Origin of the sequence: Microbacterium sp. 1.5R (assembly GCF_007667425.1) — a bacterium.
In the GTDB taxonomy this organism is placed as follows: domain Bacteria; phylum Actinomycetota; class Actinomycetes; order Actinomycetales; family Microbacteriaceae; genus Microbacterium.
Map to the genome: position 1 here is coordinate 677,448 of NZ_VDRC01000001.1, position 54,494 is coordinate 731,941.

Below are 54,494 nucleotides of genomic sequence, written 5' to 3' on the forward strand. Positions count from 1 at the left end.
CGGACGGCGTGACCGTCTACATCACGGGCCCCGCCGGTTTCAGCGCCGACCTCGTCGCAGGATTCGCGGGCATCGACGGCCTGCTGCTCGGAGTCGCGCTCCTCGCCGTCCTGGTGATCCTGGTTCTCGTGTACAGGTCGTTCCTGCTGCCCATCGTCGTGCTGTCGACGAGCCTGTTCGCGCTCTGCGTGGCGTTGTTGGTCGTCTGGTGGCTCGCGAAGTTCGAGGTGCTGCTGCTCAGCGGTCAGACGCAGGGCATCCTGTTCATCCTCGTGATCGGCGCGGCCACCGACTACGCGCTGCTCCTCGTCGCGCGGTTCCGCGAGGAGCTGCGTGTCGCAAAGGACAAGGGTGCGGCCCTGCTCGCCGCGTGGAAGGGGTCCGTCGAGCCGATCGTCGCCTCGGGCGGCACCGTGATCGCGGGGCTGCTGTGCCTGCTGCTCAGCGACCTCAAGTCGAACAGCACCCTCGGACCGGTGGCGGCGATCGGGATCGTGTTCGCCATGCTCTCGGCACTCACCCTGCTCCCCGCGCTGCTGCTGCTCTGCGGGCGCGCGGTGTTCTGGCCGCGCCGACCGCGCTTCGAACCGGAGGTCGTCGCGGACGAGCACGGCATGCGCACCACGGGTCTGTGGGCGCGTCTTGCGGCGCTCATCACCAAGCGACCGCGGGTGATCTGGATCGCCACGACGCTGGTGCTGCTGGCCGGCGCGGCGGGCGCGCTGCAGCTGAACGCGTCGGGGGTCCCCCAATCGGATCTCGTTCTCGGCGCGTCGGAAGCGCGCGACGGACAGGTCGCCCTCGGCGAGCACTTCCCCGGCGGTTCGGGCAGCCCGGTCTACGTCGTGGTCGGGGAGGATCGTCTCCAGGAGGCCGCCGCCGTGCTGCTCGCCGATGACGGCATCGACGGCGTCTCGGTCACCGCGTCGGACTCCCCGAGCGGCTCGGCGCCCGTGACCGGCGACGGGGTGAGCGCCGTCGGTCCGCCGGGAACCCCGGCGCCTGCGCCCACGGTGGTCGACGGGAACGTCCTCCTGCAGGGGACGCTCACGGATGCCGCGGATTCGGATGCCGCCGGCGAAACCGTGCGCGATCTCCGATCATCGCTGCACGAGCTCGACGGGCTGGTCGGAGGCGTCACCGCCACGGCGATCGACACGGACGATGCCTCGATCCACGACCGCACCCTCATCATCCCGGTGATCCTCGTCGTCATCATGCTGATCCTCATGCTGCTGCTGCGGTCGATACTCGCCCCGGTGCTGCTCATCGTCACCACGGTGCTGTCGTTCGGCACGGCACTGGGCGTCTCCGCGCTGGTCTTCGACGATCTCTTCGAGTTCCCCGGTGCCGACCCGGCCGTGCCTCTCTACGGCTTCGTCTTCCTCGTCGCTCTGGGCATCGACTACAACATCTTCCTCATGACGCGCGTGCGGGAGGAAGCGCTCGCTCACGGAACCCGGGAGGGCGTGCTGCGCGGACTGTCGATCACGGGCGGCGTGATCACATCGGCCGGCCTCGTGCTGGCAGCGACGTTCGCGGCGCTGTCGGTGATCCCGATCCTGTTCCTCGTCCAGCTCGCCTTCATCGTCGCCTTCGGCGTGCTGCTCGACACCTTCGTCGTGCGATCGCTGCTCGTACCCGCGCTCGCCTACGACCTGGGCCGGGTGATCTGGTGGCCGTCGAAGCTGTGGCGCCGCGGTCGCGACTGACCGCGTCTCGAATGGAGTGCCCTCGACTGGATTCGAACCAGCGACCTGCCCTTTAGGAGAGGGCTGCTCTATCCTGCTGAGCTACGAAGGCGTGGAGTCCAGTCTACGTGACCGGCCTCTCGCCCCTCACGCGGCCAGAGCCAGATACGGCTCCCATCGCGGGTCGCTCCGCTCGGTGCCGCGCACCGTCCAGGCCGTGCCATGCGGCGGGCGGGGCGTGATGCGCAGCTCCCAGCGCATCTCCTGCGGGGTGCGATCGCTCTTGATGTTGTTGCAGCGCAGGCAGCAGGCGACGAGATTCTCCCAGGAGTCAGCGCCACCGCGAGAGCGGGGCAGCACGTGGTCGATGGTGGAAGCGGCCTTGCCGCAGTAGCCGCAGCGGTGGTCGTCGCGCCGCAGCACCCCTCGTCGCGTCACGGGGACGCGGCGGCTCAGAGGTACGCGCACGTATCTCGACAGGATGATGACGGCCGGCCGATCGTAGACGCCATGGCTGCCCCAGACGGGATCGTCTTCGACGCGCTCGATCACCGTGGCCTTGTCATTCATGACCAGGACCAGGGCCCTCTTGAACGACACGATCGCCAGAGGCTCGTATCCCGCGTTCAGTACCAGTGTGCGCATCGTCATCCTCTCGATCCGCCGGGACGGCTTCCCGGCACTCTCGACTCACACGAGGTCGCACCGACGCGAGCGTTCGCAGGGACGGAAAAAGGCGCTGTCTAGTGACAGCGCCTTCTGCGCACGGCAGCACCGTGGCGTCCCTGCGGCCGATGCTGAAGGACGTGACGACCGAGGGCATCCATGGTGCGGATGCTCGGTATTCGATCCATCAGCTTCTCCCGCCTGTGCGACAACGGGTTCAGGCTAACCCATGCAGCGGGGTGTTCGGCCCAACCGACGGATGAACGTTCGGGAGCGTGTCAGGCGGTCGGCGACCGAAGGACGCGCGTCAGCCGGCGTTCGCGGCGAGCCAGGCGATCGGCTCGAGGAGCCCGCCGTTGACCCAGACCTCGAAGTGGAGGTGGTTGGCGGTCGACCGACCGGTGCTGCCGACGAAGCCGATGAGCTGGCCCGCGGCCACGCTCTCGCCCGCCGAGACCTGGCGGGATCCGTAGGTCATGTGGCCGTAGGTGGTCTGCACACGCTGGCCGCCCACGACGCTGTCGATCATGACTGCGACGCCGTAGCCGCCGATGCTCTCGGCAGACTGGCGGACGACACCCGCAGCGGCCGCGTAGATCGGTGTGCCCTGCGGGGCGAGCATGTCCGCGCCGTTGTGCGCCCCGCCGACGGTGCGGCTGACGTGATAGGAGCCCTGCGGAAGCGGATAGCGCACTTCACCGGAGCCGGGCGAGACGAGGGCATAGGCGCCGACGTCGAAGGTGCGGCCGCCGGTGCCGGTGGACACCGAGGCTGCTGCGGCTGCGGCAGCCGCGCGGGCAGCTGCGGCCTCCTCCGCCTTCTTCTTCTCGATCTCGTCGGGGGTCGTGGCGGTGAACGTGCCGCGGCTGAGCGGAGCGGAGGTCGCCTGCGATGCCACCACGAGCGACTGCGCGTCGACGGCGGCCATCTGCTGGACGGTGGTCGCGTTCTCGGCGGGCTTGGTGGCGGCGTACGCGGGAAGCGCGACTGCGGCGACCAGGGCCCCGACCGCTCCGAAGATCGCGATCGACCGGAGAGGCTTCACCACTGTCCGCGCATTGACCCGGGTGGTCGTGCGGCGTGCGACGGGTCGTTCTTCAGGTGTGTTCGCGGACTGGATGTCTGTGGCCAAAACGTGATCCTCCTGCGCCTGCACGCTCGGGTTGCGCTGGCTCGTCGGCACTATGCTCTCGGGGCACGAATGTAGCTCGGGTACGTTGTGCGTTGTTACCGAGAAGACGACGAGCCTGGAAGGCGAATCCTCTCGGGTATCGTCAGCGGGCTTCTTCGCCGACGACTTCACCGAGGTTACCGGAAGATAACGATCCTGTCACCCTGCCAACCTGGCAATCGTCGGGGAGCGCCAGAAGGCCTGGTCAGAGCCGATTCAGACGGGTTCGCCCACGAGGAAGATGTGGGAGGCGAGTTCGACGGGGAGTTCGAGCCCCTCGTCCTTTCCCTCCATCTGGATCAGCACGTAGCCCTCGTTGAACCGGTAGTCGCCCTTGGCACCGGGCACGACGCCGGCGTCACGCAGCTGCTCCAGCAGTTCGGGATCGACCTGGGCGGGCTCGGCGAGACGACGGACCGTGCCCTCGATCGGGGCACCCGCAGCGTTGAGCTTGCGCACGAGTCCGACGACGCCCTCGTCGAACGTGCGGGCCGGTGCGTCGCCGAGCTGATCGAGGCCGGGGATGGGGTTGCCGTAAGGCGACTCGGTGGGGTGGCCGAGCAGCTCGACGAGACGACGCTCGACCTGCTCGCTCATGACGTGCTCCCACCGGCAGGCCTCGTCGTGCACGAATGCCCAGTCCAGGCCGATGACGTCGGAGAGGAGACGCTCCGCGAGGCGGTGCTTGCGCATGACGTCGACAGCCTTGCGGCGACCCGCCTCGGTGAGCTCGAGCGTGCGGTCCTCGGACACGATCACCAGACCGTCGCGCTCCATGCGGCCGACCGTCTGCGAGACCGTCGGGCCGGAGTGGCCGAGTCGCTCCGAGATGCGCGCGCGCAGGGGAACGATGTTCTCCTCCTCGAGTTCGAGGATGGTGCGGAGATACATCTCCGTGGTGTCGATCAAGTCGGTCATGTGGCCCTCCGGGTCTTCTTAGGCAAGCCTACATTCCCGCACCGACATCGGGGCGTCACGCAGGCGGTCGCGACAGGGGGGCACGCCTTAGAATCGACGCATGCCGATCGAGATTCCCCGTGACCTCCTGCCCGCCGACGGCCGCTTCGGATGCGGCCCCTCGAAGGTGCGGAGCGAGCAGCTCGACGCCTTGATCGCCGACGGCCCCTCGCTGCTCGGCACCTCGCACCGTCAGGCGCCGGTGAAGAACCTCGTGGGGAGCGTGCGCGAGCGCCTCGCCGCCCTCTTCCGCCTGCCCGACGGGTACGAGATCATCACCGGCAACGGCGGGTCGACCGCCTTCTGGGATGCCGCGGCCTTCGGCCTCATCGAGCGTCGCAGTCAGAACCTCGTGTTCGGCGAGTTCGGCGGCAAGTTCGCCGCCGCGGCCGGGGCGCCGTGGCTCGAGAAGCCCGACGTCCGCAAGGCCGAGCCGGGATCGAGCACCGTCGCCGAGATCGTCGACGGCGTCGACGTCTACGCCTGGCCGCACAACGAGACCTCCACCGGGGTGAGCGCGCCGGTGCGGCGCGTGGCCGCGGACGCGGCGCTCACGGTCATCGATGCGACGAGCGCCGCAGGAGGCATCGACTTCGATGCCGCCGAGGCGGACGTGTACTACTTCGCCCCGCAGAAGAACCTCGGCTCCGACGGAGGCCTGTGGTTCGCCGCGGTCTCCCCTGCCGCGATCGACCGCATCGAGCGCATCGCCGCGTCGGACCGCTACATCCCCGAGTTTCTGAGCCTGAAGAACGCCGTCGACAATTCGCGCCTGAACCAGACGCTCAACACCCCGGCATTGACGACCCTGCATCTGCTCGACAGCCAGCTGGGCTGGATCATCGACAACGGCGGGCTGACCTGGGCCGGCGCGCGCACCGCCGAGTCCTCCGGCATCCTCTACGACTGGGCCGAGGCATCCGCTGTCGCCACCCCCTTCGTCGCCGCCGTCGCGGATCGCTCGCCGGTCGTCGTGACCATCGACTTCGACGAGTCCGTCGACGCCGCCGCCATCGCGAAGACGCTGCGCGCCAACGGAATCGTCGACACCGAGCCGTATCGCAAGCTGGGCCGCAACCAGCTCCGTGTCGCGACGTTCGTGTCGATCGAACCGGGCGATGTGCGTCAGCTCACCCGCTCGCTCGACTACGTGCTGGAGCAGCAGGGCGTCTGACGCCCCAGGCCATGACGAAGGGGACCGCGCGATTCGCGCGGTCCCCTTCGTCGTAGCTGCGGACGATCACTCCTCGTCGTCGGAGTCGTCCTCGTCGTCGTCCACATAGAGGTCGTCGTCGTCCTCGTCGGAGTCTTCGTCGTCGTCCGAGTCGTCGTCCTCGTCCGAGTCGTCGTCGGAGTCGTCCTCGTCCGCGTGGTCATCGTCATCGTCCGACTCATCCGAATCGTCGAGCTCGTCGATGTCGACTCCGTCGAGGTCGCCGCCGTGCACCGGGCGCGGCTCGCTGGCGAGCTCGTCGTCGTCGAGGTCGTCGTCATCCTCGTCGTCGTCGAGGTCGTCTTCCCCGTCGGAATCGTCCTCGAGGTCGGCGTCGTCATCCTCGTCGACGTCATCGAGGTCGTCGTCACTGTCGTCGTCGCCGGTCTCGTCCGCCGGCTCCTCGACCCCTGCAGCCGCAGCCGAAGCCGCGGCCTGTTCGGCGAGTTCCGCCTGATGGGCGCGGTACTCGGCGAGGCGCTCAGCCCATGGCACCCATTCCGGGGCGAGGAGCGCGCCGTCACCGGGGAGGAGTTCGATCTCGAGCACCGTCGGATCCTCGTCGTCGACACGCGCGACGGTGACCGTCCAGTACCACCCGGGGTAGCCGGCCAGTCTGTTCTCGAAACGCAGCGACACCGAGCCGTCGTCCTCGACGAGGTAGCCGGCGGCGGGTCCGACCGTCGATGCGGGCGTGATCTCCCCGAGCGCGGAGAGCGCGAGGTCGTGCGCGTCGAGCAGTCGCTCGTCGGCGTCAGGCTTCGAGGTCATCGGCAACCTTGCGCAGAACCGCGGCGATCTTGCGACCGTGACCGGACGAGGGGTAGCGGCCGCGACGCAGGTCTCCCCCGATGCCGTCGAGCAGCTTCACCAGGTCCTCGATGATGATCGCCATGTCGTCGGCCGGCTTGCGCTTGGCCTTGGCGAGGCTGGGCGGAGCCTCGAGCACGCGCACCGAGAGCGCCTGAAGCCCGCGCTTGCCGTCGGCGACACCGAACTCCACGCGTGCGCCCGCCTTGACGGCCGTGCCCGCGGGCATCGCGGAGGCATGCAGGAAGACGTCCTGGCCGTCATCGGAGGCGATGAAGCCGAAACCCTTGTCTTCGTCGTAGAACCTGACCTTGCCGGTGGGCATGGGAGAAACCTCGCTGAATCGGTGTGGAGCTGAACGGCCGCGCAGTGCGACCGCATCCAGCCTACCGGTGACGGGGATCGCGCGCGGGGAGCACCGCAGGATGCGACCGTCGCGCGCGGGGCCCGTGATCCCGCCCAGCGACTAGGCTGAGCGGGATGAGCAGTCAGAGCCCCGAACCCGAGGTGCCGGTGCGCCGGATCGATTACGTCCTCACGTTCACCGCGCTCGGCCTCGCTGCGGCATCCATCATCTGCTTCTTCGCCATCATCATCGGCACGGCGGTCGGCATGCAGCAGGAGGACTTCGGCTCCAGCGTATGGCCGGTGGTCGCCGCCATCCCCTACTGGGGTCTCCCCGCGGCCTTCGCGATGATCATCGTGCTGCTGATCATGAGCTTCATCCGGAAGGGTCGCGCGGGATCGCGGCCCTGAGGAACCAGGCATGAGCACGCACGCCCGGCCCCTGGCCGAACAGCTGGCCGCGATGAGCGATGCGGATCTGGCAGATCTCCTCACCGCGCGCGGTGTGCGATCGGAGGTGGGATGGCAGGACTTCTTCGATGCGGCCGAGGCTCTGCTCGAGCCCGCTTCCCTGGCGAAGATCCTCCCGACCCTCACCCGTTCGGAGGCGTCGGCGCTGCAGACCCTCGCGGCCGGCGGCACGATCGGCGAGGATTCGGACGATCGGCGCACCCTCGAACGCCTCGCCCTGGTCAGAGCAGACGGAGAAGTCAGCGCGCCCGTCGCGGCAGCGGCTTCCGAGCGCGCGGCCCCCGCGTCCCCGCAGAGCGGTGACCAGCCCATCGCCGGCGAGCACTCCGCCGCGCACGCCGCTGAGCGAGCCTTCACGACGGTCGCGACGATCGCCGACCTCCTGCTCCTCGCTCGCGACAAACCGCTGGCGCTGCTCGCGGGCGGCACGCTGAGCGCGGGTGAGAAGCGGCAGCTCGCCGAATCGGGCGTGCCGACCGAACACGTCGATCAACTCGTGACCATCGCCTCAGCGGCCGGACTCCTGTCCGCCGACGACCGTCGCCTGCGCGCCGGAGCCACCGCCGATGAGTGGCTCCGCCACGGAGCCACGACCCGATGGGCCCGGCTGGCCGAGGGCTTCCGCGGCGCGCTGCCCCGCGGCATCCGTTCCGCCGACGGCGGGTGGGTGCCGCTCGACGAGTGGCCGCAGGCGCATCCGTGGGACCCCGCTTGGCCGGACCTCAGCTCGGGGCTGCGTGAGCGCGCACGACTGCTCGGCCTCGTGGCCGACGACGGGAGCGAACCGGCCTGGGCCGTCTCCCTCCGCCTCGGTCAGGAGCCCGATGCCGAACCGCTCGCAGCGCTTCTGCCTGCAGAGGTCGACCGCATCTTCCTGCAGAACGACCTCACCGCCATCTCGCCCGGACCGCTCGCCCCTGCTCTCGATGTGCGGCTGCGCACCATCGCGACCCGCGAATCCGCGGCACAGGCATCGACGTACCGGTTCACTCCGGAATCCATCGCGCGCGCACTCGTCGCGGGCGAGACGGAGGAGTCGCTCGTCGAGTTCCTCGACACGATCTCACTCACCGGCATCCCCCAGCCGCTCCGCTACCTCGTGGCGCAGACCTCTCAGCGGCACGGACTGGTGCGGGTCTCGAGCGACCCCGACACCGGCCGAACGCGCATCGAGAGCGCCGACCCGCACATCGTCGACGCCATCGCCGTCGATCAGGCCCTCCGTCCGCTCGCGCTCTCGAAGGATGGGGGCTCGCTCACCACTCGCGTGGGGCGCGACACGGTGTACTGGGCGCTCGCCGACGCCCGCTACCCCGCGACCCTCGTCGACGAGAACGGCGCCCTGCTCACGGGCGAGCGGCACGCGCCGCCCTCCTCCGGCCGCACGGAGGCGCCCGACTACGCAGCGCTCATCGAGAAGCTCCGATCGCACCAGGGGCCGGACGCGGACGCCGCCTGGCTCGACCGCGAACTCGAGGCGGCGGTGCGGGCGAAAGCGCTGCTGCAGGTCACCGTCGGCATGCCGGACGGAAGCACGCGCGACCTCCTCCTCGAAGCCACCGGACTCGGCGGAGGTCGCCTGCGCGGACGCGACAGGGCGGCCGACGTCGAACGCACGCTGCCCGTGTCCAGCATCCGCGCCGCCACCGTGATCGAGCAGTAAACTGGACAGCTATGTCTGATGGCCCCCTGATCGTCCAGAGCGATCGCACCGTGCTGCTCGAGGTCGCCCACTCCGATGCCGAGAGCGCCCGTCACGAACTGGCGATCTTCGCCGAGCTCGAGCGCGCGCCCGAGCACATCCACACCTACCGGATCACCCGCCTCGGGCTCTGGAACGCCCGCGCGGCGGGGCACACCGCCGAGGACATGCTCGAGACGCTCGACCGGTGGTCGCGGTTCCCCGTGCCGCCGTCCGTCGCCGTGGACCTGCGCGAGACCGTGAACCGCTACGGACGCCTCGTCATCGAGCGCGACGACGAGGGCACCCTGATCCTGCGCTCCACCGACCCCGCCGTGCTCGCCCAGGTCGCGAACAACAAACGCATCCAGCCGCTGCTGATCGGACACCCGGCCCCGGACGCCTTCGTGGTCGACGCCTGGGCGCGAGGGCAGATCAAGCAGGAGCTCCTGAAGATCGGCTGGCCGGCGGAGGATCTCGCCGGATACACCCCCGGCACCCCGCACGAGATCGAGCTCGCGGAGGACGGCTGGCACATCCGCCCGTACCAGCAGGATGCCGTCGACGCGTTCTCGAAGGACGGATCCGGGGTCGTCGTGCTTCCCTGCGGCGCGGGCAAGACCATCGTCGGCGCCGGTGCGATGGCCGCGACGAAGACCACCACGCTGATCCTCGTGACCAACACCGTGTCGGCGCGCCAGTGGCGCGACGAGCTGCTCAAGCGCACGAGCCTCACCCCCGAGGAGATCGGCGAGTACTCCGGTCAGGCCAAAGAGGTCAAGCCGGTCACGATCGCGACTTACCAGATCCTCACCGCGAAGCGGAAAGGACAGTACGCGCATCTCGCCCTGCTCGACGCGCTCGACTGGGGCCTCATCGTGTACGACGAGGTGCACCTGCTGCCCGCTCCCGTCTTCAAGCTCACCGCCGACCTCCAGGCGCGCCGTCGCATCGGCCTCACCGCGACCCTGGTGCGTGAGGACGGGCGCGAGGGCGACGTGTTCAGCCTCATCGGCCCCAAGCGGTTCGATGCCCCTTGGAAGCAGATCGAGGCGCAGGGGTTCATCTCCCCCGCGGTCTGCTACGAGGTCCGCGTCGACCTGCCCCCGAGCGACCGGCTCGAGTACGCCGCCGCCACCGACGACGAGCGCTACCGACTCGCGGCATCCGCGCCCGCGAAGATCGACGCGGTTCGTGAGCTCATCGCGATGCACCCCGACGAGCAGATCCTCGTGATCGGTCAGTACCTCGATCAGCTCGAGACGCTGTCGCAGGCGCTGGACGCGCCGCAGATCACGGGCGCCACGCCGGTCGACGAACGCGAGGAGCTGTACCGCAAGTTCCGCGAGGGTGAGATCCAGCTGCTCGTCGTCTCGAAGGTCGCGAACTTCTCGATCGACCTCCCCGAGGCGTCTGTGGCGATCCAGGTCTCCGGGTCCTTCGGCTCCCGTCAGGAGGAGGCTCAGCGCCTCGGACGGCTGCTGCGGCCCAAACAGTCAGGGCACACCGCGAGCTTCTACACGCTCGTCGCGCGCGACACGATCGACCAGGACTACGCGCAGAACCGTCAGCGCTTCCTCGCCGAGCAGGGGTACAGCTACACGATCATGGATGCGGATGCGATCGCGGCGTGACCGCCGCTCCGACGGATAGTCAGCATCCGCATGGTCGGAGTCACCATAATGGGGACATGACTGATGCGCGCATCCTGGTCGTCGACGACGAACCCAATATCCGCGACCTCCTCTCGACGGGTCTGAGCTTCGCCGGGTTCCAGGTGAAGACGGTGGCGAACGGCGCCGCGACCATCTCGGCGGTGCTCGAGGAGGAGCCGGACCTCATCATCCTCGACGTCATGCTGCCCGACATGAACGGGTTCAGCGTCACCAAGCGTCTGAGGGGAGCCGGCTTCACCGCCCCGATTCTCTTCCTCACCGCGAAGGACGGCACCGACGACAAGATCGAGGGGCTGAACGCCGGCGGCGACGACTACGTGACGAAGCCGTTCAGCCTCGACGAGATCGTGGCACGTGCGCAGGCGATCCTCCGTCGCACCATGCAGGCCGACGAGGAGTCGATCATCCGCGCCGGCGAGCTGTCGATGGATCAGGACACCCACGACGTCCACGTCGGCAAGGAGCCCATCGAGCTCAGCCCCACCGAGTTCAAGCTGCTGCGCTACCTCATGCTGAACCCGAACCGCGTGCTGTCGAAGGCGCAGATCCTCGACCACGTGTGGGAGTACGACTTCAACGGCGATGCCGGCATCGTCGAGAGCTACATCTCCTACCTGCGGCGCAAGATCGATCCGCACACCGAGGAGTCCGTCATCCAGACCAAGCGCGGCTTCGGCTACATGCTCAAGGTCGGCAAGTAACCCGAGCCACGCAGACACGCACCACGACCGAAGGAGGCCGCATGGCGCACAAGCCCGATGCGGTCACCCGATGGTGGCGAGCGATCAGCCTGCGGGCGAAGGTCACGGGCGTGACCGTCGCGGTGCTCGCACTCGGTCTCCTGCTCGCCGGGATCGGCACCGTGCCCATCCTGCGGAACTCCCTCGTCGGCAACATCGAGGCGCAGCTGCCCGCGCTCGTCTCGGCGGATCTCGCGCCGCGGTACTTCGACATGACGCTCGAGGACGGCAGGACGGTCTACACCCCGCGCGAATCGCCGCGTGATTTCTTCGTCGCGATCTACGACGGCGAGGGGGTGCTGCAGACCACGACGGGGAACTCGGCGAACGGCAAGCCCCTCTTCCCCTCGACGTACACGCTGCTGGATGCACAGAACGCGGGCGACGGCGTGTTCCCCCTCGCCGGCACGGAGGGCGCCGACTTCCGCGCGGCGGTCGCTCTCCTGCCGGGGGACGGCGACGGCGCACTCCGCATCCAGATGGTGGCGATGCCCCTGGACTACGCCGACCGCATCATCAGCCAGTTCTTCGGCATCTACATCACGGTGGCTCTGGTCACCATACTGATCGCCGCGCTTCTGACCAGAGGACTCGTCACGCTGACGTTCCGACGTCTCGGCCAGGTGGAGTCGACGGCGATGTCCATCGCGAAGGGCGACTTCAGCCAAAGACTCACCGATCTCGAGCCCACGACCGAGGTCGGACGCCTCAACACCGCCATCAACACGATGCTCGATCGCGTAGACGGATCCCTCGCGCAACGCGACCGGACCGTGCAGCACATGCGCCGGTTCATCGGCGACGCCAGCCACGAGCTGCGCACGCCGCTGGTGAGCGTCCGCGGCTATGCGGAGCTGTACCGGATGGGGGCCATCAAGGGCGAGGAGGACACGGCGCGGGCCATGGAGCGCATCGAGAAGGAGGCGATCCGCATGGGCGTGCTCGTCGAGGACCTGCTCGCTCTGGCTCGCCTCGATGAGGAGCGCGAGCCGGAGATCGAGGCTCTCGACCTGCGTCCGATCGCCCGCGACGCCGCCCTCGATCTGCGCGCCGCCGCTCCGGGGCGGACGGTGACCGTGATCGACCGCACCGTCGAGGCGCCGCTGATCGACGTCACGACCCGACCGACCCCGATCGCGACCGCAGATCAGGCACCCGCTCCGCGTGGCGCTCTCTCCCGCGCGACGCTCGGACGGCTGCGCCGACGACCGCGGACCTCTGCTGTGCCGCAGATCACGGGGATCGACTTCACGGAGGCGACGGATGTGCCCGTTCGCACGCCGCCGATCGTGCTCGGCGAGGAGAACAAGGTGCGGCAGGTCGTCACGAACCTGCTCGGCAACGCGCGGCGGTTCTCGCCCGGCGACAGCCCCCTCGAGATCGTCGTGGACGCCGACCGCGTCCGTGGAACGGGCAGCATCTCGATCGTCGACCACGGAGAGGGAATACCGCCGCAGATCCGCGATCAGATCTTCGAGCGCTTCTGGCGCGCCGACACGTCGCGTGCGCGGGAGACCGGAGGGTCCGGTCTCGGACTCGCGATCGTCGCATCGATCATGAAGGCGCTGCGTGGAGGTGTGGCCGTCTCCGAGACTCCCGGCGGCGGCGCGACCTTCACGATCACCCTCCCTCTGGCCCCGTCACGCGCGACGCCGGCGCACCTTCTCGAAGACACCCAGCCGATCGATCCGCTCACCCTCTGAGCACCTCTCCACCACCGGGACCTCCGGCGGATTGTGCACAGTCCTGGCGATCGAGAGGGACGCCGACGGATGCCGTGCGCCTGCCGCTCCTATCGTCGGAATCCCATCGAGAGGAGATTCCATGTCCGTCATCACCGTCGACACCGAAGCCGTGGGTGCAGCCCACACGGCGGCACTCGTCACCATGGAGCGTCTGCACGTCGAGGCAGCCACGCTCATGAGCCAGCTCACACAGCTGCAGTCCTCGTGGGTCGGGAACGCCTCGAACGCGTTCCAGTCCTGCGCGGAGCAGTGGCGCGGCGCCCAGCTCAACCTCGAGCAGACGCTCGAGTCCATCGGGCATTCGCTGGGCAGCGCTGCAACACAATACGCCGATGCCGACCAGTTCTCGGCGAGCCTGTTCCGCTGAGCAGCCCCGCACACTGAACTGGGCCGCACTGGACTGGGCTGCACTGGACTGGGCTGCATTGGACTGCGTCACACTGGACCGCCCCGCACACAGAGACGCCCCGACCTTTCGGTCGGGGCGTCTCTTCGTCAGAGCTTCTGGATCAGAAGTCCATGCCACCCGTCGGGTCGCCGGCCGGAGCCGAGACCTTCTCGGGCTTGTCGGCGACGACGGCCTCGGTCGTCAGGAACAGACCGGCGATCGAGGCTGCGTTCTGCAGCGCCGAGCGGGTCACCTTGGCCGGGTCGATGATGCCCTGTGCGAACATGTCGCCGTACTCGCCGGTCGCAGCGTTGAGGCCCTGGCCCGCGGGGAGCTCGGAGACCTTGTTCGCGACGACGCCCGGCTCGAGACCGGCGTTCAGCGCGATCTGCTTGAGCGGAGCCTCGATCGCGACGCGGACGATGTTCGCGCCGGTCGCCTCGTCGCCCGAGAGCTCGAGAGCGTCGAGCGCCTTCGTTCCCGACTGGATGAGCGCGACGCCACCACCGGGGACGATGCCCTCTTCGACGGCCGCCTTCGCGTTGCGCACGGCGTCCTCGATGCGGTGCTTGCGCTCCTTGAGCTCGACCTCGGTCGCGGCACCAGCTTTGATGACGGCGACGCCACCGGCGAGCTTCGCGAGGCGCTCCTGGAGCTTCTCGCGGTCGTAGTCGCTGTCGGTGTTCTCGATCTCGCGGCGGATCTGCGTGACGCGACCCTCGATCTGGTCGGCCTCGCCGGCACCCTCGACGATCGTGGTCTCGTCCTTGGTCACGATGACCTTGCGTGCACGGCCGAGCAGGTCGAGCGTGGCGTTCTCGAGCTTCAGGCCCACCTCTTCGGTGATGACCTGTCCGCCGGTGAGGATCGCGATGTCCTGCAGCTGCGCCTTGCGGCGGTCGCCGAAGCCGGGAGCCTTCACGGCGACCGACTTGAAGATGCCCTTGAGCTTGTTGAGCACGAGGGTCGCGAGAGCCTCGCCCTCGACGTCCTCGGCGATGATGACGAGCTCCTTGCCGTCCTGGATCACCTTGTCGACGATGGGCAGAAGGTCCTTGATGTTCGAGATCTTCTGGTTCGCGATGAGGATGTACGGGTCTTCGAAGACCGCTTCCTGGCGCTCCGGGTCCGTGACGAAGTAGGGGTTCAGGTAGCCCTTGTCGAACCGCATGCCCTCGGTGAGCTCGAGCTCGGTGCCGAAGGTCTGCGACTCCTCGACCGTGACGACGCCTTCCTTGCCGACCTTGTCGATCGCCTCGGCGATGAGCTCGCCGATGGCGGGGTCAGCGGCCGAGATCGACGCGGTGGCGGCGATCTGCTCCTTGGAGTCGATCTCCTTCGCGCTGGCGAGCAGCTCTTCGGTGATGGCCGTGACGGCCTTCTCGATGCCGCGCTTGAGCGAGATCGGGTCGGAACCGGCGGCGACGTTGCGCAGGCCCTCGCGGACGAGCGCCTGAGCGAGGACGGTCGCGGTCGTGGTGCCGTCACCGGCGACGTCGTCGGTCTTCTTGGCGACCTCCTTGACGAGCTCCGCGCCGATCTTCTCGTACGGGTCGTCCAGCTCGATCTCCTTGGCGATCGACACACCGTCGTTCGTGATCGTGGGGGCGCCCCACTTCTTCTCGAGCACGACGTTGCGACCGCGCGGGCCGAGGGTCACCTTGACGGCGTCGGCGAGGATGTTGAGGCCACGCTCGAGGCCGCGGCGGGCCTCCTCATCGAAAGCGATGATCTTTGCCATGAGTTTTGTCGTCCCTCCTGGACGTAGACGTTGGGTTTAGCACTCAGAGTGAGAGAGTGCTAACGCCATTCTGGCACTCGACCCCATCGAGTGCAAGCCGCCGAGGAGGACTACGGAGCAGGTGTCTCGCTGCCCGCCGGCGGGTTCGCCGAACGGTCGAGACCGATCACGACCGTGAGCTGCTTCAGCTCGGTGTCGTTCAGGTCCGCGTAGAAGTCGCTCTGCTGCACATCCGCTCCGCCGATGACCCCCGCGAGCCCGATCGCTGCGAGCTCGTCGTCGTCGGCCACGTAGTACACGGTGGTCGTCGCGAAGTCCTGGCTGGTGCTGTCGCTGGCGAAGACGACATCGCCCGACCACCCGGTGTTGATGAGCGTGTCACGCATCTGGTCGTCGAGCCCCTCGTCGGCCGTGGCGTTGAGGATCAGCACCGAGTACGTGGTGTCGACCACACCCGTCTCCTCCGGCGCAGGGGTGCCCGTCGGAACGGCTTCGGGGAAGAGACTGATGCGCCCCATGACGACGAGCGAGCCGAAGATTCCGCCAATGATGAGCACGAGGGCTGCGACGAACGACCAGAGCAGGACGATCCAGCCGTTCATCCCCGGCGCTTCGGCGCGGTGCGCACCCACTCGTCCGGAGGAGCGGGAGACGTCGTCGAATCGATCGCGGTTCGGCTTAGACACCCCTCGATGCTAACGGCACCTCGCTGTACAACCGCGCCTGCGGGTGCACAGCGCGTGGCGCGCGCGTGCTCAGCCGACGAAACCGGGCGTTCGCGCCGTTCGCTGGTAGGCGCGACGGTCGCGGATGCGTCGCAGCCGACCGACCAGCATCGGGTCGAATTCGAGCGCCGCATCGGAGTCGATCAGCCGCCCCAGGAGCTGGTAGTAGCGAGCAGCGCTCATGCCCAGCTGGGCACGGATGACCTCTTCCTTGGCACCGCCGTGCCTCGGCCAGGCGGTCTCGAGCGCGAGGATCAGACGATCCCGCTCCGTGAGTTCTCCGCGCATGGGCTCAGACTATGTCGCGTCCCGTCCATCGCCCGCGCGCCACTCCCACCATCGCCCGAGCGGGTCCGCGGAGGCGCGCACCCGGCCGTCGAGCGCGACGACGAATCCCGACCAGTGCCCCGGGTCGACGGGCGGCTGCCAGAGGTCCAGCAGAGCGGGCGGATCGATCGTCACCCAGCGCGCGGGCGACGCGCGGATGCGATCGACGAGCGCCAGTCTCGCCGCGCGCGGTATGTGCACGAGGACGCCCGGCGTCGTGATGACGAGCGTCGCGTCGGACGGCGCCGACCGCACGAGCTCGACGAGGCGCTCGGCGGCGTCGCCCCGCAGGAGAAGCGGCGGGTCTGCGGCGGCGATGTCCAGCGCTGCGGTCACACGCGCTTCGCGCCCCTCCTCCCCCGGCCACACGAGGGATCGCAGCCAGCGCCGGTCCTTCTCGTCGCGCGCATCGAGCGGCGCGAGGTCGACTCCGGCCCGCCAGACCACGTCCGGGAGGCGCAGCGCCGGCAGGTCTCCCTCGACCCGGCTCTCCAACAGGACGGAGGAGGGCCCGTCGGCGGGATGCAGCTCGGCGCGGACGAGGCCATCCGCCCCGACGATCCGATACGAATAGCGGTCGGGGTAGAGGCAGAGTCCCGCTGATGCGCCGATCTCGAGCAGGGCGATGGGCCCGTCGATCTCGGCGAGCACGGGGAGCAGTGCCGCGAGCCGCAGCGGCTCGTTGGTCTGCAGCCGTCGGTCGGTGCACTCCGAGACGATCTCGTCGGCGCGGGCGATCACGAAGGCGCGCCAGGCATCGAAGGGCTCGACGCCGGCCCCCAGCATCCGACTGACGGCGAAGACCAGCGGCGGCTGCCGTCGCGTCTCGGGGATGCGCGCGAGGATCCCGGCGACCTGCGGATCGCCGGCGACTCCTGCGGCCCACTCGGCGTACAGCTCGCTGCGCCCCGGCGCCTCCTCCGCGGCGAAGCGGGCGAATCGCTCGCGTACCGCATCCGTCATATGACCATCATGCCGTGGCGCCGTCACCCCCAGGACACGAGAGAATGGGGGAAGACCCTCAGGAGGACCGATGTCGTACAGCGTGGACAAGACCGAAGACGAGTGGCGCGAGGAGCTGGGCGCCGACCAGTACGCCGTGCTGCGCGAAGCGGCGACGGAGCGCGCCTGGACCGGCGAGCTGCTCGACGAGAGCCGTGCCGGCCTCTACACGTGCGGCGCCTGCGGCGCCGAGCTGTTCAAGAGCGGCACGAAGTTCGACTCCGGATGCGGATGGCCGAGCTTCTACGAGTCGATCCGCCCCGATGCGGTGCAGCTGATCGAGGACACGACCCTCGGCATGGTGCGCACCGAGGTGCGCTGCGCGAACTGCGGGTCGCACCTCGGCCACGTCTTCCCCGACGGCTTCGGCACCCCGACCGGCGACCGCTACTGCATGAACTCGATCGCGCTGAACTTCACCCCCGAGGAGTCGTGAGCGCCCTCGACGCCGTCCGGTCTCGTCAGTCCTGGTCGAAGGTCACCGCCGAGGCGCCCTCCCGAGAGGAGCTGCTGCACCTCGTCGCCGCAGCGGGTCGCGTCGCCGACCACTCCTCTCTCCGCCCGTGGCGTCTCATCGAAATGCGCGGAACAGACCGCGAGGTGCTCGGCGCCGCCATCGCGAAGGCGCAGAGCGACTCGTCGCCGTCGACCAAGCCGCTGCGTGCACCGCTGCTGATCGCCGTGGTCGCCAGCTACCGCAAGAGCGACAAGGTGCCGCGCTGGGAGCAGGAGGCCGTCGCCGCCGGCGTCGCGCACGTGCTGAGCCTGCTTCTGGACGAGGCGGGATGGGGCGTCATCTGGCGCACCGGTCACTACACCCGCGCCAAGGCGGTCGCGAAGGCGCACGGTCTCGACAAGAACGAGGAGCTGCTGGGCTGGCTCTACGTCGGCGGCAAGCCGGAGGGCAAGAAGCCGGGACGTCGCAAGACCGTGGAGGCCCGAAAGCTCGTCACTCGAATGCCGAAGCCGAAGAAGCGCGACGCGAAGAGCTAGTCAGCGGCGACGGCGCGGCAGCGCGACCGCCACGGACGCGACGGCCAGCACGACCATGCCTGCGATCTGCCACGGCGCCGGGCCCGCCGCCGCGGGCCAGACGAGGTCGATCACCACGGATGCCGCGAGCTGCCCGAGCACGGAGCCGAGGCCCATCAGCAGCACTCCCGTGTGCGCCACGATGAACGCGCCGAGCAGGATGTAGGCGAAGCCGAGCAGACCGCCGAGGTACAGCCAGGGTTCAGCGGGCGGAGCGGAGGGCAGCCCCCGGATCGCGATGCTCACGGCTGCGGCGAGGAGCAGGGCGACCGTGCCCGCGACGAAGCTCGTGAACGTGGCGATGAGCGGCGACTGCACCCGCTGCGCGAGGCGTCCGTTCGTGGCCGCCTGCCATGCGATGCCGATGCCGGCGGCGAAGGGAAGCAGCAGCATCCAGAGCGGAGCTGTGGCGAGCACGTCGCCGCTGAGCGAGATCCCCACCGCGGCGAGCGCCAGCGCACCGCCGAGCACGCGCCCGGGGGTGACTGCGACGACCCCTGCCGGGCCGAAGCCGATGCGGTCGAGGACGAGGCCGTGAAGACTCTGCCCTGCCACGACTCCGACGGTGAAGAGCGACACGCCCAGCACACCGGCCGTCACGCCCTGCGTCGAGACGGTGAGGGCGCCGCAGGCGCCGCCCAGCAGCATCCAGAACGGGATCGTCCGCCGGCGGATGCCGTCGCGCAACCGCCCCACGCCGCGACGGGCGGAGGGGAGGCAGACGACCACGATGATGAGCGCCGCGAGTCCGACGGCGAAGGAGATCAGTCCGGCGACGACGCCGTTGTCGACCTTCACCCCGAGCACGCCGTTGATACGCGCCTGCACGGCCGTCATGATGCCGATCGCGACCGCCGCGCCGAGCGCGACGGGGGCGGGCAGGCGGCGGTCCGTGATCACCCGTCGACCCTATCCGAGCCGCTGTCGGCGACCCGTGACGATGTCGGTGGCGCGGCGTACGCTGGCGACATGTGCGCGAGCTACGGACTTGACCCCCGCTTCACCGACGCGGAACTCCTCGCGGCCGCCGACGAAGCGGTGCTCGACGGGTTGCGCGAGTGGGCCGACGAGAACGCGGGAGAGACCGTGCGCCCGACGGGCAAGAACCTCCGGAACCTCAATCCGATCGTGGTGCAGCCCGACACCGCGCCGACGCTCGAGCCCGCCTGGTGGGGCTTCCTCGTCGGCGGCGAGCCGTCGAAGTTCCCGTCGATCAACACGAGGTCCGAACGTCTGCAGGATCGCCCCGGCGGGTTGAAGACGCGCGCGCTGGTGCCCGCGACCAGCTGGTATGAGATGAAGAAGCCGGAGCGCGTGTGGCATGAGTTCCTCGTCGACGACGGCGCGCTGTTCGGCATGGCGGCGGTGACCCAGCGGGGTCGCACGGCCGACGGCGCCTGGTTCACCTGCTACTCGATCGTCATGCGGCCTGCCCCCGAGCGTCTCGCCGACATCCACGACCGGATGCCGCTGCTGATCCCCGCGTCGCTGAGCCACGACTGGCTGACCGCCGAACCCACGAGAGAGATCATCGACGAGGCGATCGCGGCATCCGACGAGGTCGCCGCACGCGTGACCGCTCGTCCCCGCGCCTGATCGACCGCCGACTGCGTCATCCTCCGGTGCCACTCCTCGGGCACCTCCGGATGACGCATGCGGTACCGCGGGAGGACGCGGAGGATGAGCCGTCGGCCGTAGCGTCGAAAGCATGATCACAGCAGAGGGCCTCACGAAGAGGTTCGGAGACAAGACAGCCGTCCAGGACGTGTCGTTCACGGTCAAGCCGGGCACCGTCACCGGGTTCCTCGGACCCAACGGCGCCGGCAAGTCGACCACGATGCGACTCATCGTCGGCCTCGACCGCCCGACCTCGGGCACCGCCACGGTCGCCGGTCGGGAATACCGTTCGCTGCGCGCTCCGCTCACCGAGGTGGGAGTGCTGCTCGACGCCAAGGCCGTGCACACGGGCCGCACGGCGCGTAACCATCTGCGGGCCATGGCGGCGACCCACGGCATCCCCGCGTCGCGGGTCGACGAGGTCATCGATCTCGCCGGCATCGGCTCGGTCGCCCGCAAGCGCGCCGGCAAGTTCTCTCTCGGCATGGGCCAGCGACTCGGCATCGCGTCGGCACTTCTCGGCGACCCGCACACCCTGATCCTCGACGAGCCGGTCAACGGTCTCGACCCCGAGGGCGTGCGCTGGGTGCGCCAGTTCGTGCGGCACGCAGCCTCGGAGGGACGCACCGTGCTGCTCTCCAGTCACCTCATGAGCGAGATGGCGCAGACCGCCGATCACGTCATCGTGATGGGGCGCGGCCGCGTGCTCGCCGACGCCCCTCTCGATGACCTGGTGCGGGCGTGGACCCGCAACACCGTGCGGGTCCGCACGCCGCGGGCTGCAGACCTCGCGGCCGTCGTCGGCGGCCCCGACGTCGAGATCGTCAGCACCGCGCCCGACCTGCTCGACGTCGTCGGCCTGCCCGCGTCGCGCATCGGCGACCTGGCTGCCGATCGCGGCATCCCTCTCCACGAACTGACGCCCACCACCGGGTCGCTCGAAGACGCCTACCTCGCCCTGACCGGCGACGCGGTCGAGTACCGGACCAAGGAGATCTCATGACCACCCAGGCTCCCACCCTCACCCGCCAACGCGTCGACACGGGCCACCGCCTCTCGTTCGTCCGCGAGGTGCGCGGCGAGTGGATCAAGCTCGCGACTCTGCGCTCCACATGGTGGTCGATCGGGATCGCCGCGCTGCTGACGATCGGCATCGCTGTGCTCATCGCCCAGGCCATCGACACACCCGATTTCGCCCCCATCCAGGCGGTCGTGATGCCGCTGCAGTTCACGATGCTCCTCGCCGGCATCCTCGGCGCGATCGCCGTCACCGGTGAGTATTCGACAGGGATAATCCGCTCGACGCTCACAGCGAATCCCCGTCGTGGTTCGGCGCTGCTGGCGAAGGCGGTCGTCGTCGGCCTGTTCCTGTTCGTCTCGTCGCTGATCATCTTCTCGGCGGCGGCGGTGGCCGTGGGACTGGTGGTCGCTTCCCGCGATCAGAGCATCGACTGGAGCGACCCCTCCGCGTCGTTCCTGCCCATCGTGGTGGCGTCGTTGTCGATGGCCGTGTTCGCGCTGATCGGCGTCGCCTTCGGGTTCCTCCTGCGCTCCGGCGCGGGAGCGATCGCAGCGACCGTCGGCCTCCTCTTCGTCCTTCCCATCGTCGCCACCTTCTTCACGATGGCCGGGGAAGCGTGGGCGTGGGTCATCGACGCGTCCGCCTATCTCCCCGTCGCCGCCGCACAGAGCGCGATCCTCCCCGAGGGCGCCGCCCTCGAGAGTCCCGTCGCCTACCTGACCCTGGGCGCCTGGACCGTAGGTGGGCTGCTCGCTGCGTGGATCGTGCTCCGTACACGAGACGCGTGAGCGCGCCGCCGCGTAGAGTTCCCCGGTGACCAGCACCCGCAGCCGCAGCTCCGTCCGCGAGGACGAGGAGCTGCGGCTGCCGCGTCCCCCCGGGGTGTTCCGTCGGTTCTGGGCTCGGCACCCCGTCGTCGCCGACGTGCTGATAACGCTCGTCTGCCTCGGTCTCTCGCTCCTCCCTGCTGCGCCGTACGAACCGGCAGTCGCGGACCCCCTCGCGATCGCCTTCGCGGCCGTGGCACCCGTCGCGATCATCGCTGCGTGCGTCTCGCTGATGTGGCGTCGCATCGCACCGCTGGTGCCTTTCCTCGCGTCGGCCGCGCTCGAAGGGCTGCTGCTCTTCGCCGCTCAGCCGGCCGGCACGCCGTTGATGCTCGTGACGTGCTATTCGCTCGCCGTCTATCGATCGTCACGCGCCGCGTGGACGGGTCTCGGCATCGCGCTCGCAGCGATCGTCACGATCGCTGCCCCGCTCATCCTCACCGGGGTCATCTCGATGCAGATCGGTCTGAACACGGGGCTGACGGTGCTCGTGTTCGGCCTGATCGGCACCCTCATCGGAGTGAACGTCGGCGGGCGCAAGAGATACATCGCCGCAGTGATCGACCGCTCCCGCCAGCTGCTCATCGAACGCGATCAGCAGGCTCAGCTCGCAGCCGCCGCGGAGCGCGCCCGTATCGCCCGGGAGATGCACGACATCGTGTCGCATTCCCTCACGGTCATCGTCGCCCTGTCGGAAGGGGCGGCGGCCACGGCCGACCGGGCTCAGGCGGCGTCCGCATCCACCGCCGCCGCGACGACCGCGCGCGATGCCCTGACCGAGATGCGAGCGATGCTGGGCGTGCTGCGCGATGCGGAGGCCACTGCCCCGCTGGCGCCCGTCGCTCCCGTCGACCCCCGCGAGACGGTGGCGACAGCGCAGCGCGCCGGCTTCCCGGTCACGCTCACTGAATCGGGTACGGGCACGCTCTCCCCCGCCGTGTCGCACGCCGTCGGACGCATCGTCCAGGAAGGCGTCACCAACGCCATGCGCCACGCGCCTTCGGCGACCTCGATCGCTGTGCGCATCGTCCATGCCGACGCGAGCGTCGTCATCGAGGTCGTCAACGACGGCGCCGATCGTGCTGTAGGCGTGGCCGGCTTCGGCCTGCGCGGGCTCGCCGAGCGGACCGCCCATGTGCACGGCGACTTCGCGTCTGAGCCCGTGGCGGGCGGCCGATGGGTGCTCCGAGCGGAACTCCCTGTCCACCATGCATCCGATCCCGCCGAGTCAGCCCATAAGGAGTCGTCATGACCGACCCGATCTCGATCCTCCTCGTCGACGATCAGGAGCTGATCCGCCTCGGATTCCGCATGGTGTTGGAGGCCGAGGACGACATCGTGATCGTCGGCGAAGCGGGAGACGGTCGCTCCGCGATCGCACAGACCGCCTCCCTGCATCCCGATCTCGTCCTGATGGACATCCGCATGCCGGGGCTGGACGGGATCGCAGCGACCGAGGCGATCGTGCGCGAGTACCCCGCGAGCCGCGTGCTCGTGCTGACGACGTTCGACCTCGACGAGTACGCGTTCGGGGCCATCCGAGCGGGTGCCAGCGGGTTCCTCCTCAAGGACGCACACCGTCACGAGATGATCGCGGCCGTGCGCGCGGTGCACCGCGGCGACGCCGCTCTGGCGCCGAGCGTGACACGGCGGCTTCTCGAACACGTGGGCCCCCAGCTCGACGCGGCGGAGACGGAGCCGTCCGCGGCGGTCGACGACCCCACGACCGCTCTGACGGAACGCGAGCGGGACGTGTTCCTGGAGATGGCGCGCGGGCGCACGAACGCCGAGATCGCCCAGGCCCTCTATGTGAGCGAGTCGACCGTGAAGACCCACGTGGGTCGGGTGCTGTCCAAACTGGGCGCGCGTGACCGCATCCACGCTGTGATCCTCGCGCACCGCCTGGGCGTCGTGGGCGACGAGCCTCTGCCCGGAGAGCACTGACGCGCCGACGCCCTCGGGCACCGGCGCGTCACTGCGAGAGCTCGCTCAGGACGCGGAGGGGGTCCACTCCGAGACGCGGTCGAGCGCGGCGACCTCGTCGTCGGTGAGCTCGAGACGTGCACCGGCCAGGAGGTCGGGAATCTGCTCGACGGTGCGCGCGCTGGCGATGGGTGCGGCGACCGCGGGCTGGGCGCGCAACCACGCGAGCGAGGTGGACGCGATGGATGCGCCGTGAGCGTCGCCGATCTCCTCGAGCGTGTCGATGATGCGCAGACCCGCCTCCGTCGCATACTTGGCCGCACCTCCGGCGCGGGGCGATGACTGACCGTCGACATCCGCCGACCGGTACTTGCCCGTGAGGAATCCGCTGGCCAGCGAGTAGTACGGCACGAGGCTGAGATCGAACTCCTGCGCCACCGGGATGATGTTCTCCTCGACGTCGTTGCGGTGCACGAGGTTGTAGTGCGGCTGCACGGCGACCGGACGGGGGACGCCGATGCGGTCGGAGATGTCGATCCATTCGCGGATGCGCTCCGCCGTGTAGTTCGACACCGCGATGTTCCGGATGAGCCCGTCGGCGACGAGGCGACCGAAGGCCTCGACCGTCTCCTCGAGCGGCGTGCTCGCGTCATCGAAGTGCGCGTAGTAGAGATCGATGGCGTCCACGCCGAGACGACGGAGGGAGGCCTCCGCGGCTGCGCGGATGTTGGAGCTCGACAGCCCCTGGAAGTCCGGGTGCTGGCTCACCTTGGTCGCGACGACGACGTCCGAGGGCTTCCGCGAGGCGAGCCATTCGCCGATGATCGTCTCGCTCTCGCCGCCCTGGTTCCCCGGCGCCCAGGCGCTGTAGGCATCCGCCGTGTCGATGAAGTCGCCTCCGCCGGCGACGAAGGCGTCGAGGACGGCGAACGAGGCGTCGCGGTCGGCCGTCCAGCCGAACACATTGCCGCCGAGCGAGAGCGGGAAGACGGACAGATCACTGTTTCCGATGCGAGTCATACTCGGGCACAACCGGTATCCGGCGCGGGGTATTTCTCGTGTGACGTCAGATGTCGTGCCCCGATGGCTCACGGGCGTGTCCTGGCGACCACGATCCCGGGCGGCTCCTCGGCGAGGCTGGCGACGAGGCTGTCACGGGCGCGGGCGTATCGACCGCGGACCGTGGATGCCGGCAGCCGCAACAGTTCGGCCACCTCCACCAGAGAGAACCGTTCCCAGTGGACGAGTCGTACGATCTCGCCGAGGTCCGGATCGAGCCTGTCGATCGCGTCACGGACCGCGAGTCCGTCATCGGCGGGCGCGGACTGCGCCTCACGAGCCGGGCCGCGAAGCCGGTCCACGAGAGACCGCCGACGAGCGGCGCCGCGGGCGTGATTGAGGAGGGTCGTCCGTGCGATGCCGAACAGCCACATGCGCGCCCGCCGCGCGTCGTCGGGGAGGTCGACGAGGCGACGCCATGCCACGACCATCGTCTCGCTCAGCAGGTCCTCGGCATCCTCCCGCCCCACACGGCGCTCGAGGTAGGCCAGGAGGTCGTCGGCGGACGCCCGCACCGCTTCGAGCAGCGGGGCCTCCGGACCAGCGGACCTCATTCGGTCACCGGGTCGCACTTGATGACCGCGCTGATCGTGGACACTCGGATATCCACCTTCAGACTCGTCACTTCCCGGACGATGGCCTCCTCCATGGCGAGGCGCACGACGTTCGCCGCCACGTCATCGGGCGTTCGTGCTGCCGGGGACTCCTGCACATCCATGAGCACCCCCTCGGGGCCGATCACCAGCGTCTGGCCCGGAGAGGATGCCGCGTCCGCGGCATCCACGGCACGGGCGGCCGGGAGGTCGAGGATCTGCTCGAAGTCAGTGCTCTCGAGCCACTCGCGCATCCGTGGATCGACATCCGCACCCTGGGGGTCGGTACCGAATCCGTCCACCGCGACGGCCCGTACCTCGCAGACGCGTCCACTCGGCAGGGTCGTGAGGAATGCCGCGTCGGGCTCGTCGAATCGCGGGAACCACCCCCACTCCGAGGTGTAGGCCACCGCAGCGCCCGCGCCGGCCAGGAGCGCTACGGCCACGCCGATGCCTGCCCCCACTCGCAGTCCCTTCCGGCGCGGGACGATGCGCACCCTCTTCTGCGACTCATCGAACATCGCCCTCAAGCGCGCATCAGCGAGCGGTGCACCCACCGGCGGTGCAGAGCGATTGAGCCTGTCCTCGACCACATCGAAATCCATGACGTCCTCCTCGGTTGTCCCTCACCCCGTATGTATCCGGCACAGGGAGAAACGTCCGGGCACGTCGAGAATCCGTTCTGCGACTCCCTCTGCGCGGTTCCGAAGGTCCGAGTGAACCGACGGTGGTTCGCTCACATCAGGGAGACCCCACGTCACGCCCACAGGCCACGAGGCGGAGAGCCGCACCTGACGTGAGAATCGACCTGCGCATCCCGGCGTCGGGCGAGGTTCTGATCGCTACGTCCACCGGTTCGCCGACGCGGAGCCACTCGGGCTCGAGCGCCCTGCTCGCACAGCGATCCGCGACAGAGCCGACTACGGGACTCGAACCCGTAACCCCCGTATTACAAGTACGGTGCGCTACCAATTGCGCCAAGTCGGCGGACGCCACCCAGCTTAGCGAGAGGCGACGTCTGCGAACGAACTACGGCGTCGCGGTCGGGGTGGGCTCCGGAGTCGCCTCCGGTGTCGGCGTGGGCGTCGCGGCCGCCTGCGAGGCGTCGTTCGAGACGGTGAGCACGAACTGCGAGAACTCGACCGGGTCGTCGAGCGCCCCCACGTAGGCCTCGCCGTTGACGACGATCATCGGCGCGGAGGTGAGCACGAGGTCGTCGGAGCCGACCAGCGGCCCCTCGAGTGCGCGCGACGTCGCTTCTTTCGCCCAGGTGACGTAGTCCTGATCCTCGATGCAGGAGCGCACCGTCTTGATCTCGTCCGAGCCGACGGCCACGGCGATGTCCGCGAGGTCTGCATCGGAGTAGCCGTCGGTGTTCACGTCGGGCTGGTCGTCCAGCAGGTCATGGTTGAAGGCGTAGAACTGCGCCGGCGAATGCGTTGCGACGCAGGCGGCGGCCCCGGCGGCGCGGAGCGAGTACTTGGTGCCGTTCGAGCTCGCGGTCAGCAGGGCGACCGGGTGGTAGGTGACGGTGGCTGCCCCTTCCGTGATCCAGTTCACGAGCTGGCGCGCATTGGCCCGCTCGAACTCCCCTGCGTCCGGCGAGAGGTAGTCGACGTAGACGTGGATGTCGACGGAGCTCGACGTCGTGGGCTGCGGCGCGGGCGTCGTCGCCTCACCGGCATCCGATCCCTCGGGGCTGGGCGCGGCCGGCACGTCCTCCGAGACGGCGGTCGCACTGATGTCGGAGACGAGGATGCCGTCGTGGTCCATCCCGCTCGGCGCGAGCTGTGGCTTCGAGATCTGGGCGGACACCGCGAGGGTCACCGCTGTTCCGATCGCTCCGACGGCGACCACGGCGATCGCGCCGATGATGATCCGTCGCATGATGCGCGCCCTCGACTGCTGGGCGTGAACCTTCTGTGCCTTGTCCCGCACGACCTCGCGTGAACTGCGAGATGTGGGGACGTTCGGCGTCTCGTCGCTCGACATCGTTCCTCTTGACGGTCCGGGGAGGGGCAGGGTGGCCCCGATCGCCGCTCGGGGGGCGATCACCGCGAATGCGCGGCCGAGATCGATGTTAACCAGCCAGTCTGAGAAATACCCAGATGCGGCGGATTCTGCCATACTGAACCCGACCCGATGACGGGTCACGGTGGGTCGAACCACCGCTCTATCACTACGGATCGTCCGGCACGTACCTGCCGGTGAAGGAGAAACACAATGGCATCTGTGACTTTCGACGAGGCCACCCGCCTCTACCCGGGCGGCACCCGCCCGGCCGTCGACAAGCTCAACCTCGAGGTCGGTGACGGCGAGTTCCTCGTCCTGGTCGGCCCCTCCGGCTGCGGTAAGTCCACGTCCCTCCGCATGCTCGCCGGTCTCGAAGAGGTCAACGCGGGCCGCATCCTCATCGGCGACCGCGACGTCACCGATGTGCCGCCGAAGGACCGCGACATCGCGATGGTGTTCCAGAACTACGCGCTGTACCCGCACATGACCGTGGCCGAGAACATGGGCTTCGCGCTCAAGATCGCGGGCGTAGGCAAGGAGGAGCGTGCATCACGCGTCCTCGAGGCGGCCAAGCTCCTCGACCTCGAGCAGTACCTGACCCGCAAGCCGAAGGCCCTCTCGGGTGGTCAGCGTCAGCGCGTCGCGATGGGCCGCGCCATCGTGCGTCAGCCCCAGGTGTTCCTCATGGACGAGCCGCTGTCGAACCTCGACGCGAAGCTGCGCGTGCAGACGCGTACGCAGATCGCATCGCTGCAGCGTCGCCTCGGCGTCACCACGGTCTACGTCACGCACGACCAGACCGAGGCCCTGACCATGGGCGACCGCATCGCCGTGCTCAAGGACGGTCTGCTCCAGCAGGTCGGCTCGCCGCGCGACCTGTACGAGAAGCCGAACAACGTGTTCGTCGCCGGCTTCATCGGCTCCCCCGCCATGAACCTGTTCTCGGCGGACCTGGCCGACGGCGGCGTGCTGTTCGGCACCGAGACCGTGCCGCTCGACCGCGACACCGTGGGTCGTGCCAACGGCTCGCAGGTGACCGTGGGCGTGCGCCCCGAGGACATCACGGTCGGCCCGGCCGACGGCAAGGGCCTCTCGGTCGTCGTCGACCTCGTCGAGGAACTCGGCGCCGACGGCTACCTGTACGGCCACACCGACATCAACGGCAAGCGCACCGACCTCGTCGCGCGCGTCGACGGCCGCAACCACCCGAACGCGGGCGAGACCGTGACGCTGGCCGCCAACGCCGGCCACGTGCACGCCTTCGACATCGAGTCGGGCGACCGCCTGAACGACAAGCCGGTCGTCTCCGCCTGATCCGAATCGCCGATGCGGCGCGGGCAGACTTCGGTCGCCCGCGCCGCTTCTGGTTTCCCTCTTCCTCTTTCCCGTCGACAGGAGAGCCATGCACGACGCCCTGCGCATCACCGCGAGTTCCGTCGACCCGGGGCTGCTCGCGCTGCCCTGGTCGACCTCGCTGGCGCTGTGGCCCTCCGAGCACATCGTCTCGCTCCCGAAGGGGCTCTCCCGCCATCTGGTGCGGTTCGCCGACCTCTCGGGCAAGGTCGTGGCCGTCAAGGAGACGACGGACGAGATGGCGCGGCGCGAGTACGAGATGCTCGGCAACCTCGCCCGCCTCGATGTGCCCTGCGTGAGCCGCGTGGCGGCGATCGCCGGCCGCACCGACGAGTCCGGTGACCCCTTGCCCGCCGCGCTCGTCACCTCGCACCTGCGCTTCTCGATGCCCTACCGCGCGCTGTTCACGCGGGTTCTCCGCCCGGACACCGCCAACCGCCTCGTCGACGCTCTCGCGCTGCTGCTGGTTCGACTGCACAACGTGGGGTTCTACTGGGGCGACGTCTCGCTGTCGAACACGCTCTTCCGCCGCGATGCCGGTGCGTTCGCGGCGTATCTCGTCGACGCCGAGACGGGAGAGCTGCACGAAGAGGGCCTCACCGACGGCCAGCGTGCCTATGACCTCGACCTCGCCCGTACCAACATCGCCGGCGAGATCATGGACCTCGCCGCCGGCGGGCGTCTGGAACACGGCGTGGATGCCGTCGCCATCGCCGACGGCATCGTCTCGTCGTATCGATCGCTGTGGGCGGAGCTGACCGCTCAGGAGTCCTTCGCGGTCGCGGAGACATGGCGGATCACCGAGCGGGTCGAGCGTCTCAACGCCCTCGGCTTCGACATCGACGAGATGTCGATGTCGACGACGTCAGACGGCACGGTCGTCGAGATCCAGCCGAAGGTCGTCGATGCGGGGCATCATCAGCGCCGACTGATCCGCCTGACGGGGCTCGACGTCGAGGAGAATCAAGCCAGACGGCTGCTGAACGACCTCGACGAGTTCCGTGCCCGTTCCACCAAGCAATGGGCCGACGAAGAGATGTACGCCCACGAGTGGCTCACCCGGGTGTTCGAACCGGTCGTGCGGGCGATCCCCTACGAGTTGCGCGCAAAGCTCGAGCCGGCGGAGGTCTTTCATCAGGTCCTGGAGCACCGGTGGTACCTGTCGCAGGCGCAGGGCCGCTCCGTCCCCCTCGCCGAAGTGCTCACGAGCTACATCAACGAGGTGCTCCGGCACCGCCGAGACGAGGCGACGATCATGGGCCCGCCCACCGAGACCATGAGCCTGCCCGTCGTGACCGGCGCGACCGCGGTCGCGGACGACGACGAGATCGACTGGCGCGACCTGGTCTGAGCCCGTCCGCGTCAGTAGCCGACGGTGAACCGCTCGCGGTGGTGGTTGCCCTGTTCGATCTCGTCGACGACCGCGATCGCGAAGTCGGCGCCGGAGATGAACGACTGTCCCTCGGCGTCGCGCACCAGCACGTCACCGCCGTCGCGGTACCGTCCGGTGCGCTCCCCCTCCGCCCACGGGCCGAAGACCTCGGCGGGGTGGATGAAGAACCAGTCGAGCTCGCCGTCCGTCTGCTCGAGCAGCGCGAGGGAGTCGATGCCGACCTGCGCCTCGTGCTTGTACTCCTCGGGGAAGTCGAGGTCGAAGAGTCGCGGACCGCCGGGGGCCGCGAGACTGCCGCCGGCTCCTCCGACGACGCCGAGGCGCGTCGACGTTCCGGCGAGCCCCTGGATGACGGTGCGCAGCGCGTCGAGCACGCGGTCGCTCATGTCGCCCCGCGGAGAGAGCGCCGAGACGACGGCATCCGCTCCATCGAACGCGTTCGCGAAGGAGGCCTCGTCGAGCGCCGACCCCTGCACGTATGTGGCGCCGGCGACGGCGTCGGTCGGTTCGGAGCGGGAGAGCGCGACGACCTCGTGCCCTCGGCTCACCGCCTCGGTGACGATGTGCTTGCCGGCGTAGCCGGTCCCTCCGAGGACGACGATGCGTGCCATGGCGTACTCCCCTGCTCGGTCGTGCTACTTCGCGTTGCGGACGGTGGACACCTGGTAGAGCGCGACGGAGGTCGCGATGCCGGCGTTGAGGGACTCGGTCGACGCCGAGATCGGGATCGACACGATCTGGTCGCAGGTCTCGGCGACGAGGCGCGAGAGCCCCTTCCCCTCGGAACCGGTGACGATGACGACAGGACGATCGGCGAGCTGCAGCTCGGGCAGCAGCACGTCGCCGTCTCCGTCGAGACCCAGCACGAACACGCCCTGCTTCTTGAACTCCTTGAGCTGGGTCGTGAGGTTCGAGGCGAGCGCGACGGGGACGCGGGCGGCGGCTCCGGCGCTCGTCTTCCACGCCGCGGAGTTCACACCGGCCGAACGGCGCTGCGGGAGGATGATGCCGTGACCGCCGAAGGCGCCGGTCGAGCGGATGATCGCCCCGAGATTGCGCGGATCCGTGATGCCGTCCAGCGCCACGAACAGCGGAACCTCGCCCTTGTCGATGACCTGCTCGAGGAGATCCTGCGGGTGCGCGTACTCGTACGGCGGCACCTTGATCGCGACGCCCTGGTGCACGCCGTCGAACCCGGCCATCCGGTCGAGTTCCTGACGCGTGACCTCGAGCACCGGGATGCCGCGGTTGGTGGCGATCGACAGCATCTCCTTGACGCGGTCGTCCATCTCCACGCGCTGCGCGATGTAGAACGCCGACGCGGGGATGCGCGCGCGCAGCGCCTCGAGCACGGAGTTGCGCCCGGTCACCGTCTCGGTGTCGGTCGTGTTGTCCTTGGCGCGCGCGGAGCGATTCGGGCTGCCGCCGGACGTCTGACGCCCGCCGGGCTTGCCGCGACCGCCGGCAGCGGCGTACCGTTCGGCCGCGGCCTTGCGCTTGCCTGCCGGGTGCCAGGCGCGGTCCTCGGCCTTCGGTGTGGGTCCTCGGCCTTCGAGCGAGCTGCGGCCCTTGCCGCCGGAGCCCTTGGTGGGGCCCTTCTTGCCCTTGCCTGCTGACGGGTTTCCTGGCTTAGCCATCGATACTCCAATGAGTTCCGGCCGGAGTGTCCTCCAGCGTGATTCCTGCGGCGGCGATCGCGTCTCGGATGCGATCCGCCGCCGCCCAGTCCTTATCAGCGCGCGCCTGGGCACGCTGAGTGATCATCTCCTGCACGAGCGCGTCGAGAGCCGTCGCGTGCGCGGCGGACGCCGTCGATGCCGATGACGGCACGAGTCCGAGCACCGAGGTCATCGCGAGCACCTCGCGGGCGGCGCCGAGCGCGGCCTCCGAGTCTCCGGAGTCGAGCGCGGAGTTGCCCGCCCGCACGGTCTCGTGCAGCACGGCCAGTGCCTGCGGCACGCCGAGGTCGTCGTCCATCGCCTCGGCGAAGGCGGAGGGAATGCTCTGCGACGCCATGAAGCCGATACCGCCCCCGGCGACGCGCCCGGCCCGCTGCAGGAAGCCTCCGATGCGGCCGAGCGCGGCCTCGGCCTCGGTCCACGACGACTCGGAGAGATCGAGGCTCGAGCGGTAGTGCGCGGCGGCGAGCGCGTACCGGACCACGAGCGGATCGTGCTCCCCCAGAACATCGGCTGCGAGGGTGAAGTTGCCGAGGGACTTCGACATCTTCTGGCCACCCACGGTCACAAGACCGTTGTGCACCCAGTACTTCGCGAAGCCGAGACCGGCGGCGGCCGACTGGGCCAGCTCGTTCTCGTGGTGTGGGAAGCGCAGGTCGAGTCCGCCGCCGTGGATGTCGAAGGCGTCGCCGAGGTAGCGTCGAGACATCGCCGAGCACTCGATGTGCCAGCCGGGCCGGCCGGCGCCCCAGGGTGACTGCCACACGGCATCCGCGGGCTCATCCGGCTTGGCGCCCTTCCAGAGGGCGAAGTCCTGCGGGGCGCGCTTTCCGCGGGGGTCCGCGTCCTCCGCAGCCTCCATCGCGTCGACCGACTGGTTCGTGAGCTCGCCGTAGGTCGGCCACGAGCGGACGTCGAAGTAGACGTCACCCGATCCGTCCGGGGCGGGGTACGCGTGCCCGCGTTCGACGAGGGTGGCGATGAGCTCCTGCATCTGCGGGACGGATGCCGTGGCGCGCGGCTCGTACGTCGGGGGCAGGATGCCGACCGCCGCATATGCGCGGGTGAACTCCTGCTCCATGCGGTACGCCAGAGCCCACCACGGCTCGGCGTCCGTCGCGTTCGCGAGCACCTTGTCGTCGATGTCGGTGACGTTGCGCACGAACGTGACGCGGCCGTGCTGCGACTCCAACCACCGACGCAGCAGGTCGAAGCTCAGCGCTGCACGGACGTGCCCGATGTGCGGACCGGACTGCACCGTGGGTCCGCACACGTACATCGTGATGTTCTCGGGATCGAGAGGCACGAAGTCGCGCAGCCGCTGTTCGCGGGTGTCGTAGAGGCGCAGAGTCACCGGTCAAGCCTACCGGGCGGGCGAATCGCGAGTCTGGGGGTCCGTCGCGCGCCGTCAGTCGACCGCGAGCACCTGCCCGGACTGCACCCCGAGCACGCTCTTCGCGAAGGCCTGGCCCACCCGATGCGACGACACGGGCACGAAACCGGGGAACGACGAGTGATACGACGGCGCATCTTCGAGCACCGACGGGCTGACGGCATTGATGCGGATCCCGCGTGGCAGCTCGGTGGCGGCGGCGAGGACGAACGACTCGAGCGCGCCGTTGACGAGCGAGGCGGCCGCGCCCGTCGCGATGGGTTCTCGGGCGAGGATGCCGGAGGTCAGCGTGAAGGATCCGCGGTCGCGGACGTACGGCGTGCCGATCCGGACCACGTCGAGCTGCGCCAGCACCTTGTTCCGGAACGCCGACTCGTAATCGTCGCGGGTCAGGTCGGCGAGCGGCCGGAACGCGACGCTGCCGAGGGTGACGACGACGGCATCCACCTCTCCGACCTCGGCGAACAGGCGCTCGACGGACGCGGGATCGGTGGCGTCGACGGGATGGTCGCCGCTCCGCGACGCCTGCACGACCTCGTGGCCGTCGAGCGCGGCGACCGCCGTGCGTCCGACGGATCCGTGGGCTCCGATGATGAGGACCTTCATCACGACTCCTTCCCGGCGCGGAGGCCGTTGCTGTGGATCAGGGCGATCGCCGTGACGGAGATGCCCTCGCCGTGTCCCGTGAACCCGAGACCGTCGGTGGTCGTCGCCGTCACCGACACGGGGGCGCCGCCGAGGGCCGCCGAGAGAGCGCGCTCCGCCTCTGCCCTGCGGGCGCTGAAGCGCGGCCGGTTGCCCTGGAACTGCGCCGAGACGTTGCCGATCTCGAAACCGGACTCGGCGAGGAGCTCGCGGGTGCGGGCGAGGAAGACATCGGCATGCGCTCCCGCGTACTCAGGGTGGGCGGTGCCGAAGTGCTCGCCGATGTCTCCGAGACCCGCAGCGCCGAGGAGGGCGTCGACGATCGCATGCGCGACCGCGTCGCCGTCGCTGTGCCCGGAGAGCGGGCGCTCGGCCGGCCATTCGATCCCCGCGAGCCAGAGGGTGCCGTCACCGCCGAACGCATGCACGTCCGTGCCGATCCCGACGCGCGCGACCGACGGCGGCTGCGCGTCGACAGGCGACGGGGCGGCCGGTGTCGCCGCGGGGCGCTCCTCGGCGAGAAGATGCCGGGCGCGCTCCAGGTCCGCCGGCGTGGTGATCTTGAATCCGCGCGCCGATCCGTCGATATGCCGCACGGTGTGACCCGCCGCCGCGAAGAGTGCGGCGTCGTCGGTGTACTCGACGCCGTCGGCGAGAGCTCGCTCATACGCGCGTTCGAGGAGCGGGCGCGGAAAGCCCTGCGGCGTCTGCGCTGCGGCGAGTTCGGAGCGGTCGATCGGCCCGACCACCTCGTCGCCGTCGACGCGCTTGAGGGTGTCGACGACCGGCAGCGTCGGCAGGATGCCGGTGTCGGCGTCGACGGCCGCCCGCACGGCGTCGATGAGCGCGGGCGGGGTCAGAGCACGGGCTGCGTCGTGCACCAGCACCGTTCGCACGTCACCCCATAGCGCGTCCAGCCCCGCCGCGACGGACTGCTGGCGGGTGCCGCCGCCCGTGACGACGCGGCCGAGATCGATGCGATCGCCCGCCGCTGCGCGCAGCTCGGTCTCCGCGTCGCCTTCGAAGCCGGACGGTGCGACGACGATCACCTGCGCGGGCGCTGCGGCGAAGACGCCGTCGAGCGCGTGACGGAGGATCGAGTGCACGTCGATGCCGACGAAGGCTTTCGGCGCTCCCCCGTCGAGGCGGGTGCCGGAACCGGCGGCGACCACGATGATCGCGGTGTCCGGGACAGGTATGAGGGTCACGCCCTTCACGTTACCGGCGGGAAACGCGAGAAGGCGGATGCCGAAGCATCCGCCTTCTCGGGAAGAGCACTCAGGAGGCGAGGACCTCGTCGAGCAGTGCGCCCGCCTTGTCCTCGTCGATCTTCTCGGCCAGAGCCAGCTCGGAGATGAGGATCTGCCGGGCTTTGGCCAGCATCCGCTTCTCTCCGGCCGACAGGCCGCGATCCTGATCGCGGCGCCACAGGTCGCGCACGACCTCGCTCACCTTGATGACATCACCCGAAGCGAGCTTCTCGAGGTTCGCCTTGTAGCGACGCGACCAGTTGGTCGGCTCCTCGGTGAACGGGGCGCGCAGGACCTCGAACACGTGGTCGAGCCCCTCCTTGCCGATCACATCGCGAACTCCCACGAGATCGACGTTCTCAGCGGGCACCTCGATGATGAGGTCCCCCTGGGTGACGTTGAGCTTCAGGTACTTCTTCGCCTCGCCCTTGATGATGCGCTCTTTGACCTCGATGATGGTCGCAGCGCCATGGTGCGGATAGACGACTGTCTCGCCAACCTCAAAAAGCATAAAAACGTGTCCTTTCGGCAACCTCAAGGATACCACAGGGGATATGCGCTAAGGTTCGCGCCTCCCGGTCCCTGGCGGCTCTCCGCGTACGCATAGAATGGATGCGGATATCCCGCCGGACCTCAGGAGGACCAGTGAAATCGCGCCTTGTTGCGTCTGCCGCCCTCAGCGCCCTCGTTCTGCTCGGCGCCACCGGCTGCACGTTCATCACGCCGCAGTCGACGAAGATCGAGTACTCCGCCTCCGACGGCGTGAACATCTCCGACACGGACGGCCCGCTCGACGTGCGCAACGCCTTCGTCGTGGCCAACGATGAGGGCACGGTGGGCAACTTCGTCGGAGCGGTCGTGAACCCGACGTCCGACAAGGCGACCCTCACCATCACGGTCGCCGGCATCGATCCGTTCACGGTCACCGTGCCCGCGGGCAAGACCATCAGCTTCGGCACCGAAGACGAGGCGCCGCTGCGCATCGTCGGGCTCGACTCCAAGCCCGGATCCACCGTCGAGATGCACTTCCAGTCGGGCGATGGCGCCGGCGCCAAGACGCAGGTGCCCGTGCTCGACGGCCGGCTCCCGTACTACTCGGAGCTCGTCCCCGACGGCGCCGAGAGCACGCCCACCCCGACCCCGACGCCCACGCCGACGCCGAGCGACACCGCCGCTCCCGCTCCCGAGGAGTGAGCCGACGACGAGACGTCCGAGAGGCCGGCACCCTGCGGGGTGCCGGCCTCTCGCGTTCCCGGGCTGTCAGCCCTCGAAGCGGTAGCCGAGCCCCCGCACGGTGACGAGCATGACGGGCTCGCTCGGGTTCTCCTCGATGCGCGAGCGGATGCGCTTGATGTGCACGTCGAGGGTCTTGGTGTCGCCGAAGTAGTCGCTGCCCCAGACACGATCGATGAGCTGTCCGCGGGTGAGCACTCGACCCGAGTTGCGCATCAGCACCTCGAGCAGCTCGAACTCCTTCAACGGCATGTTGATCTGCTGACCGGCGACCGACACGGTGTGCCGGTCGATGTCGAGGCTCACCCTGCCGCCGTCGAGCACGCGCTCGTCGAGCTCGCTCTCGGCCTGCACGACCCGGCGGAGCACCGCGCGCATGCGTGCCAGCAGCTCTCGCGACGAGTAGGGCTTCGTGATGTAGTCGTCGGCACCGAGCTCCAGGCCCACGACGATGTCGACCTCGGAGTCCTTCGCAGTCAGCATGATGATCGGCACGGTCGATGTGGAGCGGATCTGACGGCACACCTCGGTGCCGGGCATGCCGGGCAGCATGAGGTCGAGCAGCACGACGTCGGCGCCGCGTTCGCGGAAGGCCGCGAGGGCGCCGGGTCCGTCCTCGGCGATCTCGACCTCGTAGCCCTCACGGCGCAGCAGGTACGCGAGCGGATCGGCCAGGTCGGGTTCGTCTTCGACGAGAAGGATGCGGGTCATTCGTTCTCTCCGTTTCGGACGCGGGCCGCGGCCTGGGCCGCCTTGCGCTCGCGCTTCTTCTTGCTCTTCTTGCCCTGATCGAGGCCCTTCGGAGGGTCGATCTGGGGAAGCCTGATGGTGAAGGTCGACCCGCGCCCCGGCCGCGACCAGAGGAGCACCTCGCCGCCGTGCCGCTGCGTCGCGTGCTTCACGATCGACAGGCCGAGCCCCGTGCCGCCCGTGCGACGCGACCGTGCCTCATCGGCGCGGTAGAACCGCTCGAAGATGCGCTCGCGGTCGGTCTCCGCGATGCCGATGCCCTGATCGGAGACGGCGATCTCGACGATGTCCCCGTCGGCCTTGACACCGACGCCGACGCGAGAGCCTTTCGGCGAGTACGCGATCGCGTTGGCGATGAGGTTGCCGAACGCCTCGATGAGGATCTGCGAGTCGCCGCGCACCCAGACACCACGGTCACCGCCGCGGGCGATCTCGACGCTCCCGGAGTCCGCCTGCACCGCGTGGGCCTCGATCGACGACGCGAGCACCTCGTCGATCGACACCGGTCGTGCGTCGGAGAGCGCGTCGTCCGCCTGCAGGCGGGAGAGGCTCATGATCCGCCCCGTGAGCTGACCGAGCCGGGTCGCCTCGGCCGAGATCCTGTTGGCGAAATGCCGCACCTGCGCGGGGTCGTCAGAGGCCGATTCGATCGCCTCGGCGAGCAGCGTGACCGCCCCGACGGGTGTCTTCAGTTCATGACTCGTGTTCGCGACGAAATCGCGGCGCATCTGATCGAGGCGCTCCTGCTCGGTGACGTCGCGGATCACGAGCAGCGACATCCGCGGGCTGATCGCGCTCGCCCGAGCCGAGACGAGCCGCGGGTCGAGGCTCAGTCCGCCGCGCGTGAGCCGGAGCGACTCGGTGGCCGATCCGCCGTCGGCGCGCACGCCGCGCATGAGCTGGCGCAGCTCGGGGTTCTCGAGCGGCGCCCCCACCTCGATCCCGAAGCGCGCCGCGGGCTTCGAGGCCGCGAGCACCAGACCCGAGGTGTCGACGACGCACGCGGCGTCGTCCATGCTTCTCAGCACCGCGGTCACGCCCTCGGGGACGACGAGCGACGTCTCCGCCTCGACGCGTGCCCTCGTGCGGTACGCCCAGGCCACCACCAGCGAGAGCCCCACGCCCATCGCGACACCGACGAACAGCGCGAAAAGCGCGATCTGCGGCAGGGTCATGTCATAAGCGTAGAGTGCGTTCACCTGCCGCACGGCGGGTTCGCCCGCCCTCGCGCCGACACGGGAACTACTATTCACGTGCTGGGCACCGTTCGTTAACCTTCGGGGCAGACAATCGCTTTCGGGCCTGTGCGGGAGCGCGGTCCTCTCTCACGCGCGAACGACCCCAGCCGTCTCGCGCTGGCACCTCAGCCGAGACCCGAATGAAAGGTTGCGCCTCCCATGCGCGAAGTCTTCCACCAGTCCCTCGAGGATCTGCAAACCCGCCTCGTGGAGATCGCCGACCTCGTGACGGTCTCGATCGACAAGGCCACTCGCGCGTTCGCGACGAGCGACGTCGCCCTCGCCGAGGAGGTCATCGCGGACGACGCCAAGATCGACGAGCTGGCGGTCGCCCTCGACGAGCAGGCCATCGAGATCCTCGCCCGTCAGCAGCCGGTCGCCCGCGACCTGCGCATCGTCGTCTTCGCGCTGCGCGTCAGCGCGTCACTCGAGCGGATGGGCGACATGTCGGAGCACATCGCGCAGCTCGCGCGCCTCCGCTTCCCCGAGCGCGCGATCCCCCGCGGCCTCAAGGGCACCTTCACCAAGATGGGCGAGCTCGACGTCGAGATCTCGCGCACGCTCACCGAGCTGCTGCGCACGCAGGACCTGCGTCTGGCCGACACCATCCGCAACACCGACGACGACATCGACGAGCTGCACGCCAGCGTCTTCGAGAAGGTGCTCAGCGACAACTGGAAGGGCGAGGCGACCGCCACGGTCGACGCCACGCTCGCCAGCCGCTACCACGAGCGGTTCGCCGACCACGCCGTCGCCGTCGCCAAGAAGGTCGTCTACCTCGCGACCGGCGACTGGCAGGTGCAGGAGGCGGACATCGCCTTCGCCGTCGAGCAGCAGGAGCAGCTCGGCCACGCCTGAGCTCTCAGCGGGAACGGAGAAGGGGCGGATGCTGCGACAGCATCCGCCCCTTCTCCGTCCTCGCGGAGGTGGTTACTTCTTGCCCTGCGCGGCGACCGCGGCAGCGCCGGCGGCTGCGGCCTCGGGATCGAGGTAGCGGCCGGGTCCGGTCGGTACGTTGTTCTCGTCGAGCTCGTACACGAGCGGGATGCCGGTGGGGATGTTCAGCTCGGCGATGTCGTCGTCGCTGATGCCCTCGAGGTGCTTCACGAGGCCGCGCAGGGAGTTGCCGTGCGCGGTCACCAGCACGGTCTTGCCGGCCTCGAGGTCGGGGACGATGGCGCTCTCCCAGTACGGCAGCAGGCGATCGATCACGAGCTTGAGCGACTCGGTGCGCGGCACCTCGCCGTCGATGTGCGCGTAACGCGGGTCGTTCACCTGGCTGAACTCGCTGGCGTCGTCGAGAGGGGGCGGCGGCACGTCGAACGACCGGCGCCACAGCTGGAACTGCTCCGGGCCGAACTGCTCGAGGGTCTCGGCCTTGTCCTTGCCCTGCAGCTCGCCGTAGTGACGCTCGTTGAGGCGCCAGGACCGGGCGACCGGGATCCACAGACGGTCAGCGGCGTCAAGCGCGATGTCGGCCGTCTGGATCGCGCGGCTGAGCAGCGAGGTGTGCAGCACGTCGGGCAGGATGCCGGACTCGGCCAGCAGCTCACCGCCGCGACGCGCCTCCTTCTCGCCCTGCTCGTTGAGGCGGACGTCCACCCAGCCGGTGAACAGGTTCAGTTCGTTCCATTCGCTCCGGCCGTGGCGGAGCAGGATCAGGGTGCGCGTCGCAGTCATGAGCCCAGTTTATCGGCGCACGCGTCCACGATGACGGCAGGAGTCGAGCGGGTGCCCCGCGGCTGGGAGGATTGAGCACATGGCGTCCTCTCCCCTCGGCAGGCCGACCCGGGGCACCACCGGGACGAATCGGCTGCGGCGCAACGACCGGTGGATCGCGGCGAGCACCGCATTCCGCCGGGCGCCCGATCCGCTGGTCGTCGATCTCGGGTATGGCGCGAGCGGGGTCACGGCCTTCGAGCTCGCCGCGCGCCTACGGCGTGTGCGACCGGACGCCGAGGTGCAGGGGCTCGAACTCGACCCGGTGCGCGTCGCGACCGCGGACGCGCAGCTCGCCGAGGTGCGAGCCGGTCGTACGCCGTTCCCGGCCGACCTGCCGGTGTCGTTCGGCCGCGGCGGATTCGAGGTGCCGCTGCCGGGGGGACGGAGGCCGGCGGTGATCCGTGCGATGAACGTGCTGCGCCAGTACGACGAATCCGATGTCGCGGAGGCCTGGCACACCGTGGCCGCCAGGCTGGCCCGCTCGGGATTGCTCGTGGAGGGCACGTGCGACGAGATCGGCCGCGTCGCGAGCTGGGTCGACGTGGACCCCTCCGGCACTCCGCTCCGGTTCACGATCTCGCTGCGGCTGACCGGACTCGAGCACCCGAGCATCGTCGCCGAACGGCTGCCGAAGGCGCTCATCCACCGCAACGTCCCCGGAGAACGGGTGCATGCGCTCCTCATCGACCTCGACCGGGAGTGGCACCGCGCGGCCGCACTGGCGACATTCGGGGCCACACAGCGGTTCATCGCCGCAGTGGCCGCGCTCCGCGCGCAGGGGTGGCCGATCGAGGGTGGTCGGTCACGCTGGAGACTCGGCGAGCTCACGGTTCCGTGGGCCGCGGTCGCACCTTCCGACTGATCTACCTCGGACCGCCTCAGCCGGCGTGCCGGGGATCCGGGGCGCTGGGACGACGCGACAGGCGCGTGAGTCGGGGGATGTCGGCCATCGCACCGGCATCCGCCGGCACGATGATCTGCTGCGCTGCCGCGATGTCGCCGCCCTCGGTGCGCACGACGAGGTCGCCGACCGGTGCGCGACGCGAGAGGATCGCGAGGGCGATCGGGCCGTCCTCGTGGTGGCGCGCGACCGAGGTGACGTGGCCGACTTCGTCGTCTCCGGCGAACACGGCATCGCCCGGAACGGGCAGCACGGCGTCGCTGCCGTCGAGGTGCAGCGCGGCCAGCCTGCGCGGCGGGTGGCCCAGGTTGTGCACCTTCGCGACGGTCTCCTGTCCGCGGTAGCAGCCCTTGTTCAGATGCACCGCCGTGCGGATCCAATCGGACTCGTGCGGCAGCGAACGCTCGTCGACCTCCGCCGACCATCGGGGCCGCCAGGCGGCGATGCGCAGGGCCTCGGCGGCGAGCAGACCCGCCGCCTCCTCGGGCTGCAGCGTCGCGGCGAGCGCGTCGGCGTCCTCCCTCGGCACGATCGCGATCAGCCACGCCAGATCGGCACCGGGGTGGGCCGAGACCTCGGCGTACTGGTGACCGCCGGCGCTGACCGCCTGCCAGGGGTCGACCCACAGCAGCGGGATGCCGGCGGGGCGGGCCGAGACGGTCAGCACGCGCTGCCCGGCCACACCGCCGTCGACGGCGCCGAGGAGGGCCAGATCCTGCCGCACCTCGACCGTCGCCTGGGTCCGGAACTTCATGCGCTGCAACCAGGTCGCGAGCGCCTCGGCGTCGCCGGCATCGGCGATGAGCCAGGTCGAGGCGCCGTCATCGACGACGCCGGCCGCATGCTCGACGCGCCCCTGCGGATCGAGCACGAGCAGCTCGGTGCTCTCCCCGGGCGCCAGGCGCCCCAGCGCCTGCGACGTGATCGAGTCGAGCCAGCTCAGGCGCTCGGGGCCCGCGACCTCGACGACGGTGCGGTCGTCGAGCGGCACGATGGCGGCTCCGGCGGCGAGGCGGCGCTGCTCGCGGAACGCATCGCCGAAGTGTGCGATGCCGCCGTCGCCCGCGACTGCACCAGCGACCTCTGCGAAGCCGGGCACGTCAGACCTTCGCCAGTCGCGCCGAGGCGTGGGAACGAAGAGGGGTGCCGAGCGCGGCGATGTCCCACGCCCAGAGCAGGTGTCCGTCGACGAGCCCGTACATACGGGAAGCGCCGGAGTAGTCCTTGGCGCCCGCAGCCCGCACGACGGCGTCGGTGGCGATGTCGATGCGCGGACCGGTGATCTCGCCGAGGTACAGCTCCAGCATCCCGTCGGAATGCGCGAGCGACACCTCGATGGGGAAGCCCCCGGATGCCGCGCGGAGCGCCTCCACGTCGTCGACGTCGCGCTCGAGAGGTTCGCCGACCGGGGGCAGCAGCCCTGGTCCTGCGTCTGCGTCGGTGGCGGTCCGACCGAGCCGCCAGAATCCGGTCTCGGAGACGAGCGGGATCGACACGGCGTGGTCGTCGCCGGTGAAGACACCGGTGGCCGCGTAGTTGAGGAACGGGCCGCCGTCGTGGCTGAAGCTCACGCGGTGCGTGAACTCCCCCTGCAGCCGCTCGTCACCGACCGGATAGTCGATGACGCCGGTGCCCTCCCACACGCCGATCAGCCATGACAGCGGCGCGAGGTCGGCGGGGAGGTCGGTTGGTAGCTCGAGCATCGCGCTCAGCGCTGGCCGCGGAAGAGGTTGCGCAGCACCACGACCGAGACGAAGACGATCGCGAGGCTCGCAAGGCCCAGCAGCCCGATGTAGAAGAGTTCGAGAGCCATGAGGTCCATGACGTCCACATTACCCTCCGCGCGGGTGACTGTCGCGCTCAGGTGGCGAGAGCGGCCAGGCCGAACCCGACCGAGATGACGCCCATCACGAGCAGCGCGCCGAGCGCCCCGCCCGCGACGCGCAGAATGTAGCCCTGCGTGCGTCCGTACCAGAGCTGCACGGCGAACGACAGCAGCACGACGCCCCCGAATGCGACGAGGAGCCACGGCACCCGCCATTCCTCCGGCACCAGGATTCCGATGCCGATCGACGCCGCGAACGCGACTGCCCAGACGACGAGCACGCCGACGAACGCGTTCCTCGGTGCGAGCGCAGGTTCCGTCATGACTCCATTCTCACCCATCTGCGCCCGGTATCATGGCCCCACGGCGTACCCCGCCGTCCGGAAGGAGTGCGTGTGGCCCAGGTGCTGGTGTTGACCAATGCTCCGATTGCGGAGCTGGTGCTTCCCGCCCTGGAACTGCTCAGCCACCGCGTGCGGCAGATCGCAGCGGAGCCGGCGCAGCTCGTGAGCGCCCCGGACTACGACGTGGTGATCGTCGACGGCCGTCAGGATCTCGTGGGCGCCAAGTCGCTGTGCCGACTGCTCCGCGCGGCCGGCCAGGAGGCACCGCTGCTGCTCGTCGTCACCGAGGGCGGCATGAGTGCTCTCTCCGGCGACTGGGGCATCGACGACGTGCTGCTGGCGACGGCCGGTCCCGCCGAGACCGACGCCCGGGTCCGCCTCGCGCTCGCCCGTCGAGATGAGATCGCCGAGCCGACGCGCGTGCAGGCATCCGGCGTGACCATCGACGAGCAGTCCTACTCGGCGAAGCTGCACGGCAGGGCGCTCGACCTCACGTACAAGGAGTTCCAGCTCCTGCACTTCCTCGCCACGCACCCGTCGCGCGTGTTCACGCGCGAGCAGCTGCTCAGCGAGGTGTGGGGGTACGACTACTTCGGCGGCACGCGCACGGTCGACGTGCACGTGCGGCGGCTGCGCGCCAAGCTCGGCGACCAGGAGCAGATCATCGGCACGGTCCGCAACGTGGGCTACCGGTTCAACGTCTACGACGACGAGACCGTCCCGGCGACCCGCTGAGCGACGACACCCGTTCACACGCGCGACACCTCGCGGTGCTTAGATGTACCCCATGATCGATCCCGCTCTCGCCGACGCTGGTCTCGGTGACGCCGAAGACGATGACTTCGATGCCATCGAGGCACCGGACGCCCAGCTGCCGGATCACCGGTACCTCGACCGCGAGCTGAGCTGGCTCGCGTTCAACCAGCGCGTGCTGGAGCTCGCCGAGGATCCGAGCCTCCCCGAGCTCGAACGTGCCAACTTCCTGGCGATCTTCGCGAGCAACCTCGACGAGTTCTTCATGGTGCGCGTCGCCGGTCTGAAGCGGCGTATCGTCACCGGCCTCGCCGTGCCGACGAACATCGGGCGCTCCCCCGTCGACGCACTCGCCGACATCTCCCGCGAGGCCCACGCCCTGCAGCTGCGCCACGCCGACGCCTGGACGTCGCTCGTGCGCCCAGCCCTCGCCGATGCCGGCATCGAGATCACGGAGTGGTCCGACCTGACGGACGCCGAGCGCGAGGGACTCTCGGAGTACTTCGGCGCGCAGGTCTTCCCGGTGCTGATGCCGCTGGCGGTCGACCCCGCGCACCCGTTCCCGTACATCTCGGGCCTCTCGCTCAACCTCGCGATCCGGATCCGCAACGCCCGCACCGGCCGCCAGGAATTCGCTCGCCTGAAGGTGCCGCCGATGCTCCCCCGCTTCGTCGAGGTGCCTGGTACCGGCGAGATCAAGCGCTTCCTGAGCCTGGAAGAGCTCATCGCCAATCACCTCGGCGATCTCTTCCCCGGCATGGAGGTTCTCGACCACCACGCGTTCCGGCTGACCCGCAACGAGGACGTGGAGATCGAAGAGGACGAGAGCGAGAACCTCATCCAGGCGCTCGAGGCCGAGCTGCTGCGGCGGCGCTTCGGACCGCCCATCCGTCTCGAGATCACCGACGACATGGACGAGGTCACGATGGAGCTGCTCGTGCGCGAGCTCGACATCACCGACCAGGAGATCTACCGCCTGCCCGGCCCGCTCGACCTGCGCGGCCTCTTCGACCTGTCGCGCATCGACCGCCCCGACCTGCGGTACCCGCCCCACCTGCCGACGACGGCCGTCGCCTTCCAGCCGACGGGAAGCAGCACGCGCGCCGACATCTTCGCCGCGATCCGCAAGTCGGACGTGCTCGTGCATCACCCGTACGAGTCGTTCACGACCAGCGTGGTGGCGTTCCTCGAACAGGCGGCCCGCGACCCGCACGTGCTCGCCATCAAGCAGACCCTCTACCGCACCTCGGGTGATAGCCCCATCGTCGAGGCGCTGATCGACGCCGCCGAGGCGGGCAAGCAGGTGCTCGCCCTGGTCGAGGTCAAGGCGCGCTTCGACGAGGCGAACAACATCGTCTGGGCGCGCAAGCTCGAGAAGGCCGGCGTGCACGTCGTCTACGGGCTGGTCGGGCTCAAGACCCATTGCAAGCTCGCCCTCGTGATCCGCGAGGAGGAGGGCGTGCTCCGCCACTACTCGCACATCGGCACCGGCAACTACAACCCGAAGACCAGCCGCATCTACGAGGACTTCGGACTCTTCACCACCGACGCCCAGGTCGGCAAGGACCTCACCCGCCTCTTCAACGAGTTGAGCGGCTACGCCATCGAGAAGAAGTTCAAGCGTCTGCTCGTCGCCCCGCTGCACCTGCGCAAGGGGCTCGTGCGCCTCATCGACGCGGAGCGGAAGCACGCCGAGGGCGGCGAACCGGCGCACATCCGCATCAAGGTGAACTCGATGGTCGACGAGGAGATCATCGATGCGCTCTACCGGGCCAGTGCGGCCGGGGTGAAGGTGGACGTGTGGGTGCGCGGCATCTGCAGCCTCCGAACGGACCTCGACGGCGTCAGCGACAACATCACCGTGCGCAGCATCCTCGGCCGTTATCTCGAGCACTCGCGCATCTTCGCCTTCGAGCACGGCGGCGACCCGCAGGTCTACATCGGCAGCGCCGACATGATGCACCGCAACCTCGACCGGCGCGTCGAGGCCCTGGTCCGCGTCACCGACCCCGCGCACGTGAAGGACCTGCTCGACTTCTTCGACCTCGCCATGGCACCGGGCACCTCGTCGTGGCATCTCGGCGAAGACGGTGTCTGGACCCGCCACGCCGAGGATGCCGACGGCAACCCGCTCGTGGACCTGCAGGATAAGACCATGGGACTCATCCAGCGTCGTCGTCGGGCACGGGCGGTTCGATGACCCCGCAGGCCACCGCTCGGGCCACGCGTTCGAAGTGGACGGACAAAGCCGTGTACGCGGCGGGCGCCGTCGTGTGGCGTCTCGTCGACGACAAGCTGCACATCCTGCTGATCCACCGCACGAAGTACCGCGACGTCACGCTCCCGAAGGGCAAGGTCGATCCCGGGGAGATGCTCGCCGAGACCGCGGTGCGCGAGGTGCATGAGGAGACCGGCATCCGCGTCTCGCTCGGGGTCCCCGTGGGGGTCAGCCGCTACCACCTGCCGTCGGCGAAGCAGAAGGTCGTGCACTACTGGGCCGCCGAGGCGACACCCGACGCGATCCGCGAATCGACGTTCGTCCCGAACCGCGAGATCGCCGCGATCGAATGGGTGCCGCTGAAGAAGGCCCGCTCGCGGCTGAGCTACCCGGTCGATCTGGAGATCCTCGACTTCTTCGCGAAGCTCGTCGACGACGGCGTGCTGCGCACGTTCCCGGTGATCGCGCTGCGGCACGCGAAGGCGCTCCCCCGATCCGAGTGGGATGGAGCGGATGCCGCGCGTCCGCTCACCGCCCGCGGACGCCGTCAGGCGGACTCGATCGTCGGTCCCCTGCGGGCGTTCGGAGTGCGCCGGATCGTGACGAGCGACGCCGTCCGCTGCGTCCGGACGGTCAAGCCGCTCGCGCAGTCCCTCGGCCGGAAGGCCGTGAAGACCGACAAGATCAGCCAGGACGCGTGGGAGGACGGCACCGACGACCTGCGGTCGGTCATCGGTCGACGGGTGCGCTCCGGCAAGCCGTCGGTGATCTGCAGTCACGGACCGGTGCTGCCCGGCATCCTCTCCGAGATCGCGCTGGCGACCGGCACGATCCAGGGCTCGTACGTCAGCAGCGCCGCCGACCTCGACACGGGCGCGTTCTCGGTGGTGCACCTGTCGTCGTCGAATCCCGGGTCGGGGATCATCGCGATCGAGACGCACAGCCCCAAGGTCTGACGTTCGTCGGGCCCTCCCCGTTCGGGGTAGCGGATTCTCCGCGTGGTCGCGCGGATCGTCTCCAGAGAGACGCCCGTCGTTCACCTTCCGTTCACCTGCGAGGTTGAGTCTCGTTAACCGCCGCACCTAGCGTCACTGTGTGCCCTGCACCGGGCCCCACCCATCCATGATCGAAGGATCCACAGTGAAGATCTCCCGAATCGCACGTATCGGCGCCATCGGCGCCGTCGCCGCTCTCGCACTCGCCGGCTGCGCCGCGAACGAAGGCGGCAGCGGGTCGTCCGACGCCCCCACCGACTCGACGCTGTCCGGCAGCCTCGACGCGACCGGCGCCTCCTCGCAGGAGGCCGCGCAGCAGTCCTGGGTCGCCGCCTTCCAGACGGCCAACCCCGACGTGACCGTCAACTACACCGCGACGGGGTCGGGCACCGGCCGCGAGAACTTCATCGCCGGCTCCTCGAACTTCATCGGCTCGGACCGCGCGTTCAACACCGACGAGCTCGCCAAGGGTGGCTTCGGCTCTTGCGCCTCCGACGAGATCGTCGAGATCCCCGTCTACATCTCGCCCGTCGCCGTCGCCTTCAACCTCGACGGCATCGACGAGCTGAACCTCGACGGCAAGACGCTCGCCGGCATCTTCTCGGGGTCGATCACGAAGTGGAACGACCCGGCCATCGCCGACCAGAACGAGGGCGTCGACCTGCCCGACCAGGCCATCGTGCCGGTGCACCGCGCCGACGCATCGGGCACGCAGGAGACCTTCACCAAGTACCTCAGCGCCGTAGCCCCCGACGTGTGGACCTACGAGGCCGCCGACGAGTGGCCGCTGCAGTCCGGTGAGGCCGGCGACGGCACCTCCGGGGTCGTCGACGCGATCACCAACGGCTCCGGATACATCGGCTTCGCCGACGCCTCCCGCACCGCCGACCTCGGTCAGGTCGCCGTCGAGGTCGAGGGCGAGTACGTCGCCTACTCCGCCGAGGCCGCCGCCGCGCTCGTCGAGGCGTCGCCGCTCGAAGAGGGTCGCTCCGACCACGACCTCGCGTACGCCGTCGACCCGGCCGCCGCCCCCGCCGGCTCGTACCCGATCGCCCTGGTGTCGTACCTCATCGGCTGCGTCGAGTACGACGACGCCGAGACCGCCGGCCTCGTGAAGGCGTACTTCCAGTACGTCGCCTCGGCCGAGGGCCAGGACGCCGCCGCCGAGGCCGCAGGCAGCGCGCCGATCTCGGACACCCTGCGCGACCAGATCAACACCGCGATCGACGCGATCGTCACCGAGTGACCGAGAGCTCGGCCGCTGGCTGAGCTCAGGTCCCGGCGCCCCCGGGTGTCGGTCGACAGGACCTCGACCGATACCCGGGGGCACCCGCATGAAGACACCCGACAGTCCCTCAGAGCACACCGTGGAGCCGCTCAGATGACCACCACCACAACGGGCCCAGAGACCCGTTCACCCGGGTCGCGCACCGCGCTGCGTCGTCGGGGCGACCTCGTCTTCTCCGGCACCGCTCTCGGCGCCGGCCTCGTCATCCTCATCACCCTGGCCGCGGTCGCGATCTTCCTCATCGTGCAGGCGATCCCCGCCCTGTCGCCCGACACGTCGAACAACCACATCCTCGACGGACAGCAGTTCCTGTCCTGGGTGTGGCCCTTCGTGTTCGGCACGCTGTGGTCGAGTCTGATCGCCCTGATCATCGCCGCCCCGATCGCCATCGGCATCGCGCTCTTCATCTCGCACTACGCACCCCGTCGCCTCGCCGGGGTGCTCGGCTACATCATCGACCTGCTGGCGGCGGTGCCGTCGGTCGTCTTCGGCCTCTGGGGCGCCCTGACCTTCGCGCCGATGCTCGTGCCCTTCTACAAGTGGCTGAACGAGAACCTCGGCTGGATCCCGCTCTTCGGCGGGACGCCGTCGGGAACCGGCAAGACCATCCTCACGGCATCCCTCGTGCTCGCGGTCATGATCCTCCCGATCATGACCGCCATCTGCCGCGAAGTCTTCCTGCAGACGCCGAAGCTCCACGAGGAGGCGGCGCTCGCCCTCGGCGCGACCCGCTGGGAGATGGTCCGCATGGCGGTGCTGCCCTTCGCCCGCAGCGGCATGGTGTCGGGCGCGATGCTCGGTCTCGGCCGCGCTCTCGGCGAGACGATGGCCGTGACCCTGGTCCTCTCGCCGCTCGGCATCATCACGTTCAACCTGATCAACCCGGAGAACCCGACGACGATCCCCGCGATCATCGCCCTGCGCTTCCCCGAGGCGCACGATGAGGGCGTCAACACTCTCATCGCGGCCGGCCTGATCCTCTTCATCGTCACCTTCGTCGTCAACTTCATCGCCCGCTGGATCGTCTCGCGCCGCGCCGAGTTCTCGGGAGCCAACTGACATGACCGCCACCTTGACCCCCACCCCGGTCGCGGCGACCACGCACACGACCTCGGCCGGGCACCTGGCCAAATGGATGCCGTGGGCCCTGCTGCTCGTCGCGGTCGTCGTGTCCGGCACCGTCTTCGCCTTCATGAACGCCGGCGGCGACCCCGCCGACTTCAACATCGCGCTCACCCTCGTCGTCGGGCTGCTGCTCTACATGGTGCTGATCTTCGTGATCTCGTCGGTGGTCGAGAGCCGCCGCCACGCCGTCGACCGCCTGATGACGGCACTCGTCTCCGGCGCGTTCGTGGTCGCGCTGCTCCCGCTCGTCTCGCTGCTCTACACGGTCGTCGTGAACGGCCTCGCCCGGTTCGACGGCGAGTTCTTCAGCTTCTCGATGCGCAACATCGTGGGCGAGGGCGGCGGCGCGGTGCACGCCATCTGGGGCACGCTGCTCATCACGCTCGGCGCCACGATCATCTCGGTGCCGATCGGTCTGATGACCTCGATCTACCTGGTCGAGTACGGCGAGGGCCGCAAGCTCGCCCGCGGCATCACGTTCCTCGTCGACGTCATGACCGGCATCCCGTCGATCGTCGCCGGTCTGTTCATCTACTCGGTCTTCGCCCTCATCGTCGGGCCGGGAACCCGGATGGGCATCATGGGCTCGCTCGCGCTGTCGGTGCTGATGATCCCGGTCGTGGTCCGGGGCTCCGAGGAGCTGCTGCGCATCGTCCCGAACGAACTCCGCGAGGCGGCGTACGCGCTCGGCGTGCCGAAGTGGCTGACCATCCTCAAGGTCGTGCTGCCGACCGCGATCGCCGGCATCACGACCTCGATCATGCTCGCCATCTCGCGCGTCATCGGCGAGACCGCACCGCTGCTGCTCACCGTCGGCATCGTGCAGGGCATGAACACGAACATGTTCAGCGGGCAGATGGCGACATTGCCGGTGTTCTCGTACATGCAGGCGAAGTACCCCGGCATCCCCGTCGATGCCTATCTCGACCGCGCCTGGGCCTCCGCCCTGACCCTCATCCTCATCGTGATGGTGCTGAACCTGCTGGCGAGGATCATCGCCAAGGTGTTCGCACCCAAGACCGCCGGCCGCTGAGCCGACCCGACCGTAAAGAAGGATCACTCGTGTCCAAGAGCATCGAAGTCAACGACCTCAACGTCTACTACAGCGACTTCCTGGCCGTCGAGGGCGTCAACATCGACATCAAGCCGAACACCGTGACGGCCTTCATCGGCCCATCCGGTTGCGGCAAGTCCACGTTCCTGCGCACGCTGAACCGCATGCACGAGGTCATCCCCGGCGCACGCGTCGAAGGCGAGGTGCTGATCGACGGCAAGAACCTCTACGGCGCCAGCGTCGACCCTGTGCTCGTTCGGCGCCAGGTCGGCATGGTGTTCCAGCGACCGAACCCGTTCCCGACGATGTCGATCAAGGAGAACGTGCTCGCCGGCGTGAAGCTCAACAACTCGCGGATGGCGAAGAGCGATCAGGAGGCCCTCGTCGAGCGGTCGCTGCGCGGCGCGAACCTCTGGAACGAGGTCAAGGACCGCCTCGACAAGCCGGGCTCCGGCCTCTCGGGCGGCCAGCAGCAGCGTCTGTGCATCGCCCGCGCGATCGCCGTCTCCCCCGACGTGATCCTGATGGACGAGCCCTGCTCGGCGCTCGACCCGATCTCGACCTTCGCGATCGAGGAGCTCATCGCCGAGATCAAGCAGGAGTACACCGTCGTCATCGTCACGCACAACATGCAGCAGGCGAGCCGCGTCTCCGACAAGACAGCCTTCTTCAACATCGCCGGCACCGGCAAGCCGGGCAAGCTCATCGAGTACGACGACACCAGCACGATCTTCACGACCCCGTCGGTGCAGGCCACCGAGGACTACGTCTCGGGCCGCTTCGGCTGAGCCCGAGCCGGTCCGGGCGCTCCACTCCCACGATTCCCACCTCGGAGACCCGGACCTCGCACCCCTGGCCGGTGTGTCCCCACGGACACACCGGCCGCGGCGTCCTCCCCACCAGGGTCAGTCGCGCGGCGAGAGGAGGTACTCGTTCAGCTCGGCCGTGAGGGCATGGTCGACGGGCAGCTCGAGGTCGTCGACGGCGGTGATGGGCGCGGCGAGGCGCACGCTCGACACGAGCCACGCCGCATCGACCGACGTGAGATCGGATGCCGGGATGCTGTCGTACTCCGCCGCGAAGCCCCGCGCGGTCAGATGCTCGTACACGCTCAGCTGGGTGGTGCCGTGCAGGATGCCGCCGTTGGGCGCCGGGGTGAGGAACCGGTCACCGCGCCGGAGGATCAGCGACGCCGTCGGCGCCTCGAGCACGAAGCCGTCGCGCGACAGGAAGATCGCGTCGTCCGCTCCGCGCCGGTGGGCCTCGCGCAGGGCCGCCATGTTCACGGCGTACGACAGGGTCTTCGCGCCGAGCAGCAGCCAGGGTGCCCGCTGCGCGATATCGAGGTCGTAGCCCCGGTCGAGGGTGACGACGCGCACGCCCCTCTCACGAACCCCGGAGAAGTCGGATGCCGGGGCGACCGTCACCCACGCCGTGGGGGTCGGCCCGTGCTCGACCCCACGGCTGAGGATGAGCTTGATGACGTACTCGCCGTCGCCGCACCCGGCGGCCGCTGCATCCACCGCCTGATGCCACTGCCTCTGGTTCGGCACCGGCAGGTCGCACAGGCGCGCCGAATGCGCGAGGCGCTCGAGGTGCGGCACGACCTCCTGCGCATGCCGGTCGACCACGCCGATCGACTCGAACACCCCGTCGCCGCGCTGGGTGCTGAGCTCACCCACGCTCAGCGCGGGAGCGGCGGCGTCGACCCTGGTGAAGGTGTCGGCGAAGTCGGTGCGGTCGGCGTCGACCTCTGCCGGGTCGATCATGAGAGCGAATCGCTGAGTCATGATGAGAGCCTACGACCCGGGGAATACCCGTCGCCGCATCGCGTTACACTGGTACAGGCCGGGCCGCATAACCCCGGGCTCCAATTTTTGCCGCTGCGAGCGGCCTTCCGCCGAGAGGCGTTCTTGCGGCCCGGTCTTCTCATGTCCCGGCCCTGATCTGTCGTCGGGGCTAGGCCAGAGCTCCCTGACGCCAGAGCACAGCAGAGGCCGATAGGTCCTGCCCGTAACTGTTCAGACGGAGCGCACGGGTCGTCAATTCGCTCGCCCTGCCGGGCTCGGTCGGCTCGTAGTCGTCCGCGGTGTGCGTCGCGCCGGACGCCTGCACCCGACAGAAGGCGGCGGCACGGTCGAGCGCGACGGCGAAGTCTCCGCGGAAGGCGCCTCGCAGGATCGTGTCGATCAGCACGACGAGCTCGTCGGGATTCGCAGGTACCGGGGCACCGGCGACCACGGCATCAGCCGAGGACAGCTCCACCCTGCCCCGCTCGTAGAGGAGCGCGGCGGTCTGCGGATCCGCGTGGATCGCCAGCTGCAGAAGGTACAGGCGCCACAGGGCCCCGGGGAGCGTCCGCGGCGGCGCTTTCGACCACAGCTCGGCGATCTCGTCGATGCCGTGCACGTCGGTGAACGCCACGAGCCGCTCCGCGCTCACACCGCTCTCGTCGGCGCGGACCCTCGTCAGCAGAGCGGACGCCGTGGCATGCGCGACCCGCGTCTCCTCGGCGGGGTCGTGGCGACCCACGATGTTGTCGAAGGCGCTGCTCGGACGTCGCACGGGGCGGGAGTACTGCTCAGGCATCACTCCAGGGTACGCGCGCCCCGGGGTCAGGCGGTGGGGATGGCGACGATCGGTGTCGAGGTCGGGGTGCCGTCCGGCGAGCCGCCGGCCTGCTCGACCGTCACGGCGATCACGTCGCCCTCGTGCATGTCGCCCGACAGCAGCGCGGTCGCCTCTCCACCCTGCGCCTCGAAGACACCGGCGGAGATGGGCTGGTCGCCGCGAACGAACCAGAGTTCGTAGTCCTGGTCGTCGGGCAGCGAGGCGATGCCGTCGGCGACGAGAACCGCTTCGCCGACGGACGCCGACCAGTGGGCCGTGGCCGTACCGCCGTCAGCGAGCTCGACGCTCGCCTGCTGGGCGTCGTCGGCCGACTGGATCTCCTGCAGCGCGACGACGCTGGCTGGCCGGTTCAGATAGTCGTTGAGGGCGACGGTGCCGATACCGACGCCGACGAGGAGCGCAAGGCACGCCGCGAGCGCGAACAGCACACGGAGTCGCCGCGCGGGCGCCTTGACGTCGGCCTCTTCGCCGCGGGCTGCGCGATGGCTCGGCTCGGTTGAGGCCTGATCATCGCCCTCCTCGGAGTCGGACTCCCGTGCGGAGGTCGCCGCAGAGGAGGCCGGGTCGACGTAGACCTCGCCGTTCTGAGGCGTGATGGCGATCCGAGCGAGCAGCGAGGAGCGGATGTCGGCCGACGGGGCGACCGGGGCCACGCCGTCGGACAGCATCGCCGCGACTGCGGCATCAGCGTCCGCGATGCGCTGCCACTGCGGGTTCTCGACGAGCGCCGCGTGGTACCGCTGCTGGTCGTCGGGCGACAGCGCGCCGAGCGCCGCTCCTGCCGCGAGCTCCGCGAATTCGTGTTCGTTCATGCTGTCACCCCCATTGCGGTGCGCAGACGGCTGAGCCCGTCCCGCATCCTTGTCTTGATTGTCCCCAGCGGGGCTCCGAGGAGCACCGCGACTTCGTTCTGACTGTATCCGCCGAAATACGCGAGGACGAGCGCTTCGCGCTGCGCCTCGGGGAGGCCTGCGAGGGCGTTTCTGACCTTCTCGCCCTCGATGCCCAGCTCCACCCGCTCCGCGACACTGTCGTGCGCGACGCCGATATCCCTGTACCCGGCCTTCACGTCCCGGTCCGCGCTGGACTGAGATGCTCTGACCCGGTCGACCGCACGACGGTGCGCGATCGTCATCACCCAGGTTCTTCCCTGCCCCTTGTTCGGAGCGAACCTCGTAGCGGATTGCCAGATCTCGAGAAAGACCTCCTGGAGCACCTCCTCGCTCTGCGAGCGGTTCACCAGCACCCGGAGGATGAGGCCGAACACGCG

The 54,494-nt window shown here is 69.3% G+C and carries 57 protein-coding genes and 2 tRNA genes (2 of these 59 cut by a window edge); 27 read left to right on the top strand and 32 right to left on the bottom strand.

All coding sequences use genetic code 11. The annotated features are described in order from the left end of the window. On the top strand, positions 1 to 1,712 hold the 3' portion of the coding sequence (locus FSY98_RS03325) for an MMPL family transporter (protein WP_144873955.1). The gene continues 520 nt to the left of window position 1, outside the view; the window shows 1,712 of its 2,232 coding nt (coding positions 521-2,232); the start codon falls outside the window, past its left edge; the stop codon is at positions 1,710 to 1,712. Between the two features lie 17 nt (positions 1,713 to 1,729). Here the strand turns inward: FSY98_RS03325 and FSY98_RS03330 are convergent. The 4 genes from FSY98_RS03330 to FSY98_RS03345 form a co-directional block, all read right to left on the bottom strand. Further along, positions 1,730 to 1,803: transfer RNA gene (locus tag FSY98_RS03330), tRNA-Arg, on the bottom strand. Positions 1,804 to 1,838: 35 nt separating this feature from the next. Continuing rightward, the gene (locus FSY98_RS03335; RefSeq protein WP_144873957.1) at positions 1,839 to 2,336 is read right to left on the bottom strand and encodes an HNH endonuclease; all 498 of its coding nucleotides are present in this window, start codon (positions 2,334 to 2,336) and stop codon (positions 1,839 to 1,841) included. Positions 2,337 to 2,664: 328 nt separating this feature from the next. Further along, a complete protein-coding gene (locus FSY98_RS03340; protein ID WP_260857245.1) occupies positions 2,665 to 3,405 on the bottom strand; it encodes a M23 family metallopeptidase in 741 nt (246 codons plus the stop codon). 339 nt (positions 3,406 to 3,744) lie between these two features. Next, positions 3,745 to 4,446 (bottom strand): metal-dependent transcriptional regulator, encoded by a 702-nt coding sequence (locus FSY98_RS03345; protein WP_144873962.1) that lies wholly within the window; start codon positions 4,444 to 4,446, stop codon positions 3,745 to 3,747. A 100-nt stretch (positions 4,447 to 4,546) separates the two neighbouring features. Here FSY98_RS03345 and serC point away from each other — a divergent pair, with 100 nt between their 5' ends. Continuing rightward, positions 4,547 to 5,659 (top strand): phosphoserine transaminase, encoded by a 1,113-nt coding sequence (gene serC, locus FSY98_RS03350; protein ID WP_144873964.1) that lies wholly within the window; start codon positions 4,547 to 4,549, stop codon positions 5,657 to 5,659. Positions 5,660 to 5,725: 66 nt separating this feature from the next. Here the strand turns inward: serC and FSY98_RS03355 are convergent, their stop codons facing one another. After that, complete coding sequence (locus tag FSY98_RS03355) at positions 5,726 to 6,469, bottom strand: DUF3027 domain-containing protein (protein ID WP_144873966.1); 744 nt, start codon at positions 6,467 to 6,469, stop codon at positions 5,726 to 5,728. After that, positions 6,453 to 6,833: a cold-shock protein gene (locus FSY98_RS03360; protein WP_144873968.1), complete on the bottom strand. Its 381-nt coding sequence runs from the start codon at positions 6,831 to 6,833 to the stop codon at positions 6,453 to 6,455. Before FSY98_RS03360 ends, FSY98_RS03355 begins: the two co-directional genes overlap by 17 nt. Before the next feature lie 155 nt (positions 6,834 to 6,988). Here FSY98_RS03360 and FSY98_RS03365 point away from each other — a divergent pair, with 155 nt between their 5' ends. From FSY98_RS03365 to FSY98_RS03390, 6 genes are all read left to right on the top strand, one after another. After that, complete coding sequence (locus tag FSY98_RS03365; RefSeq protein ID WP_144873970.1) at positions 6,989 to 7,264, top strand: multidrug ABC transporter ATPase; 276 nt, start codon at positions 6,989 to 6,991, stop codon at positions 7,262 to 7,264. A 10-nt stretch (positions 7,265 to 7,274) separates the two neighbouring features. Next, entirely contained in the window at positions 7,275 to 8,987 is a 1,713-nt protein-coding gene (locus FSY98_RS03370) for a helicase-associated domain-containing protein (RefSeq protein WP_144873972.1), read from the top strand. An 11-nt stretch (positions 8,988 to 8,998) separates the two neighbouring features. Further along, positions 8,999 to 10,639, top strand: coding sequence for a DNA repair helicase XPB (locus FSY98_RS03375; protein WP_144873974.1), 1,641 nt, complete (start codon positions 8,999 to 9,001; stop codon positions 10,637 to 10,639). A 56-nt stretch (positions 10,640 to 10,695) separates the two neighbouring features. Beyond that, a complete protein-coding gene (locus FSY98_RS03380) occupies positions 10,696 to 11,382 on the top strand; it encodes a response regulator transcription factor (protein ID WP_096714949.1) in 687 nt (228 codons plus the stop codon). A 41-nt stretch (positions 11,383 to 11,423) separates the two neighbouring features. Continuing rightward, on the top strand, positions 11,424 to 13,124 hold the full coding sequence (locus tag FSY98_RS03385) for a cell wall metabolism sensor histidine kinase WalK (RefSeq protein WP_144873976.1): 1,701 nt from the start codon (positions 11,424 to 11,426) through the stop codon (positions 13,122 to 13,124). Positions 13,125 to 13,245: 121 nt separating this feature from the next. Next, positions 13,246 to 13,533: a WXG100 family type VII secretion target gene (locus FSY98_RS03390; protein WP_144873978.1), complete on the top strand. Its 288-nt coding sequence runs from the start codon at positions 13,246 to 13,248 to the stop codon at positions 13,531 to 13,533. A gap of 142 nt (positions 13,534 to 13,675) precedes the next feature. Here the strand turns inward: FSY98_RS03390 and groL are convergent, their stop codons facing one another. The 4 genes from groL to FSY98_RS03410 all read right to left on the bottom strand — a co-directional run bounded on the left by groL (position 13,676) and on the right by FSY98_RS03410 (position 17,310). After that, positions 13,676 to 15,295: a chaperonin GroEL gene (groL, locus tag FSY98_RS03395; RefSeq protein ID WP_144873980.1), complete on the bottom strand. Its 1,620-nt coding sequence runs from the start codon at positions 15,293 to 15,295 to the stop codon at positions 13,676 to 13,678. Positions 15,296 to 15,405: 110 nt separating this feature from the next. Further along, positions 15,406 to 15,981, bottom strand: coding sequence for a LytR C-terminal domain-containing protein (locus FSY98_RS03400; RefSeq protein ID WP_313955847.1), 576 nt, complete (start codon positions 15,979 to 15,981; stop codon positions 15,406 to 15,408). A gap of 69 nt (positions 15,982 to 16,050) precedes the next feature. Next, positions 16,051 to 16,308 (bottom strand): DUF3263 domain-containing protein, encoded by a 258-nt coding sequence (locus tag FSY98_RS03405; RefSeq protein WP_144873982.1) that lies wholly within the window; start codon positions 16,306 to 16,308, stop codon positions 16,051 to 16,053. Positions 16,309 to 16,317: 9 nt separating this feature from the next. Further along, the gene (locus FSY98_RS03410) at positions 16,318 to 17,310 is read right to left on the bottom strand and encodes a DUF2332 domain-containing protein (RefSeq protein ID WP_144873983.1); all 993 of its coding nucleotides are present in this window, start codon (positions 17,308 to 17,310) and stop codon (positions 16,318 to 16,320) included. Between the two features lie 70 nt (positions 17,311 to 17,380). Here FSY98_RS03410 and msrB point away from each other — a divergent pair, with 70 nt between their 5' ends. Together msrB and FSY98_RS03420 are read left to right on the top strand one after the other, a co-directional pair. Further along, positions 17,381 to 17,785: a peptide-methionine (R)-S-oxide reductase MsrB gene (gene msrB / locus FSY98_RS03415; RefSeq protein WP_144873986.1), complete on the top strand. Its 405-nt coding sequence runs from the start codon at positions 17,381 to 17,383 to the stop codon at positions 17,783 to 17,785. After that, entirely contained in the window at positions 17,782 to 18,342 is a 561-nt protein-coding gene (locus tag FSY98_RS03420; protein ID WP_144873988.1) for a nitroreductase family protein, read from the top strand. Before msrB ends, FSY98_RS03420 begins: the two co-directional genes overlap by 4 nt. Here the strand turns inward: FSY98_RS03420 and FSY98_RS03425 are convergent, their stop codons facing one another. Beyond that, the gene (locus FSY98_RS03425; RefSeq protein ID WP_144876589.1) at positions 18,343 to 19,278 is read right to left on the bottom strand and encodes a DMT family transporter; all 936 of its coding nucleotides are present in this window, start codon (positions 19,276 to 19,278) and stop codon (positions 18,343 to 18,345) included. 72 nt (positions 19,279 to 19,350) lie between these two features. Here FSY98_RS03425 and FSY98_RS03430 point away from each other — a divergent pair, with 72 nt between their 5' ends. From FSY98_RS03430 to FSY98_RS03450, 5 genes are all read left to right on the top strand, one after another. After that, positions 19,351 to 19,977 carry an SOS response-associated peptidase family protein gene (locus tag FSY98_RS03430; RefSeq protein WP_144873990.1) on the top strand — a complete coding sequence of 209 codons (627 nt, stop codon included), beginning with the start codon at positions 19,351 to 19,353 and terminating at the stop codon, positions 19,975 to 19,977. Positions 19,978 to 20,089: 112 nt separating this feature from the next. Further along, positions 20,090 to 21,001, top strand: a complete 912-nt coding sequence (locus tag FSY98_RS03435) for an ABC transporter ATP-binding protein (RefSeq protein ID WP_144873992.1) — start codon at positions 20,090 to 20,092, stop codon at positions 20,999 to 21,001. Continuing rightward, positions 20,998 to 21,807 carry an ABC transporter permease gene (locus FSY98_RS03440; protein WP_144873994.1) on the top strand — a complete coding sequence of 270 codons (810 nt, stop codon included), beginning with the start codon at positions 20,998 to 21,000 and terminating at the stop codon, positions 21,805 to 21,807. Before FSY98_RS03435 ends, FSY98_RS03440 begins: the two co-directional genes overlap by 4 nt. A gap of 25 nt (positions 21,808 to 21,832) precedes the next feature. Continuing rightward, positions 21,833 to 23,098 carry a sensor histidine kinase gene (locus tag FSY98_RS03445; protein ID WP_144873995.1) on the top strand — a complete coding sequence of 422 codons (1,266 nt, stop codon included), beginning with the start codon at positions 21,833 to 21,835 and terminating at the stop codon, positions 23,096 to 23,098. Further along, complete coding sequence (locus FSY98_RS03450) at positions 23,095 to 23,790, top strand: response regulator transcription factor (protein ID WP_144873997.1); 696 nt, start codon at positions 23,095 to 23,097, stop codon at positions 23,788 to 23,790. Before FSY98_RS03445 ends, FSY98_RS03450 begins: the two co-directional genes overlap by 4 nt. Before the next feature lie 45 nt (positions 23,791 to 23,835). Here FSY98_RS03450 and FSY98_RS03455 read toward each other — a convergent pair whose 3' ends face one another. The 5 genes from FSY98_RS03455 to FSY98_RS03475 all read right to left on the bottom strand — a co-directional run bounded on the left by FSY98_RS03455 (position 23,836) and on the right by FSY98_RS03475 (position 27,548). Beyond that, positions 23,836 to 24,789 (bottom strand): aldo/keto reductase, encoded by a 954-nt coding sequence (locus FSY98_RS03455; protein WP_144873999.1) that lies wholly within the window; start codon positions 24,787 to 24,789, stop codon positions 23,836 to 23,838. A gap of 68 nt (positions 24,790 to 24,857) precedes the next feature. Then, complete coding sequence (locus tag FSY98_RS03460) at positions 24,858 to 25,382, bottom strand: RNA polymerase sigma factor (protein ID WP_144874001.1); 525 nt, start codon at positions 25,380 to 25,382, stop codon at positions 24,858 to 24,860. Then, complete coding sequence (locus FSY98_RS03465) at positions 25,379 to 26,026, bottom strand: hypothetical protein (protein WP_144874004.1); 648 nt, start codon at positions 26,024 to 26,026, stop codon at positions 25,379 to 25,381. The genes FSY98_RS03460 and FSY98_RS03465 overlap by 4 nt, the downstream gene beginning before the upstream one ends. A gap of 309 nt (positions 26,027 to 26,335) precedes the next feature. Further along, positions 26,336 to 26,408 (bottom strand) — tRNA-Thr (locus FSY98_RS03470). A gap of 42 nt (positions 26,409 to 26,450) precedes the next feature. Beyond that, positions 26,451 to 27,548: a thioredoxin domain-containing protein gene (locus tag FSY98_RS03475; RefSeq protein WP_313955848.1), complete on the bottom strand. Its 1,098-nt coding sequence runs from the start codon at positions 27,546 to 27,548 to the stop codon at positions 26,451 to 26,453. A 96-nt stretch (positions 27,549 to 27,644) separates the two neighbouring features. Here FSY98_RS03475 and FSY98_RS03480 point away from each other — a divergent pair, with 96 nt between their 5' ends. Both FSY98_RS03480 and FSY98_RS03485 read left to right on the top strand, forming a co-directional pair. After that, a complete protein-coding gene (locus FSY98_RS03480; RefSeq protein WP_050722642.1) occupies positions 27,645 to 28,748 on the top strand; it encodes an ABC transporter ATP-binding protein in 1,104 nt (367 codons plus the stop codon). Between the two features lie 88 nt (positions 28,749 to 28,836). Then, on the top strand, positions 28,837 to 30,138 hold the full coding sequence (locus tag FSY98_RS03485) for a DUF4032 domain-containing protein (protein ID WP_144874008.1): 1,302 nt from the start codon (positions 28,837 to 28,839) through the stop codon (positions 30,136 to 30,138). A gap of 11 nt (positions 30,139 to 30,149) precedes the next feature. On the opposite strand, the gene FSY98_RS03490 is transcribed toward FSY98_RS03485, so the two are convergent. The 6 genes from FSY98_RS03490 to FSY98_RS03515 all read right to left on the bottom strand — a co-directional run bounded on the left by FSY98_RS03490 (position 30,150) and on the right by FSY98_RS03515 (position 35,658). After that, complete coding sequence (locus FSY98_RS03490) at positions 30,150 to 30,791, bottom strand: NAD(P)-dependent oxidoreductase (RefSeq protein ID WP_144874010.1); 642 nt, start codon at positions 30,789 to 30,791, stop codon at positions 30,150 to 30,152. A gap of 24 nt (positions 30,792 to 30,815) precedes the next feature. Continuing rightward, positions 30,816 to 31,817, bottom strand: coding sequence for a 23S rRNA (guanosine(2251)-2'-O)-methyltransferase RlmB (rlmB, locus tag FSY98_RS03495; protein ID WP_144874011.1), 1,002 nt, complete (start codon positions 31,815 to 31,817; stop codon positions 30,816 to 30,818). Next, entirely contained in the window at positions 31,810 to 33,213 is a 1,404-nt protein-coding gene (cysS, locus tag FSY98_RS03500) for a cysteine--tRNA ligase (RefSeq protein ID WP_144874014.1), read from the bottom strand. Before cysS ends, rlmB begins: the two co-directional genes overlap by 8 nt. Before the next feature lie 54 nt (positions 33,214 to 33,267). Then, on the bottom strand, positions 33,268 to 33,858 hold the full coding sequence (locus FSY98_RS03505; RefSeq protein ID WP_144874016.1) for a short chain dehydrogenase: 591 nt from the start codon (positions 33,856 to 33,858) through the stop codon (positions 33,268 to 33,270). After that, positions 33,858 to 35,105: a 2-C-methyl-D-erythritol 4-phosphate cytidylyltransferase gene (gene ispD, locus FSY98_RS03510; RefSeq protein ID WP_144874018.1), complete on the bottom strand. Its 1,248-nt coding sequence runs from the start codon at positions 35,103 to 35,105 to the stop codon at positions 33,858 to 33,860. Before ispD ends, FSY98_RS03505 begins: the two co-directional genes overlap by 1 nt. 70 nt (positions 35,106 to 35,175) lie before the next feature. Next, positions 35,176 to 35,658: a CarD family transcriptional regulator gene (locus tag FSY98_RS03515; protein ID WP_045255828.1), complete on the bottom strand. Its 483-nt coding sequence runs from the start codon at positions 35,656 to 35,658 to the stop codon at positions 35,176 to 35,178. Between the two features lie 134 nt (positions 35,659 to 35,792). Here FSY98_RS03515 and FSY98_RS03520 point away from each other — a divergent pair, with 134 nt between their 5' ends. Continuing rightward, positions 35,793 to 36,341: a DNA modification methylase gene (locus FSY98_RS03520; protein ID WP_144874020.1), complete on the top strand. Its 549-nt coding sequence runs from the start codon at positions 35,793 to 35,795 to the stop codon at positions 36,339 to 36,341. Between the two features lie 66 nt (positions 36,342 to 36,407). Here the strand turns inward: FSY98_RS03520 and FSY98_RS03525 are convergent, their stop codons facing one another. Both FSY98_RS03525 and FSY98_RS03530 read right to left on the bottom strand, forming a co-directional pair. Next, positions 36,408 to 37,091: a response regulator transcription factor gene (locus tag FSY98_RS03525; protein ID WP_144874022.1), complete on the bottom strand. Its 684-nt coding sequence runs from the start codon at positions 37,089 to 37,091 to the stop codon at positions 36,408 to 36,410. After that, positions 37,088 to 38,305 (bottom strand): cell wall metabolism sensor histidine kinase WalK, encoded by a 1,218-nt coding sequence (locus FSY98_RS03530; protein ID WP_144874024.1) that lies wholly within the window; start codon positions 38,303 to 38,305, stop codon positions 37,088 to 37,090. Before FSY98_RS03530 ends, FSY98_RS03525 begins: the two co-directional genes overlap by 4 nt. 222 nt (positions 38,306 to 38,527) lie before the next feature. Here FSY98_RS03530 and phoU point away from each other — a divergent pair, with 222 nt between their 5' ends. Beyond that, positions 38,528 to 39,226: a phosphate signaling complex protein PhoU gene (gene phoU, locus FSY98_RS03535; protein ID WP_144874026.1), complete on the top strand. Its 699-nt coding sequence runs from the start codon at positions 38,528 to 38,530 to the stop codon at positions 39,224 to 39,226. A 72-nt stretch (positions 39,227 to 39,298) separates the two neighbouring features. Here the strand turns inward: phoU and FSY98_RS03540 are convergent, their stop codons facing one another. Continuing rightward, entirely contained in the window at positions 39,299 to 40,048 is a 750-nt protein-coding gene (locus tag FSY98_RS03540; protein WP_144874028.1) for a phosphoglyceromutase, read from the bottom strand. 79 nt (positions 40,049 to 40,127) lie between these two features. Between FSY98_RS03540 and FSY98_RS03545 the strand changes: the two genes are divergently transcribed. Further along, complete coding sequence (locus FSY98_RS03545; RefSeq protein WP_144874030.1) at positions 40,128 to 40,952, top strand: class I SAM-dependent methyltransferase; 825 nt, start codon at positions 40,128 to 40,130, stop codon at positions 40,950 to 40,952. 16 nt (positions 40,953 to 40,968) lie between these two features. On the opposite strand, the gene FSY98_RS03550 is transcribed toward FSY98_RS03545, so the two are convergent. From FSY98_RS03550 to FSY98_RS03560, 3 genes are all read right to left on the bottom strand, one after another. Then, the gene (locus FSY98_RS03550; protein ID WP_144874032.1) at positions 40,969 to 42,090 is read right to left on the bottom strand and encodes a folate-binding protein YgfZ; all 1,122 of its coding nucleotides are present in this window, start codon (positions 42,088 to 42,090) and stop codon (positions 40,969 to 40,971) included. A gap of 1 nt (position 42,091) precedes the next feature. Beyond that, positions 42,092 to 42,694 (bottom strand): FABP family protein, encoded by a 603-nt coding sequence (locus tag FSY98_RS03555; RefSeq protein WP_144874034.1) that lies wholly within the window; start codon positions 42,692 to 42,694, stop codon positions 42,092 to 42,094. Positions 42,695 to 42,851: 157 nt separating this feature from the next. Continuing rightward, on the bottom strand, positions 42,852 to 43,139 hold the full coding sequence (locus tag FSY98_RS03560) for a hypothetical protein (RefSeq protein WP_144874036.1): 288 nt from the start codon (positions 43,137 to 43,139) through the stop codon (positions 42,852 to 42,854). Between the two features lie 72 nt (positions 43,140 to 43,211). On the opposite strand from FSY98_RS03560, the gene FSY98_RS03565 reads away from it, so the two are divergent. From FSY98_RS03565 to pstB, 7 genes are all read left to right on the top strand, one after another. Further along, positions 43,212 to 43,895: a response regulator transcription factor gene (locus FSY98_RS03565; RefSeq protein WP_144874038.1), complete on the top strand. Its 684-nt coding sequence runs from the start codon at positions 43,212 to 43,214 to the stop codon at positions 43,893 to 43,895. Positions 43,896 to 43,947: 52 nt separating this feature from the next. Further along, positions 43,948 to 46,113: an RNA degradosome polyphosphate kinase gene (locus FSY98_RS03570; RefSeq protein ID WP_144874040.1), complete on the top strand. Its 2,166-nt coding sequence runs from the start codon at positions 43,948 to 43,950 to the stop codon at positions 46,111 to 46,113. Beyond that, positions 46,110 to 47,087, top strand: a complete 978-nt coding sequence (locus FSY98_RS03575) for an NUDIX domain-containing protein (RefSeq protein ID WP_144874042.1) — start codon at positions 46,110 to 46,112, stop codon at positions 47,085 to 47,087. The genes FSY98_RS03570 and FSY98_RS03575 overlap by 4 nt, the downstream gene beginning before the upstream one ends. 184 nt (positions 47,088 to 47,271) lie before the next feature. Further along, complete coding sequence (pstS, locus tag FSY98_RS03580; protein WP_144874044.1) at positions 47,272 to 48,372, top strand: phosphate ABC transporter substrate-binding protein PstS; 1,101 nt, start codon at positions 47,272 to 47,274, stop codon at positions 48,370 to 48,372. Positions 48,373 to 48,507: 135 nt separating this feature from the next. Further along, the gene (gene pstC, locus FSY98_RS03585) at positions 48,508 to 49,473 is read left to right on the top strand and encodes a phosphate ABC transporter permease subunit PstC (RefSeq protein WP_144874046.1); all 966 of its coding nucleotides are present in this window, start codon (positions 48,508 to 48,510) and stop codon (positions 49,471 to 49,473) included. A 1-nt stretch (position 49,474) separates the two neighbouring features. Continuing rightward, positions 49,475 to 50,572, top strand: coding sequence for a phosphate ABC transporter permease PstA (gene pstA / locus FSY98_RS03590; RefSeq protein WP_144874048.1), 1,098 nt, complete (start codon positions 49,475 to 49,477; stop codon positions 50,570 to 50,572). A 29-nt stretch (positions 50,573 to 50,601) separates the two neighbouring features. Further along, positions 50,602 to 51,381 carry a phosphate ABC transporter ATP-binding protein PstB gene (gene pstB / locus FSY98_RS03595; RefSeq protein ID WP_144874050.1) on the top strand — a complete coding sequence of 260 codons (780 nt, stop codon included), beginning with the start codon at positions 50,602 to 50,604 and terminating at the stop codon, positions 51,379 to 51,381. Positions 51,382 to 51,498: 117 nt separating this feature from the next. On the opposite strand, the gene FSY98_RS03600 is transcribed toward pstB, so the two are convergent. The 4 genes from FSY98_RS03600 to sigK all read right to left on the bottom strand — a co-directional run. Beyond that, positions 51,499 to 52,383, bottom strand: coding sequence for an aminodeoxychorismate lyase (locus FSY98_RS03600; RefSeq protein WP_144874052.1), 885 nt, complete (start codon positions 52,381 to 52,383; stop codon positions 51,499 to 51,501). A 169-nt stretch (positions 52,384 to 52,552) separates the two neighbouring features. Next, positions 52,553 to 53,182, bottom strand: a complete 630-nt coding sequence (locus FSY98_RS03605; protein WP_144874054.1) for a DNA-directed RNA polymerase subunit beta — start codon at positions 53,180 to 53,182, stop codon at positions 52,553 to 52,555. Between the two features lie 26 nt (positions 53,183 to 53,208). Beyond that, positions 53,209 to 54,036, bottom strand: coding sequence for an anti-sigma factor (locus tag FSY98_RS03610; protein ID WP_144874056.1), 828 nt, complete (start codon positions 54,034 to 54,036; stop codon positions 53,209 to 53,211). Continuing rightward, positions 54,033 to 54,494 carry the 3' portion of an ECF RNA polymerase sigma factor SigK gene (sigK, locus tag FSY98_RS03615; protein ID WP_186307531.1) on the bottom strand. The gene runs 138 nt beyond the window's last position, so the window shows 462 of its 600 coding nt (coding positions 139-600); its start codon lies off the right edge, out of view — the gene reads right to left on this strand; the stop codon is at positions 54,033 to 54,035. Before sigK ends, FSY98_RS03610 begins: the two co-directional genes overlap by 4 nt.

What these genes read in the sequence shown, in the direction of transcription:
- FSY98_RS03335 (WP_144873957.1), bottom strand. Translation starts at nt 2,336, where the DNA reads ATGCGCACACTGGTACTGAACGCGGGATACGAGCCTCTGGCGATCGTG.
- FSY98_RS03345 (WP_144873962.1), bottom strand. Translation starts at nt 4,446, where the DNA reads ATGACCGACTTGATCGACACCACGGAGATGTATCTCCGCACCATCCTC.
- serC (WP_144873964.1), top strand. Translation starts at nt 4,547, where the DNA reads ATGCCGATCGAGATTCCCCGTGACCTCCTGCCCGCCGACGGCCGCTTC.
- FSY98_RS03355 (WP_144873966.1), bottom strand. Translation starts at nt 6,469, where the DNA reads ATGACCTCGAAGCCTGACGCCGACGAGCGACTGCTCGACGCGCACGAC.
- FSY98_RS03360 (WP_144873968.1), bottom strand. Translation starts at nt 6,833, where the DNA reads ATGCCCACCGGCAAGGTCAGGTTCTACGACGAAGACAAGGGTTTCGGC.
- FSY98_RS03365 (WP_144873970.1), top strand. Translation starts at nt 6,989, where the DNA reads ATGAGCAGTCAGAGCCCCGAACCCGAGGTGCCGGTGCGCCGGATCGAT.
- FSY98_RS03370 (WP_144873972.1), top strand. Translation starts at nt 7,275, where the DNA reads ATGAGCACGCACGCCCGGCCCCTGGCCGAACAGCTGGCCGCGATGAGC.
- FSY98_RS03375 (WP_144873974.1), top strand. Translation starts at nt 8,999, where the DNA reads ATGTCTGATGGCCCCCTGATCGTCCAGAGCGATCGCACCGTGCTGCTC.
- FSY98_RS03380 (WP_096714949.1), top strand. Translation starts at nt 10,696, where the DNA reads ATGACTGATGCGCGCATCCTGGTCGTCGACGACGAACCCAATATCCGC.
- FSY98_RS03385 (WP_144873976.1), top strand. Translation starts at nt 11,424, where the DNA reads ATGGCGCACAAGCCCGATGCGGTCACCCGATGGTGGCGAGCGATCAGC.
- FSY98_RS03390 (WP_144873978.1), top strand. Translation starts at nt 13,246, where the DNA reads ATGTCCGTCATCACCGTCGACACCGAAGCCGTGGGTGCAGCCCACACG.
- groL (WP_144873980.1), bottom strand. Translation starts at nt 15,295, where the DNA reads ATGGCAAAGATCATCGCTTTCGATGAGGAGGCCCGCCGCGGCCTCGAG.
- FSY98_RS03405 (WP_144873982.1), bottom strand. Translation starts at nt 16,308, where the DNA reads ATGCGCGGAGAACTCACGGAGCGGGATCGTCTGATCCTCGCGCTCGAG.
- FSY98_RS03410 (WP_144873983.1), bottom strand. Translation starts at nt 17,310, where the DNA reads ATGACGGATGCGGTACGCGAGCGATTCGCCCGCTTCGCCGCGGAGGAG.
- msrB (WP_144873986.1), top strand. Translation starts at nt 17,381, where the DNA reads ATGTCGTACAGCGTGGACAAGACCGAAGACGAGTGGCGCGAGGAGCTG.
- FSY98_RS03430 (WP_144873990.1), top strand. Translation starts at nt 19,351, where the DNA reads ATGTGCGCGAGCTACGGACTTGACCCCCGCTTCACCGACGCGGAACTC.
- FSY98_RS03435 (WP_144873992.1), top strand. Translation starts at nt 20,090, where the DNA reads ATGATCACAGCAGAGGGCCTCACGAAGAGGTTCGGAGACAAGACAGCC.
- FSY98_RS03440 (WP_144873994.1), top strand. Translation starts at nt 20,998, where the DNA reads ATGACCACCCAGGCTCCCACCCTCACCCGCCAACGCGTCGACACGGGC.
- FSY98_RS03450 (WP_144873997.1), top strand. Translation starts at nt 23,095, where the DNA reads ATGACCGACCCGATCTCGATCCTCCTCGTCGACGATCAGGAGCTGATC.
- FSY98_RS03455 (WP_144873999.1), bottom strand. Translation starts at nt 24,789, where the DNA reads ATGACTCGCATCGGAAACAGTGATCTGTCCGTCTTCCCGCTCTCGCTC.
- FSY98_RS03460 (WP_144874001.1), bottom strand. Translation starts at nt 25,382, where the DNA reads ATGAGGTCCGCTGGTCCGGAGGCCCCGCTGCTCGAAGCGGTGCGGGCG.
- FSY98_RS03465 (WP_144874004.1), bottom strand. Translation starts at nt 26,026, where the DNA reads ATGGATTTCGATGTGGTCGAGGACAGGCTCAATCGCTCTGCACCGCCG.
- FSY98_RS03475 (WP_313955848.1), bottom strand. Translation starts at nt 27,548, where the DNA reads ATGGCAGAATCCGCCGCATCTGGGTATTTCTCAGACTGGCTGGTTAAC.
- FSY98_RS03480 (WP_050722642.1), top strand. Translation starts at nt 27,645, where the DNA reads ATGGCATCTGTGACTTTCGACGAGGCCACCCGCCTCTACCCGGGCGGC.
- FSY98_RS03485 (WP_144874008.1), top strand. Translation starts at nt 28,837, where the DNA reads ATGCACGACGCCCTGCGCATCACCGCGAGTTCCGTCGACCCGGGGCTG.
- FSY98_RS03490 (WP_144874010.1), bottom strand. Translation starts at nt 30,791, where the DNA reads ATGGCACGCATCGTCGTCCTCGGAGGGACCGGCTACGCCGGCAAGCAC.
- rlmB (WP_144874011.1), bottom strand. Translation starts at nt 31,817, where the DNA reads ATGGCTAAGCCAGGAAACCCGTCAGCAGGCAAGGGCAAGAAGGGCCCC.
- FSY98_RS03505 (WP_144874016.1), bottom strand. Translation starts at nt 33,858, where the DNA reads ATGAAGGTCCTCATCATCGGAGCCCACGGATCCGTCGGACGCACGGCG.
- FSY98_RS03515 (WP_045255828.1), bottom strand. Translation starts at nt 35,658, where the DNA reads ATGCTTTTTGAGGTTGGCGAGACAGTCGTCTATCCGCACCATGGCGCT.
- FSY98_RS03525 (WP_144874022.1), bottom strand. Translation starts at nt 37,091, where the DNA reads ATGACCCGCATCCTTCTCGTCGAAGACGAACCCGACCTGGCCGATCCG.
- FSY98_RS03530 (WP_144874024.1), bottom strand. Translation starts at nt 38,305, where the DNA reads ATGACCCTGCCGCAGATCGCGCTTTTCGCGCTGTTCGTCGGTGTCGCG.
- phoU (WP_144874026.1), top strand. Translation starts at nt 38,528, where the DNA reads ATGCGCGAAGTCTTCCACCAGTCCCTCGAGGATCTGCAAACCCGCCTC.
- FSY98_RS03540 (WP_144874028.1), bottom strand. Translation starts at nt 40,048, where the DNA reads ATGACTGCGACGCGCACCCTGATCCTGCTCCGCCACGGCCGGAGCGAA.
- FSY98_RS03545 (WP_144874030.1), top strand. Translation starts at nt 40,128, where the DNA reads ATGGCGTCCTCTCCCCTCGGCAGGCCGACCCGGGGCACCACCGGGACG.
- FSY98_RS03555 (WP_144874034.1), bottom strand. Translation starts at nt 42,694, where the DNA reads ATGCTCGAGCTACCAACCGACCTCCCCGCCGACCTCGCGCCGCTGTCA.
- FSY98_RS03560 (WP_144874036.1), bottom strand. Translation starts at nt 43,139, where the DNA reads ATGACGGAACCTGCGCTCGCACCGAGGAACGCGTTCGTCGGCGTGCTC.
- FSY98_RS03570 (WP_144874040.1), top strand. Translation starts at nt 43,948, where the DNA reads ATGATCGATCCCGCTCTCGCCGACGCTGGTCTCGGTGACGCCGAAGAC.
- FSY98_RS03575 (WP_144874042.1), top strand. Translation starts at nt 46,110, where the DNA reads ATGACCCCGCAGGCCACCGCTCGGGCCACGCGTTCGAAGTGGACGGAC.
- pstC (WP_144874046.1), top strand. Translation starts at nt 48,508, where the DNA reads ATGACCACCACCACAACGGGCCCAGAGACCCGTTCACCCGGGTCGCGC.
- pstA (WP_144874048.1), top strand. Translation starts at nt 49,475, where the DNA reads ATGACCGCCACCTTGACCCCCACCCCGGTCGCGGCGACCACGCACACG.
- FSY98_RS03600 (WP_144874052.1), bottom strand. Translation starts at nt 52,383, where the DNA reads ATGACTCAGCGATTCGCTCTCATGATCGACCCGGCAGAGGTCGACGCC.
- FSY98_RS03605 (WP_144874054.1), bottom strand. Translation starts at nt 53,182, where the DNA reads ATGCCTGAGCAGTACTCCCGCCCCGTGCGACGTCCGAGCAGCGCCTTC.
- FSY98_RS03610 (WP_144874056.1), bottom strand. Translation starts at nt 54,036, where the DNA reads ATGAACGAACACGAATTCGCGGAGCTCGCGGCAGGAGCGGCGCTCGGC.